The sequence below is a fragment of the Methylothermaceae bacteria B42 genome (genome assembly GCA_001566965.1).
Taxonomy (GTDB): Bacteria; Pseudomonadota; Gammaproteobacteria; order Methylococcales; family Methylothermaceae; genus Methylohalobius.
This window is the reverse complement of the sequence record LSNW01000012.1, coordinates 1-57,671: the sequence shown is the minus strand read 5'-3', so window position 1 is coordinate 57,671 and position 57,671 is coordinate 1. Positions and strand designations below refer to the sequence as shown.

The window sequence follows — 57,671 nt, the reverse complement described above, 5'->3', positions numbered from 1 at the left end:
CCAAAACAAAAAGCGATTGGCAAAGTTTTTTAACGCCGTGTCTGCCAAAGCAACAGGCAGAAACAACCCATGGTTGGAATTTTTGTTTTCTGTAAGGAGATGATATGTCATTAACCGCCGATCAAGTCAGAAATATTGCCTATCTGGCCCGGATTCAAATCAATGAGGCAGACAGTGAAAATTATGCCAAAGACCTGTCCAGTATATTGGATTTCGTTGCTCAGATGAATGCCGTGGATACAGAAAATGTGCCGCCGATGGCTCATCCCCTGGATTTGCCCCAAAGGCTGCGGCCGGATGAAGTTACTGAAGAAAATCAGCGGGAATTGTTTCAATCCATCGCCCCGGCGGTGGAAGCGGGATTGTATCTTGTCCCCAAAGTCATTGAATGAGGAATACCAGGAAATCATGATGCACGACAAAACCTTGTCCGAATTGGCGGCTGGACTCAAACAGCGGGAATTTAGCAGCGTGGAATTGACCCGTCATTTCCTCGACCGTATCGCCCGTCATAACGAGGCCCTCAATGCCTATGTCACGGTGACCGAAGAGCAAGCCCTGGCTGCCGCCGAGGCTGCCGATGCCCAATTGGCCAGCGGCGAAGGCGGCCCGCTCACGGGGATTCCCTTGGCCCAGAAGGATATCTTCTGTACTTTCGGGATCAAGACCAGTTGCGGCTCGAAAATGCTCGACAACTTCCCCGCCCCCTATGACGCCACGGTGGTGGCCAAGCTCAAGGATGCCGGCACGGTACTTTTGGGTAAGCTCAACATGGACGAGTTTGCCATGGGATCTTCCAATGAAACCAGCTACTACGGCACGGTCAAGAATCCCTGGAACTTAGGGTGCGTGCCGGGCGGGTCCTCCGGGGGATCCGCGGCGGCAGTGGCGGCGGGATTGACGCCCGCGGCGACCGGCACCGATACCGGCGGTTCCATCCGCCAGCCAGCGGCCTTTTGCGGCATTAGCGGCCTTAAGCCGACTTACGGGCGGGTTTCCCGTTGGGGGATGATCGCCTTCGCCTCCAGTCTCGACCAGGGTGGCCCCATGGCCCGCAGTGCCGAAGATTGCGCTTTGCTATTGGGTGCCATGGCTGGGTTCGACGAAAAGGACTCCACCAGCGTTGACGAACCCGTGCCCGATTATACGGCCACCCTGAATCAAGATTTGGCCGGGCTGAAAGTGGGGCTGCCCAAGGAATTTTTCGAGGGAGACATGGATAGTGGCGTTGCTCATGCTTTGGAACAGGCGATTGCCGAATACAAAAAATTGGGAGTGGCATTCAAGGAGGTATCCCTCCCCAATATCGGTTTGTCGGTGCCTGCCTATTATGTCATCGCCCCGTCTGAATGCTCTTCCAACCTGGCCCGCTACGACGGCGTGCGTTACGGTTACCGGTGCCAGGATCCCAAGGACCTGGAAGATCTTTACATGCGCACCCGCGGTGAAGGGTTTGGCGCCGAGGTCAAGCGCCGGATATTGATTGGCACTTATGCCCTGTCGGCGGGTTACTATGATGCTTATTACTTGAAGGCCCAGAAAATCCGCCGTCTGATTGCCGACGACTTCAAGCGCGCCTTCGAGGAAGTCGATGTGCTCCTGGGCCCCACCACCCCAACCCCGGCATTCGGCATTGGTGAAAAAACCGGGGACCCCATCGCCATGTATCTGTCGGATATTTTCACCATTGCGGTGAATCTGGCGGGGCTGCCCGGGATGTCGGTACCGGCGGGGTTTGTCGATGGCAAGCCGGTTGGATTGCAGTTGATCGGCGGTTATTTCGATGAAGCTAGGCTGCTGAATGTAGCGCACCGCTATCAGCAAGTGACCGACTGGCACCGGCGGATGCCAGAACAGTTTGCATGAGCAATCGTGTACTGCTTAACCTTCAGGCTTGAAGCGCACGCCCCGGTAAAGCTCATCCACCGCCAGGGCCAGATCGATGGAGGCGAGCTGGATTTGTTCGCCGGGTCCGTGAATGGCCAGATCCCACCCCGGCTGGCCCCGGCGGTACAATTCGGCCCTGGGCCGGTCCTGCTCCAATAGCAGGTATTCCTGTAACGTTGGGATGCTTTGATAGGCCAGCCGCTTGACAGTGCGGTCCCGGTGGGCGGTGGTTTCCGACAATACCTCGACAATCAAGACCGGCCGTTCCAGGTAGAAGTCGTGATTGTCTTCCGCGTCGCAACCGACCACCACGTCGGGATAGAAAAAGCAGTCGTCCACGTGCACTTTCATATCCGACATGAATACATCGCAGGGCGTTTCCGCCAAATGCTGGTGAAGTGTGACAAACACATTACCGGCAATCCGGCCATGATTCCGGCTTGCCCCCACCATGGCCACCACTTCGCCCCGCTCGTATTCGTGGCGGATGTCGGAATGCTGCTCGCCTTCCAGATATTCCTCGACACTCAATTTGACATTGTGTTTGACAATGGGCATGGATTATGGCTCCGCGTTGGCATGTTTGTCAGTCTATCGGAATAAGGCGGCACCGGCAATTGCGCAATCTCCGTCACATTTGCTTGTCCCGTGGTAAGCCGCGCCGATGGCGGCAAGATAGTGAGTTGACGCTGGGTATTTCAATAAAGTTGAACGTGAGACCGAGGGTTTGTTTATGGTATCCTTGCAAGAAGAAATCGGCTTGTCCACAGGATTAACATTCGTGCAGATACGCATGGAGTACCCTGTTTTCTCCCAATGCCTGGATTTAAAGCATAAACCCAAATTGCGAGATGCAGTCTGGCGATTGAAGTAAGCGGGGGGAATCTTCCGGGAATATTTCAAATCCCGCATCCAGTGGTAATAACAGCATTTTGAAGAGATTATTAAGGTGTCGTTGTAAATGGAATGGGAACCTGTCATCGGGCTGGAAATCCACGCCCAGCTTAAAACCAAATCCAAGATTTTCTCCGGAGCTTCCACCGCTTATGGTGCCCCGCCCAACACCCAGGCTTGCGCCATTGATTTAGGGATGCCAGGCGTCTTGCCGGTGCTCAATGAAGCGGCGGTGAGAATGGCGGTCAAATTCGGCCTGGCGGTGGAAGCGGAAATCACGCCGCAATCGGTGTTTGCCCGCAAGAATTATTTCTATCCCGATCTGCCCAAAGGATATCAGATCAGCCAGTATGAGCTGCCGGTGGTGGGCAAGGGGCATTTGATCATTACCCTCGATGGCGAAGAAAAACGCATTGGCATTACCCGTGCCCACCTGGAAGAAGACGCCGGCAAATCCCTGCACGAGGATTTCCACGGCATGAGCGGCATTGATTTGAACCGCGCCGGTACCCCACTGTTGGAAATCGTTTCCGAACCGGACCTGCGTTCCCCGGCGGAAGCGGTGGCGTACATGAAAAAGCTCCATATGTTGGTGGTGTATCTGGGCATTTGCGACGGCAACATGCAGGAAGGTTCGTTCCGTTGCGACGCCAATGTCTCCGTCCGGCCCAAAGGCCAGGAAGCATTCGGTACCCGCACCGAAATCAAGAATGTCAACTCGTTCCGGTTTGTCGAGCGGGCCATCAGCTACGAGATCGAGCGTCAAATTGAAGTGCTGGAATCGGGGGGTTCCATCACCCAGGAAACCCGTCTGTACGATGCCGACAAGGACGAAACCCGCCCCATGCGTACCAAGGAAGAAGCCAACGATTACCGTTACTTTCCAGACCCCGATTTGCTGCCGTTGGTAGTGACGGAGAGCTTTATCGAGGAAGTCCGCAAGGAATTGCCAGAATTGCCGGACGCCAAGCGCCACCGTTTTATTGAAGAATACGGCCTCAAGCCTTACGATGCCGAGGTATTGATTGCCACCCGCCAACTAGCCGACTACTTTGAAACCGTGGTCCGGGTTTCCAAGTGCGATCCAAAACTTTGCGCCAACTGGGTAATGGTGGAACTATCCGGGGCCCTCAATAAAGCAGGACTGGATATCACTCAGTCTCCAGTTTCCGCGGAAAAGCTGGCGGGACTGCTGAAGCGTATCGCTGACAACACCATCTCCGGCAAGATCGCCAAGCAGGTGTTTGAATTGATATGGGAAACCGGCAAGGATGCCGATACCTTGATTGAAGAAAAAGGACTCAAGCAAATCACCGACACCGGCGCCATCGAAAAGATTATTGACGAGGTCATCGCTGCCAATCCCAAGCAGTTGGAACAATACCTGGCGGGCAAGGACAAATTATTCGGATTCTTCGTGGGTCAAGTGATGAAACGCACCCAGGGCAAGGCCAATCCTAAGCAGGTCAATGAGTTACTGAAGGAGAAATTGAAGAGTTAACCGTGGACGAAAGCCTTATCCCCCTGGCGTGCCTGGCGGGGGACAAACAGACGCTGAAAACCCTGCCGGAAGACTCGCCACTGTGCCAGCACTTGCCCCATGCCCAGGAAGCGCTCGCGGCTTATTGCCGAGGGGATGACAAAGCCATGACGGCGGTGCTCAAGCAAATTCCGTTTCGTTCCCCCTACAAGGATTTGCGTTGGTTGCTGTCTGCCTTGACGTGCTATCCCGCCGATCCCGGCAAGGGGCGGGAATTGTTGAACAAGATCCCCCCGGACTCGCCATTTGCCTGTCCCGCCCAGGCGGGAATGGCGTTATTTCAACCACCAACTGAAAAGCAGACATTAAGCGTTGCCGCCAGGACTTTCCTCGCCGCGATCCGGGGAAAGGGCGAACAGGTCAAACCCAAACATTTGTTTGCCAAGCTGCTCAGCGAAGCCAAAAAAACCAGGGATCCGACCCTCGTTAAGGCCGTCAAGGATTTTCTCGCCTGGTATCCCCAGGGAATGACCGCCTGCGAAAAAGCGTTCGGCCCCCTGACCGAAACAGAAAAACTGCGCATTCAAGCGCTGCATTTGGAACGCTCCGCCTATCCCGACCAAATCTATAATGCCTGGATTGATCTTGGCAAAACCTATGACAGGCAGGGCGATTTGGCGCGGGCCGCGGCGGTATGCCGGCATCTTGTCCAATTGGTTGAAACCGAGTTTGGCCCCGGCGATCCCGAACTTGAAATTGTCTTGAATAACCTTGTGTCGTTGGCGCCGCAAGACCGGGATGCCTGGCTGAAGCTGGCGGCATTTTATCACTACATGGAGGATGAAAAAGCCCGGGGCCGTTGTCTGGACGATGCCTTAAGACACTTGCCGGAAGACCCCGGAATCCTTAAGGCGGCGGCGGAAGCGGCGATTGACCGAGGGGCTTTTAAAAAGGCGGCGCAACTGACCAAAAAACTGCTGAAGATCGATCCCATCAACCAGCAAGCCCGGCGGCGTTTGATCCGGGCCCACCTCAACCATGCCCGCAAGCAGTTGAAGGGCGCCAAGTATGATTTGGCCCGCAAGGAACTGGAAGCCGCCAAGGCACTGGCAAAGGAACCCCTTGAACAAGCGGAAGTATTGGTGGCCCAAGGTTATCTGGAAAGCTTTGCCAATCTGATGGAAACCGGCGAACGCTGGTTTGATGAGGCATGCAATCTGTTACCCGTCCCCCTGGGTGAATGGCTGGTGGCGGCCGAAGCCCTGCGCTGCCAATTGCCTGGCAAGGACTGCAAGCGGCAACTGAAAAAACTGCGCCTGATTCTCGATACCGCTGTCTTGCAGATGAATAAATCGGTGGTATTGGAAATGCTGGCGCTGGCGAAACAGCTGAAACGGGAAGAAATTGATCCCACGCCCTTGCTCCAGGCTGGCAATGCCTATCTCAAGAAGGCCTGTGAACTGGATTGGACCCTGGCCGAGCTGGAAAAAGTGTGTGACTTGCTGCTGGAACTGGAACGCTACCAGTTAGTGCGCGACTATGTGCGCAAAAGCCCGCTGTGGAAACAACGCACGCCTTCCCTGGTCTATTTCGATGTGGCCGCCAAATGCCGGGGCGTGGCCGGAAATCTGAACCTGGCCGATGTGGAAAATCTGGAAAATGCGCTGGAAAATGCGGACAAGGAAAAATTAAATAAATGGTCGGGCCGTATTCTCGGTTTATTGGAAGATTATGACCGCAGCCGAAGCCCTTTTCCTTCTCCTCTCGGGCAAATGGCGGAAATTGATGCCGAAGTGGAAAAAATCGCCCGGGAAACCGGCCTCCCGCCCCAGGAAATCATGGCTCAGATGATTGATATGCTTTTGGGAGGCAGGAAAAAGTAATGAAATCCCCTTATCAATTACTCGGAATTGACCAAGCTGCCGGTGACGAATACATCCGCCAGGCCTATTTGGAACGGGTGAAAGAATGCCCGCCTGAACAGGATCCGGAACAATTCCAGGCCATCCAGCAGGCTTACGAGCAGATCAAGGATCAACAGGCCAGATTGGCTTACGAGTTGTTTCATCTGCCCTCCCTTGAAGAGTATGAGCAGTTACTCCATCAATTGCATCCCCGCCGGCCCTCTCTCTCCCAATTCCGGGCAATGCTGGTCGAGTGTCTGAAACGTCAACAACATGACGACTAAGGAAGAGCTGCTGGCAGCCTTCGAACAATTTCTCGAGGACGACCCTGGCGGGATGGAGGCCGGGCCCCAGGTTGGCTTGGCGCAGCTTTTTGCGGAACTGGCCGCCCTCAAGACTGAGGTACGCACCGAGGCCAGGCAATTCAAAAGCGCTTTGGAGAATTTTACCAGCGTGCTGGAGAGTCACGAGCGGGAACGGGAGGAGTACGCCAAGGCGCTCAAGAAAGCCGGCGAGGAAACACTCAAGCCCGTGTTGCTGGAGTTAGTGGATCTTAGGGATCGCCAGGCGGCGGGATTAAAAGCGCTGGAAAAACTGCGGCCTGGATTTATCAAGCGACTGCTTTTCAAACGCAAACGGCAACTCTATGAATCAATATACGCCGGCCAAAGCCTGACCCTGGACCGCTTTGATCAAATGCTCACTTCCCATGGTATTCAACCCGTGGCAGCCGAAGGACGGCCGTTTGACCCGAATTTGATGCGGGTGGCGGAGGTGGTTCATCGTAAAAAGCTGGAGGATGGCATTGTCGTTTCGGAGCTGCGGCGGGGTTATTTGTGGCATGGCAAGGTATTGAGGCTGGCGGAAGTGAAAGTCAATAAATTGTAGGCCGGGTTAGCAAAAGAACCGGGTATTTTATTCACCGCTTGGGTAACGCCCGGGCTTTGTTGTGATTCAGAGTAAGAATATGAGCAAATCAGACAAAATTATCGGTATTGACCTGGGCACCACCAATTCCGAAGTGGCGGTATTGGAGAAAGGCGTGCCGGTGGTGATCCCCGATGAAAACGGTAATCAACTACTGCCTTCGGTGGTGGGATTGGATGAATCCGGCCAATTATTGGTGGGCGAGGCGGCGTTGAATCAGTATCCCCTGTATCCCGAGCGCACCGTCAAATCCATCAAACGCAAAATGGGCGGCGATGAAACCGTCCACTTGGGGGACAAGACCTTCACCCCCCAGGAAATCTCCGCCATCATCCTGCGTACGTTAAAACAACGGGCTGAAAATCACCTGGGCCAGACCTCCAGCAAAGCGGTGATTACCGTGCCCGCCTATTTCAACGACGCCCAGCGCCAGGCAACCCGCGAGGCTGGGGAAATTGCCGGCCTGGAGGTAGTGCGCATCATCAATGAACCGACCGCGGCGGCGCTGGTGTACGAAGCCGATTTGACCCAGCCCCGCAAGATTCTGGTGTATGACCTGGGGGGCGGCACCTTTGACGTTTCCGTGGTACAGATTCAGTCCGGCGTGGTGGAAGTGGTGGCCAGCCATGGGGACAATCATTTGGGCGGCGATGATTTCGACCGGGAGATCGTCGCGCTGTTTACCGAGAAGTTGCGCGAGGATCATGGACTGGATGTGACTTCCGACCGCAAGGTCATGGCCCGGCTCCTCCGCGCTGCGGTGACGGCAAAGGTCACCCTGTCGGATCAACCCTACACCCGGATTCGGGAAGAATTCCTGACGGAAAAAGACGGCGTGCCGCTTCATTTTGAAATGGAATTATCCCGGGAAGAATACGAAGCTTTGATTGCTCCTTACGTGGATCGTACTCTGGAAGCGCTTCACATCGCCCTCAATAGCGCGGGCTTGACAGTTTCCGATATTGACGAAATTCTGCTGGTGGGCGGTGCCACCCGAACGCCGCTGGTGCAGGAATTACTGGAAAGAGAGCTGGGCCAAACCCCCAAGGCGGCCATCGATCCAGATTTATGCGTGGCCATGGGAGCGGCGGTGCAGGCTGGCATGATTGCCGGCGAACAGGTCGCCTCGGTTTTGGTGGATATCACCCCCTACACTTTTGGCACCAGCGCTTTCGGCGAGATCGATGGCGTGCCAACCCCTTCGCTGTTCGTGCCGGTAATTCGCAAGAATACCCCGCTGCCGGTCTCCAAAAGCGAAGTGTTTTACACTTTGATGGACAACCAGGAAAGAGTCGACGTCAAAGTCTATCAGGGAGAAAACCAGGACGCCGAGCAAAACACCCTGATTGGCGAATTCAAGATCGAGGGTTTGCGCAAGGCGCCGGCCGGTGACCCCATCGTGATGCGTTTCGATCTGAATCTTGACGGTATCCTCAAGGTGACCGCGACGGAAAAAGCCACAGGTCTTGAAAAAACCATCCGTATCGAGAATGCAATGAAAAGAATGGATTCAGATCAGATCACATCGGCCCGCAACAAGGTAGTCTCTCTGTTTGGCGACCAACAGGCAATGCCCGCCGATCCAGCCTTTGCCCAAGCCGCCGAGCTGGTCACCAAAGCGCAAGCCTTGCTGGATCAAGTCAGCGGGGATGACCGGGAAGAAATCCAGCAGTTGATCCAAGCCATCCAATCGGCCACGGAAAAGCAGGATGCCGATGCCCTGATGGAAGCCGTGGAAACCTTGTCTGACGTCATTTATTACCTGGAAAGCTGATGTCCCGCTGTCCTGCCTGCAATGCCCGGCTGGGTGAGGCAGCCTTATGCCGCCGCTGTGGCTGCGATTTGAGCCTGTCCAGAAAAGCCCGACTTCAAGCCCGCCTAGCCCTTTCACACGCCCTTAAAGCATTGGACCATCATCAAACCGAGGAAGCTGAGCGTTGGTTGCAACAAGCATTAATGTGGAATTCATCGGATTGGACTATAAAAGTTGCGGGTTTTATCAAAACTCAACTATCTTTGTCATAGTTGAGTTTTTTGATTCCGTGGTCTAGGGAGTGACTACTAAAATAATCATCCCTCGGGCTTTTAGGAAACCGGCCAGGGGCTTTTAGAGGTTATGCCATGACAATCCAAAAGCTATTATTTATATCCGGTTTTTTATTGGCCATCTGTGTCAATCCCTCCTTTGCTAAAGAGCAACACTTTTTTGACGACTATGCTTACGTCATCAAAGAGACCGGGGTCAACCGCAGCTTCGCTTTTGAACAAAACATTGAAGATGCTCAGTTGCGCAAACAAGCAGGCTTGCATGTACTCAGAACCGTTTATGATGACTTTACTATCGAGCCGGATTTCTCCAAGGCGTACGTTAGGGAAAGAGCGAAATGCTATGCGCTGGACAGCCGTTTCTATACCTACACGCTTTGTTTCTTGCCCAATGAATTTACCCAGGAAAAGCCGGTTTTACGCGGGTTTGTCACCCAGGTGCCCAACTGGTACTGGCAATTTACCCATGTGCTATTGCCGGTTATAGCGGTTTCAGGGCTGCTCTTTTACCGCTTTAAGGCGCCGCAGAAAGCGCAGCGTGCAATGGAAGTTTCCCCAAGCCCGTAATAAATCGGGCTTGGGGAAATAAGTGATAATAGCGTTGGCTTACTGCCAGGTGGCCTTTAGCGTGACGTTAGCATCAGTGTAACCGTGAAGCAGGATATGCCACGTTCCTGATGCAGGCGACTGGAAGATAAGGGTTTCATTCGATCCAATTGCCCACAAGGATTTAAATTCAGGGCTATTGTGCGGGCCAAAATCCTGCGGCCAATTAATAGCGCTGCGTTTAACATACAGATCCGCATCACCGGAGCCGGTAATGGTAACCACCAGATTTTGCGCGTTTGCCGGCAGGTTGAGACTGAATTCCTTTATCTGATTCTGGCTCAAATTCACATTAACCTGTGCGCCATTGGTTAACTGATTGGAACTGGGTGGATTGGGAGTGGGCGGATTAGGAGTGGATGGTGGTGTGTCGTTCCCGCCTTGCCCACTATCCGTGGGAATATCCCACGTTGCCACAATGTTGCCTTGGGAAGCATTGTATCCGTGAATGAGTACATGCCAGGTACCTTCCGCAGGGGCGGCAAACACAACAGATTCATTAGAGCCAAAATTAAACGGCGCTTTGAACTCCGCCAGGTTGTGAGGACCAAAATCGTTCGGCCATTGAATGGGACTGCGTTTCACATAAAGATCCGCATCTCCAGAACCGCTTATTGTTACCTTCAAATTCAACGCATTCGCCGGGACTTGAATGACATACTCCAAGGTTTGGTTTTGGGCCAATGAGAATGCTTTTGTTTGCCCATTGGACAGGTCATTGCCTGGGTCAGGTGTGGGTTCAGGCGTCGGGGTAACTGGATCGGATGGCGGATTGGGATCGACTGGATCCGCAGGAGGATTGGTTGGGGTTTGTGGATCAGGACAAGAGAATACCCCTTGTTTACGGCCAAAATCCTGTGTCCAGTAGCCACCTTGGCTTTCATAACCGACACCCACGTCACAAAACGAGGCGCCTAAAATATTGGCGCGGTGTCCCGGGCTGTTCATCCAAGCATTCATGACCGAAGCTGGCGTAGTGAAACCAGCGGCTATATTTTCCCCCCAGGCATTCAAGGAATAGCCTGCTTCAAGCATCCGTTGTCCGGCGGATTTGCCCTGCAAATTGGTATGACTGAAATAATTGTTTTGCGACATATCCTGGGAGTGGGCCCTTGCCGCAGCAATCAAAGCGGTATCGGCGGCGAGCAAGTGCAAACCTTGTACGGCCCGCTCTTGATTCAGCAACGTAAAGACTTCTTGTTCTTCGGGCAAGAAAGGTTGGGAATTGAGCTGGAAAGTTTGCAGAAAAACCGGCTGACCCTCAAATTGGGCGTTTTCTACGAGTTGGGGTTCAGAACTACCAGTGGGCGATGCTGAATCCAGCGTGTCTTGCAACGCAGCAACGTCAATTTCCCGAATCACATGGAGCCCTGATTGGAGTGGGCGAATATGATAACAGAGATCTGGCAGGGTAATGGTCCCGGACACGTTGCCATTATTGACAACAAAAGTCACTTCGCTGTCGCTTTCACCTTGCACCTTACCAATCCAGGCCCAGGTGCCTCCGCTGGAAGTTTCTACATGATCCAGTTCGGCGGTGAGGAAAACATTTTCAAATAAATTAATGAACACCAGTTCTGACTGGGGGCTCAGGGCATCTTGAACAAGACTAACCCCTCTTTGCCTAAGAACGATGGTAGGGTCGACCGTGCCCAACATCTCTGCCGTAGCTTCCGCTTCGATGAATAGGTCGTTGGTTGGGATTTCCGCCCTTGAAGCGCTGGTAAGAAAGACAAAAACTAAAAGCAGCCAGATGGGGCTGTACCCGGCTTTAGTTACTGTCCTGGGAAAATGGATTTTTGATTTCATAAGTATTTGATCCCTCTTGCACAAAGTTGAGTGATAATAGTTTCCATACGTTTACTTGTCCCTGTGGGAATGTATTTTGAAAAGAGACAGTTCAAGTCTAATTCGAATGAACAAAATAAACTGTGAAATAGTCTTCAAGTTTGATGCCAAAACCTTTGGAACAAGTTAAAACAACGTCATACCGTAAACGAGTAGTCCCTTTTTGAAGAATTGGCGTCGCGGCTTCACGACACATAAAGCGGGGATTCCCGCAGTACTTTGATATTATTGGGAAAACGCGTGTCGCATTAAGCCGACATTCAGGCCGAAAAATGTTAGTGTGTCCTTTAAGCTAAAAAAGCTTAAATTAGGTGTGCTGAAAGTAATCGGTAGGTTTGAAATAGCCGTTTTATTTCATGCCGATGAACGCAATTGTCTGCAAAAGCAATTTACTTGTACCTATCTATCACTGAGGAATAGCGATGATGAACAAAAGCTTGACACTATCGTTGGCGATTGTATTACTACTGTCTGCGACAGGTTGCACAACTACCCAGAGTTATCAGGGGGGTTCTGCAGGCGCGCTTTTAGGGGCTGCCGCCGGCGCCCTGATTGACAAGCATAACCGCTGGCGTGGCGCGGTACTGGGAGGCACTATTGGCTCTGCCATGGGTGCGATTACCACGGAAATCGCCGCCCGCGCCGCCCGGGAAGCGGCTTTTTCCAGGCAACCGGTTGCTTATGAAAGCAACGATGGCTGGCAAAGGGTGGAGGCCAGGCCGATGGGTTATGATGCCCGCACCCGTTGTCACAAGGTGCATGAGAAAATCTGGCAAGGCGGTAAATTAATCAAAGACTATATTCGAGAAGTCTGTGAAGGGGATAAAACTGAAAACCGGTATTGATTTTATGAGGAAGTTTGCATGAAGGTATTGATTGTTGGTGGTGGCGGGCGTGAGCACGCCATGGCCTGGAAAATGGCGCAGTCTGAGGAGGTGGATCAAGTATTTGTCGCCCCAGGCAATGCGGGTACCGCGTTGGAACCCAAGGTTGCCAACGTTCCCATTGCCGCTCATGAGATTGAACGCCTTTGCAGTTTTGCAAAAAGTGAAAGAATCTCTTTGACCGTGGTTGGGCCAGAAGCCCCGTTGGTTGCCGGCATCGTGGATAGATTCCAGGAAAGCCAACTGCCTTGTTTCGGCCCCACCCGGGCGGCCGCAAAGCTGGAAGGATCCAAGGCCTATTGCAAGGATTTCATGCGCCGCTTCGGGATTCCCACCGCCACATACGAAACCTTCACGGATCCAGCCGCCGCCATTGACTATTTGCAAAATCAATCCTATCCCATTGTTATCAAGGCGGATGGCTTGGCGGCGGGCAAGGGGGTAATTATCGCCCACTCCAAAGCGCAGGCCGTAGCGGCAGTGCAAAGCATGCTGACGGAAGGCGCCTTCGGGGAAGCCGGACAGAGAGTGGTGATTGAGGAGTTCCTTCAAGGAGAGGAAGCCAGCTTCATGGTGATGGCCGATGGGGAGAATATCCTGCCTCTGGCCACTTCCCAGGATCACAAGCCTCTGGAAGAAGGCGATAGGGGGCCCAATACTGGGGGTATGGGTGCCTACTCTCCTGCCCCTGTTATCACCCCAGATATTCACGACCGGATTATGGCGCAAGTCATTCGTCCCACTATTGAAGGCATGGCCGAGCAAGGCATTCCTTATACCGGCTTTCTTTATGCGGGACTGATGATTTCCCCCGATGGCCAGCCCAAGGTACTGGAATTTAATTGTCGGATGGGGGACCCAGAAACCCAACCGATAATGATGCGGCTGCAAAGCAATTTTGCGGCTTTGTGCTTTAGTGCCGGTGAGGGCAGACTCAATACCATCAATGCGCAGTGGGATTCCCGGTTTGCATTGGGCGTGGTGTTGGCGGCTCAGGGTTATCCTTCACAATACCGGAAAGGAGATGTGATTGAGGGATTGCCCAAGGAAGAGACCCCTGATATCAAAGTATTTCATGCGGGGACTGCATTGGAAAATGGCTGTATTGTTACTGCTGGTGGCAGGGTTTTGTGTGTGACTGCCTTGGGGGAAACAATCGCCGAAGCGCAGCGCAAGGCCTACGCTCAAGTGGAAAAAATCCATTGGCCAGGAATGGTCTATCGCAGAGATATCGGTTGGCGGGCGCTAGCCCGGGAATCTGGAAAATAGCTTCTTGAATCAAGATGCTGGGGCAGTTAGTCAAAGCGTTCCAGTCCGATAATATATCCATTGCCGAAAAGCTGCTTTCCGGGATGGCGTCACTTGCTGCCATGGGCACGGTATTGTGGATCAGCAATTATTTTCTCGGCAAAGAGGGGTTGCCTTTGGTAGTCGCTTCCATGGGGGCGACTGCGGTTCTGCTGTTCGCCGTGCCTCAAGGGCCGCTTTCCCAACCCTGGCCATTGATTGGAGGCCATTTCATTTCCGCTTTCATTGGCGTTACCTGTGCTCAGCAACTACATGACCCGCTCATTGCTGGGGCCTTGGCGGTGGGGCTGTCCATTTCTGTCATGTACTTCTGCCAGTGCCTGCATCCGCCCGGTGGCGCGACAGCACTTACCGCAGTATGGGGAGGTCCGGCAGTACACCAGTTGGGTTACGGGTTTCTCTTCACCCCCCTGGCATTGAATGTGGCAGTGATGTTTGCCATGGCGCTTATCCTCAATAATATACTCCCCCGGCGCAGATACCCCGCATCTTTGAGGAAAAGAACGCAACCAATACCTGGGAGTAAGAGCGATGTGCGCAGGCAAGGGCTGGAATCGGCCTTGCAAAAAATGGGTACCTTCATTGATATTTCCGTGGAAGAACTGGAACAGATTTACTCGTTGGCAAAGCAATCGCAGCAACAGCTTATGGGCCAGGCAACCTGCGCGGACATCATGACCCCTAATGTCATCACCGCGGACTACGATACCCCCGTAGAGCAAGTATGGGAGTGGATGATACGCCATAGAATACGTGGCGTGCCCGTGGTGGATAGGAAAAATTTTGTCATCGGCATGGTGACAACTCGGGATTTCTTGAAACAAGTGTTAAAGATGCAAGGCAAAACCTGGAACGAGCGCATCAAGCGCTTTTTGACCGCAACGCCAGGCCTTGAAACCAATAAGCCGGAGGTAGCCGGCCATATCATGTCCCGGCCTGCAATAACCATTGAGCAGGACAAACCCGTGGCCGATATTATTCCATTACTGGCTAAGCATGGCATTCACCACATTCCCGTCGTTGACCATGATCAGAAGATAGTGGGGATCATTAGCGAACACGATTTGATCAAACTGTTGGACCTATCCCCCGCTGACTTATCTTCTCAGCCCCATTAGCCGTTTGGCGAAAGATTGTTATCACAATCACAAACTTCCCATTGAAGAAACTCACGGGTTTCTATTTGTTGCGGCTGTTGGAAAAAGCTTTCAGCCCGGCCTTTTTCTATTAACCTTCCCTCACACAGAAAAATCACTTGATCTGCTAAACGTTTGGCTTGGTCCAAGTCATGAGTAACGCAGAGGACCGCCATTTTCTCCGCCAGCATTAACAAGGTTTTCTCCACTATTTGGCGCGAATGGGAATCCAAGGAGGAAGTGGGTTCATCCAGCATTATTAGCGCGGGCTCCAGTATTAGCGCACGGGCGATGCATAGGCGTTGCTGTTGGCCCAGAGAAAGTTCTCTTGCAGGAGCCTCGAGACGATCCCTTACTTCGGGCCAGAGAGCCACTTGTTCCAGTTTCTCTTGGATTCGATTTCTCGAAAGCTGGCGTTTTTCCCGGCGCGACAGACCAAATAACAGATTTTTTTGGATGGAACCTGGGAAAACCACGGGTTTTTGCCCAATGAGCCCAATATGACGGCGCAGATTATCCGCCCCCTTGGGCCAGTCCCGAATGGAAATACCATTGACTTGAATTGTGCCTGTCCAAGTTTCGTGGAGAAGATTAAGACAGCGCAGCAGCGAACTTTTACCGGCGCCTGAAGGGCCAATGACATAAGTCATTCCAGGTGCGGGAACGCTAAAGCTGATTTGTTTCAAAATCGGGTGGCCACTCAGCGAAAGATTCAAATGATCAATTTTTAGATATTCCGGTTTAGGACTGGGAACCCCGGTGGCATGCTGGGAAGGGGAGTTGTCATTTAAGAGTAGCGGTGTCTTAGCCATAGTGCCGCCAAAGAAAACAGGGAGATTAACGCTACTAATATCATGGCAGCCGCCCAGGCGCTATGGATAGCCTGGTCATTGAGCCCTTCTTGGGCCAGGTAAAATATTTGGGTCTGCAGCGTGGTCACAGGAGAAAACCAGGAGCCGGGCCAGATAACGCCGGCAAAGACCGTGGCCGTGAACAAAATGGGGGCGGTTTCTGAAAGCGTCCGTGCCAAAGATAACAGAATGGCTGTGACCAATCCCGGCCAGGCAACTGGAATCCAGACCCGGATCAATATATCTTTCTGGCCGAGACCCAGCGAGCGTCCAGCCTCAGTATATTCCGCAGGAATACGGTTCAAGGCGTGATGGCAGTTCAAAGTCAGCATCGGCAGAATTACGACAGACAAAATCACCATACCCGCCAACAGAGAAACACCCCACTGCAGTAGATGCACCAAAGCCGCCAATCCACACAATCCATAAACGATAGGAGGGATGCCTTGCAAGAGATAAAGAAGCCCGGAAATTTTACTCAACCAGGGGGAATCTTGGGGTTTGCTATGGAGAAAAATTGCCAGTCCAAGCGCCACCGGACTGGCTATCAGGCAAGCACCGACCATGAGCAGCAGGGAGCCTAACATTTGGCCAGTTAGTAGCCTCCCATTAGAAGCGCCGATGATTTCCATCAAGCTAGGTACCCCTTGATACAAAATGTATCCAAGGACGAGAATGGGTAAGACAAAGGCAGGAAGCGCCATGATTAGGATAAAGCATTTGAATAACCGGCCTTTCATATTGAATGGCCTCTTTTTTGAAGAAAAAAGGCAATACCAGCGCCAGTCAGTCCTAAAATGGTTGCGCAACCCATCAGTGCGGAAAAATGCAAAGAACCAAAAGCAGCTTCGCCAATCTCCCGGCCGATACGGGAAGTCAATGTTTGAGCAGGTTGAAGCAGATTCCACCAGGGCTGGGGTAGGCGGTCCAAAGAGCCCACCACCAACATCACCGCCATGGTTTCTCCCAACGCCCGGCCCAACGCCAATAGTATGCTGGAACGGATGCCGGGCCAAGCCTGAGGCAATAAGATACGAAATAAAAGTTGCGGCCAATTCAGCCCTATCGCCAAAGCGGTTTCCCGTTGTTCGCTGGGGATGGCGTTTAGCGCTTCCTCGCTCAATGCCGTGATCGTGGGTAAGACCATCAGGGATAATATCAGCCCCGCTGCCAACAGGCTATGTCCTGTCAAAAGGCCGAACCAGTCGGCCAATGCGGGTAGTAATACCCAAAGCCCCAGCAACCCGTATACCACGGAAGGAATAGCGGCTAACATTTCCAATCCGACTCGAATCAATTGGTGTAATTGCCGAGGGAATATTTCCACGCTAACAATGGCAGCGGCTATGCCACTGGGTACAGCTATCACCAAAGCGGTGACCGCAGCCCAAAAAGTACCTAAAATTGCAGGCAGCAAGCCAAAATGGTGCTCATAGGGAAACCAATCGCTTTGCCACAATGCGGTTATGCCTGCAAAGCGCCAAAAGGGAAGGCTGGTCCAAAGTAAAAAGCTGGGAATGGCTATTGCCACCAGGCCAAAAAGCATTAACGATAATCCAAGCCAAAATCGCATGAGTCCCGTTATCTTATGGGGATATAACCCACCTGTTCAACGACATCTTGCCCGGATTTCGATAAAAGAAAGGCGATAAAATTACCCACCGCCGGGGAATGATGGTTGGGCACAATCAGACTAAGTTTACGGTGAATGGGATAACGACCATTGCGAATATTCTCAGTGGTAGGCATGATGGCTTGTCCATTAATCATCACCCCCAAGGGACGCACTTTGTCATTCAGCCAAGCGTGAGAAAGCATGCCAATGGCTTGATCACTGCGGGCGATAATGGCTTGTTCTTCATTGTTGGAGCCAGTAACGATGGCAGCGCCCGGAGCTCTGGCATGGGGATTTCCCAAAACTGCCTGAGCAAAAACATGGCGAGTACCACGCCCGGATTCTTTATCAATGACCAAGATTTGAGCATCTGGCCCGCCTACTTTTTTCCAGTTGCGGAGTTGCCCCCGGTAGATGGCGGCGATTTGGGCCAAGCTCAATGCTTTGACGCCGTGGCTTACTATCGCTTTGGAAACCGCTACCGCGACGCCATCGTAAGCGATGGGTATTAATTTTGCCCTGGTTTTTAATTGTACTTGCTCTGTGGCAGTAGGTAGGCGGGAGGTCATCCCCAAGTCCGCACTGTTCTGGAGAATGGCGGCAATGCCAACGCCTGATCCGCCTCCCGAAATGAGAATTTCCAGATCAGGGTGGGTTTGACGATAGCGTCTGGCGGCCTCCGAAATTAAAGGAAGTAGCGTGCTGGAACCGACGATACGAATGGATTCTTTTCCCGCAGCCGGAAAAACCATTCCAATCAAAAGGACAGCGAGAAAAAATAGTTTGTTCATCGATCTTTTACCCTGACATTTATTTACAACCTAAATTTTGCAAAAGATTCGAGCACTGAGCGTGTCTATCAAAGCCTTAGGCAAGTCGGTTTTCGCTTAGGCGTAGCAGCGTTACGTTGAACACAAAGCCGGTGAACGCAGCGCGGAATAAGATTTTGACAGACAGTCCAGTGGCGGATTGTTTGCAAAATTCAGGTACTATTTTGTCGCTATGGGCGGCGTGACCTTACGCAATGGACTGGAAAAATAAAGGGTACTTTGAGATTCAAAGCACCCTTTTTTGAGAACGGGAAAAAACTTATTTCAAGGCTTGGAAAATCAATGAGTGTGCTTCTGATTCCAAGGTTTCCAAGCGGTTATTTTTTTTGCACTGAGCATTGATTTCATCCAAATCGTTCAAAGCCATGCGTAAGACTTTTTCCGTAATCCCAGGGCAGGTCCCTTCAATTTCCATGAGGTTGGAATGGGGCATGGCATAGACCAGCCGGGCGATGTGATTGGCGACAATGGAAATAGTGGTGGGATGGACCCTATTTCCTGTGATTTGCTTGAGCGCCAAGACGGTGGCCGTATAGGAATCGCCACAGCCGGTGGCGTCTTTGTGATGCAGGTCACAGCCGGACTCTTGAAGCAACTGATCGATTTTTTCGCCCCGCTCCTGATCAATAATCGGAATATAATATTGTACTTTTTTCTTTATCTGTTCCTTTTTGTCTTCATATTTGAAGCTGGCGATGGTGGGGTTGGAGCCATCGGTAATGAAGACGCTTTCGCTCACGCCAAACTTGTGCAGGATATCCGCCAGGCGTTGGGCGACGATGCGGCGTTTGATCGGGTTTTCCGGTAATACCAGGCTTTTTTCCGGCTCATCCAATTCGGTTTTGAAGATCCCGAAAATCCGCACAAAACTGCTGCCACCCAATCCGAAACGGGTTTTTTTATTACCGTCGTCATAGGTTTCCAGAAATTGCAGTAGCACGTCATCGTTTCGAATGTAGGTGGAATTGGATTTGCGAATCCATGCCAAGGCTTCCCCAAGATTCAAGGTCATGGTTTCACAAACGCCAATGGGAGAAGCGTAGCGATCAATGCCATCGCGAATTTGATTGGAACCCACGCTCCAGACGATGGAATGATCCACTAGATCGTTTCTGACGCGGACGGCGACATCCCAAAAAATCCGTTCGTCAGGCTGGTTATGAAGGAGCAAGAAACGTGGGGTTTGGATAGTGGGGATGGAGCGCTTTTGATTGACCTCTCCATAAGGCGTGCTGAAATAGATTTCCTCCCCGGTTTCTTTATTCTTAATGAAAACCGAACGCCGGGGACTGCCCTCCACCCACAAAATTTCCAGGTTAGGAAAAGGCTCGGCTTGCTTGTGCACAGTCTGGATTTGATCTTCTGACAGGGTCAAGTACAAATAGGACCTGACTACTTGCTCTTCGGGCAATCCCAGGGCACGATACAGCGCCAGATTGATGATAGCGCTATCAACCGTGGTGTTGAAGGCGCCTCCACCCAGGCCGCGATGAATTTCCACCAATTGTTTTGGAATTGCCAAGGTAATATCGACGGGCTTTTTATCGTCGGAAGTAATCGTAAGAACCACTTCTCCATTTTTTTCATTGATATGGATGGCTTTGGCAGGCAGCTTGGGAATACCTTGGGCTATTTTTTCCTGAATGCTGGCTGACCTTGAATTGAGCACCTGTTGGCCCAAATCATTGAAGATGTCATCAGGGACTTCAACTCTGATATCTTCAACCGTGCCGCATTCAATAGAAGTCGATACGGCATCATAGTTACCTTCCTTTTCAGCCACTATCCCTTTGAGTCCCTCGGGAACTTGAATTGTTGTAGAAGAGTTTGAAAAACTGGAAGTGTTAGATCCGCCTTGCATCGTGCCTTTTCCTACTTGCCAAATAGTTAGAAGAAGAATTTTACCACTTTCAAACGGCTTGTCTTCAATTAGCAAACTGCGGCGGTATTTTCTATAGGGAAATAATTAGGAAACAGCGGTGCTTTGCCGTTCGGCTTGCAACCATGATCTGCATGGAATCCTCGTAAAGAGTTGTGGGGCAACATTTTCTGAAAGGGTTACCGTATGAAAATTCTTGCTGTATGATTTTCCTTACAAGCGTAAGGTAATGGCTTTTAACCAGACATTTAGGAGGGCAAGGATGAAAAAGCAATTGAGATTTTTGTTCTTAGTGTGTTCTATTGCGGGCTATTCCGCGATTACTTGGGCACAGCCATCCATCGGTATTTTTGCTGATAAAAATTATTATATTTTAAGCAGTGATGAGCAACTTAATGTTTCCATAGCAGGGGAAGGTGATGCACAACGAGAGGTTGTCGTCGATGTTCATTTGGGCTTGATTGGGCCAGATGGCAAAATCTATGAATATCCCGATTGGAATACGCAGCTAAAACCATGGTTGCCTTCGTTCAGGGTGCCTGCTGGCTTTAAATATGAGCCTCATGTTTTCTTCAACCTGCAACAATTCCCCCATTTGAGTGCGGGGCCATGGCGAGCTGCCGCTGCCGTAACCAAGCCCGGCACGCTGGAAATTATTTCATTTGCCAGCCAGTGGATAAATGTCATGGTGCCTGATTCTGCTGGCAGCCGGTTTGGCTTTTTGACAATGAACGATTCCAAGGTGGGGCAAACGATTTCCCAGAATGCCTCTGGCAGCTTTATTGAGTTCAATTTTGGCGGGCAGCTGGATCCAGATAAAATTGATCAGATTATAAAAAACATGGCTGCTAGTAGTGTGCCTATTGATCAATGCCAATATACTGAAACCAAAAGCAAATTTGATCCCCTCAATCCATTGCCAGGAACATCGCCGGTTTTTCTGGATGCGGGAGAAAAGCTCACTCTAAGTTCCGAAGGGGGGAATACAGTGGATGTGCCCGTGAATGATAATTTAAAAGCAGCCGGGTTTTTTATTTATCAAGCGGATCTACCTGGAGGTTTTTATGAGGGGCAGGGCAAATATACGTTTGCGGGTGAAGGCGGAAGCCAAATTGGCCCCTTCTCGACCACATTACGCGCGCCCGCGCCTCTCGTTTTGACTTCTCCGAACTTTTCATCGGGCGTATTTCTTCATCCTGCCAGTAGTGATTTGGCGTTGCAATGGAATGGACAGAATAGTCAGGGGTCTTTAGATGTAACCGTCAGCACCAGCAGTTTTGATATTGGCAATATCGGTGGAGATGTCGTCGTCAAAACCATTCGTTGCCGATTTGTGGATGACGGGCAAGCGTCCATACCGGGAGCGCTGCTTTCCCGGCTGGACAAGCAGTTTGGTCCGGCCACTTTTAATGCCGCCAGAAGCCGTCAAACCGCCTTTAATACCGAGGATGGCGCATTGGATTTTGGCCTTTATTCCATCAACACGAGTGTGAGTGGATCTTTAGCACTGCAATAAGTTCTGGCCACATAAGGCGCCTTGAAATTTTAAGGCGCCTTTTTACAGGGGAAAGCTTTTGTCCCAGTTCATTTGGCCGAGACAGTTCTTAGGCGATGATTTAATAGAAGCGCCAATGCTGCGGAGGTAACAAATACAGCGGCAATAGAAGCTTTCAATACATCAGGAGGAAAAGGAATAAGGTAAAAAGTAGAAACCGTTTCTAAAAAAATCAGGGCAAGAATCAGCGCAACGAGCCATTCCCGCCGCACCCAAGAAGCAAACCATGCTCCGAAAGGGGCGCCGAAGATCACCACCGGAAAAGCAACCCACCACCATTGCCACACTGGCGCGGGAATGTTTCCTGTCAGGGCATGCAACGAAAAACCATAAAGCGACACCAACCCCATAATCACCACGGAAGTCGGCGTGGCGATTTTTTCGTTGATGCCAAAGGCCAGGGTCAATACGATAAATTCCGCTAAATCCACGCCGGAGCCGGTTTGGGCGGCGAATATTCCGCCCATGACGCCCGCGAGAAAAACTGCCTTCGCACTCGCTTCAGGCAAGTGACCTGGGGGGGGGTCTACAGGTAAATTTTTGCGGGATAACAATAACGTAACGCCAAAAGTAGCCGCTGCCAAACTAAATAAAACCCGTGGATAGGGATTGGGCAAGACAATCCAAAAAGTACCCAAAGTGACTCCAAGAATACCACCCAATACTGCCCAAAAAACAACCCGCGGCAAGAAAACGATGCCTTTGGACCAAATGTACACCGACGCCATAGTCATGCCAACCGATTGGATCATAAAGCCAAAGTTGCGCGAATTCTCTGCTGTGATATGGAGAATTTTGGTAAACACCGGGAAAGCGATCGCGGCACCGCCTTGTGGCGTGGCACCGGCAATGAAAGAGCCCAACGTCATGGTCAAGGATATTGGCCAATGCTGATTTATCCAAGACCAGTGCTGATAATAAGTCATTCGTAAAATCCAGAATAACAGCAGACATAAAACCAATAGGTTATAGAGCCGCCTGGGTTTTAGTGGATAACGCTTGCGTGGGAGGCACTGGTTCATTGTATGACACGAAGGTTCATCTATGGTGACTATGGTGAGGGTAGCGCTTTCAATGCTTCATAAAAAAGCGGTACAATTTCATGGAAAGATCACTGCTTGAATCCCCGCTGGAGGCTATGTCCAGACAGCAGCCTTCCTTCACAAATACATTCCATATTTCTATTACGTTTTCAAGGTGACAGAAAAAAATAGGGTTGGAATTGAAATTTAGCAAACAAAAAGGAGAATCTGCATGAGTAGTCAGCCACAATTAGAACCGATTGACGTTGAGGTCCTATTGGAGCTGTATCGGCAAGCGTGCATCAATGCTCGTGAGCACATCGAACTACGCTACAAGCGCTTCGCCCTATTCGTTGCGATTACCGCCATCATAGGTGCGGCTACTTTTTCCATTACCGACCTTCACCCTTATCATATTTATGTGGCAATTTTCGGAATTTTAATGACGATTTTATTTTGGATTCTCGATCATCGCACCCGCCTGTTTTATGAAGTCAAATGTCGCCGGATTCTGGCCTGCGAGAAATTGCTGGGGGTGACTGAGTATTTTGTTCCTTATACCGAAGAAGCGCCGCCGGGCATTCCCATGCGCATATTGATGCACTTGATTTTCGCCACGGTGCTGCTGGGATGGATCACCATAGAAGCATTATTTATTTTTCAACCCTGATTAATTTCATCAAAGATCGATCGCCTTTTTTGAAGGCGCTTTTGGTTCCTGTTTCGGCAGGGATTTTTTCAGCTCTTTTTGTAGTCGTTCCATTTCTTGTTGCAGCTTGGGGATGACGTCCTTCTGCATTTTTTCCTCAGCTTCTTGCAGCTGCCTGGCAAGTTCTTCGAGTTGCTGTTGAAACTGCTTGAACTGGGGGGATTCGGGCAGTTTTTCCAGCTCCCCTGTCAACCCTTTTAGCTGCCACTCCAACAGCTTCAAGCCTTCCCCAAAACCTTTGAATAAAGGCCCGAACAACGAAACCGGCTCGCTCCCCTCCACCAAGGCGCCATCTTCAATTGGCTTGCCACCGTTGCCGGGCTCAATCCAAACCACCCGTTTGCTGGGATTTTTTGGGTCGGGTCTGAGCGTGAATTCACATTGATCGGTTACCTGAGACCGGTATTGCTTGCCAATTCGAACCGCTACCCAAAAGGTTCCATCTTCCACCTGATCGATATCTTCCACCTCACCAACATGCCGTCCCGCCAACAACACCTGGTCTCCAACTTGAAGTCCCTCAACGTGACGAAACCGGATCTGAAAGCGCAGATCTTGCTCAATACACGCTGTGATAAGCAAGGCAATGGCAAATAGGGATAAAACCAAAGAAATTCGTCGCATTATTGAAAATCTGTGTAATTTGAGTGGGAGTTCAAGTGTAACATTCACTTTGCATTTTCTCTTGTTTTTGGGTTTGAGTCGCCGACTACGTCATTTAAATAAACACGTAAAGGATTGATTGAAGGGGCGGATGGTCTGATTCGAAAGCCTCGCCGGCAGGGAAGCCGGCGTGGAGCCTACAGGGGCGAGCCGGACCGAAAGTCCAGTGGACTTTCGCAGCCGGCGAGCGCCCGAACAGGGATGTTTGGGCAGGGCTTTCTTGCACAGCAGGATTGCGCAGCAAGAAAGTATTCACGGCGTTTTTCGAAGCAGACCATCCGCCCCGGCTTGAATAAATGACAGGGCCCTGCCGGTCTAATTCAAAGCCGCCTTTTTATCCAGGCACAGCAAGTGGCAGCTATCTCCTCCCAGACTTCTTGCTCGCTACGGCCCAGACGCTTCAACACCTTGAAAGAATGATCGCCCCCTTCGATTTCGTGCAAAGTGACTTCCACAGATAGCTTTCCAATCACTTGACGCAAAAGGCTCAGATCGCAAAGCCGGTCGCGGGTGCCCTGGATGAATAGCATCGGCCGAGAGATTCGTTGGAGGTGGTCGGCCCGGAGTTTGTCGGGTTTGCCTGGGGGATGCAATGGGTAGCCGAGAAAAATCAGGCCATCGCAGGACTCACCTTCGGCCACTAAAAGCGAAGCAGCCCTTCCGCCCATGCTTTTCCCTGCAAGTAACAAATGCCGGGGAGATAAGATAGGGTCTGACCGTACAGCATCAATGACGGTCTTCCAGGTATCCAGTAATAAAGGCATGCGATCGGGTGCCTTACGCCCTTTTTCCTTATAGGGAAAGTTGAATTTGACCGTCAGGTTCCCACATTTGGCCAAATTTTCATGGACGAAACCGATGAACGGGTGATGCATGTCACTGCCTGCGCCGTGGGCAAGCAGCACGGCGCAGCGATTGTCATAATTTTCCGGAATGGCCCAAATGGAAGTGATGTCGGTGTCTGGTCTTACGGTAAGCTTTCGTTCCATCATATTCATGGTTTTTCCGCCAAAAAAATTGCCCGCCTTGGCGCGGGGTAGCCTTCCACGGTTAAATTGGGGTGCTCGGGATCGAGGAAATCCGGCAGTGATTGGAAGCGCATCCAATCGGTGGATCGTTGTTCATCGGTTGTGGTTTTATTCACATCAATACAGCGGATGTGATGAAATCCCACCCGCTTGAGCCATGTGGCCAGGGTAGGCACGCTTGGAATAAACCAAACATTACGCATTTTCGCATAGCGATTTTCCGGTACCAGTACTGAACCCTCAGCACCTTCAATTACCAATGTTTCCAGAATCAATTCTCCGCCCTGGCGCAGGCAATCCTTGAGCCGGTAGAGGTGGTCAAAAGGCGAACGGCGATGATACAGCACCCCCATGGAAAAGACGCTGTCAAAAGCCTGCAGATTTGGCGGCAGGTCTTCCAAAGTCAAAGGCAGCAGATCTACGGGCCAATCGCCCGCCAGTTTTTTCAAAGCGAGAAATTGGGTGACATAACGGGGCCCCGGGTCAATGCCTATGACGTGTTTTGCACCCGCCCCCAACATCCGCCAGCAATGATAGCCATTGCCCGCTCCCACATCCAGCACTCGCCGGTCGTGCAAAGGTTGAATGGCTGATTCCAACCGCGCCCATTTGAAATCCGAGCGCCACTCGGTATCAACAAAAATGCCAAATATCTCAAAGGGACCTTTGCGCCAGGGATGAAGCTTGTGTAGTTGTTGCTCAAGATTGTCCCTGACAGTTTCATCTAAATCCCCTTGCTGACCGATTTTGACGACCGGACAGTCAAACGCTACCTGCGAAGGTTCAACGGGGGGCAGGTTCTGCACCAATGCCCACCATATCGGGAGCTCCCTATGCCGATTGGGGTTGAGCGCTTGTTTTATTTGCTCCGGCAGTGCTTGCCGCCATTTTTTGAGGGCGGGGAAGTCTTGGTGGATAAGGGATTGATAGGGCGTCAAAAAATCATGCGCCAGTGGATCCGTCATAGTTCAAAGGCTGGATTACTTCTCAAAAATGATGTCGCAAGACCGGAAGCTGTTTTCGATAAGCTTCAGCATCACCATAGTCCAGGAAAATAGGATAGCGGCTATGAAAGGTTTTGAGCTTCTTAGCGTGTTTAATGGGACACCAGTATTGTTCCGTGCGCGCCGCTACCTCTTGAACATAGGCAATAAGGCCATTGAAATAACCGCAATAAACGCAATTGAGTTTTTCCAACGCATTGAGATAAGGCAGGTAGTGCCGGTCGATGACGATGTAATCACTGCGTTTGACTTTGGGAATGCCCCAAACCGGGAAACATACCGCATGATAAAGACTCACCCAGGCATCCAATAACACGGCGGGCACAATGCAGGAATAAATCAACGGCGCCGTCAAAAAATGCTTGGGGTGGGCGCCAACAATGTAGCGAAATAAGCTTTGCAGGTGCGCTTTTTGAGCCTCGATGGCACCCTGTTCGAAAATCACCCGGGTTCGATCCAGCCGATAAGCGAACTGGCGCTGTTTGGCCTCCAACTCCTTGACAATTTCCTCCTGCAAGGCGGTCATTTTTCGGTAAAGCTCGGTTAATGTGTCATTCATGGAGATCTCATGTTCATAAAAAAAAATTCAATGTAACCCGTTCCAAGGCGACTGTCGAACCCTTAAATTTTATCTCAATGGGGACATGGATCGGCTTTTGGGAAACGCCGTTAACGCATCCTTGATGGCAGCCATCCAGGCTGCCAACATTCCAAAAGCCGGTCCATGTCCCTTTCTAACATTACCAATTGGAATACACTCTAAAAGTCACTACTTCAATGCAATCAGTGACATGAAATTGAAGTATTGGAACCAGACTTCAGCGCTACTGTATCCCGCCTCGGTTAAACGGTCTATGTGGACTGGCAGGTTTTCCGGAATCAGGACTTTTTCCAAGGCGCTGCGTTTTTGGCTGATTTCCAGGTCGCTATAGCCATGCGCTTTTTTGAAGGTGTAATGCAGCTCGTCAAATAACAGCTGTTGTCTCGGTTCCGGCAGCGAAATTTTCTCCGACAGGATTAAAGCCCCGCCAGGCAGAAGCCCCTGGTAAATTTTTTGTAAGAGCACCATCCGGTCTGCTAGCGGAATGAATTGCAGAGTGAAATTCAAGATAACCAACGAGGCATTTTGGATTTCGATATCGCGGATATCGGCGCAAATGAGCTGGATGGGCAAGGAAGCCCCTTGGTTTTGGAGCTTTTTCTGAAAACCGGTCAACATTGGCCAGGCATTGTCCACGGCAATTACCTTACAGCCTTGTGCTTTTTGGGCCAGGGCAACCGCCAAACTGGCGGCACCCAAAGAGCAACCCAGGTCATAACAGAGGCTGTCAGGCGGCATCACCTTACGGGCAATCAAGCCGATGGCATCAACAATGGTGCGATAACCGGGTACTGAGCGATCTATCATATCCTCGAATACCGCGGCTACCAGGTGGTCGAACTGAAACTTGGGAATATTGCCCAAGGGCTGGGCAAAAAGTCTGTCTTTTCGGTGTTTGCTCACGACGGCTATAACCACATAAGTTGTGATATTATTTGGAAGATTGGAGCCATCATCAACCTACAGGGGGACGTCATGAGTAGCGTGGATTTGCAAAGGGTTAAGGATTATTTGTTGGAACTGCAAGACAGCATTTGCCAATCTTTGGAGAGCGCAGAGCCTGAAACAACATTTCAGGAAGAAACCTGGCAGTATGAGCAGGGCAAGGGTGGTGGACGCACCCGGGTCATTGAAAATGGCGCGACCTTTGAAAAAGGCGGCGTCAATTTTTCCCATGTCATCGGGGAAGGATTGCCGGCGGCGGCGACCGCCCATCGTCCCGAGTTGGCTGGGCGGGGTTTTCAGGCAGTCGGTGTTTCCCTGGTCATTCACCCCCGCAATCCATATGTGCCGACTTCCCATGCCAATGTGCGTTTTTTTCTCGCGGAAAAGCCAGGGGAAGATCCGGTTTGGTGGTTTGGTGGCGGCTTTGATCTGACGCCTTATTATCCCTTTCACGAGGATGTGATCCATTGGCACCAAACGGCTTTGGAGGCTTGCCAGCCTTTTGGCGAGGCAGTCTATTCCAAGTATAAGCAATGGTGTGATGAGTATTTCTTTCTCAAGCATCGTGGAGAAACCCGCGGCGTGGGCGGCTTGTTTTTTGATGATCTCAATGAGTGGGGATTTGAACGTTGTTTCGAATTCATGCGCTGCGTTGGCGATCATTATATCCCTGCCTATCTTCCCATTGTCGAAAAACGCAAGAATCATGCTTTTGGGGAAAGGGAGCGGGCGTTTCAAGCACTGCGGCGCGGCCGCTATGTAGAATTTAATTTGATTTACGACCGGGGGACCATCTTTGGGCTGCAGTCGGGCGGAAGGACTGAATCGATCCTCATGTCCCTGCCTCCGGTTGCCAAGTGGCGCTACAATTGGCGGCCAGAACCAGGCACGGAAGAAGCGAAACTATACGATTATTTACGCCCGCGGGACTGGTTGGGGGAGCGCTGAGGCCTTGGCCCCGTTTTTGAAAGCCTGGCGGTTGCGCTCCGCCAGGCGATCTATCAAGGCATCCAGGGAGCCGGTTTTTGCGATTTCCTCGCCAAAACTGGTGCGGTAATTTTTTACCAAGTCCACGCCGCTGATGATGACATCATAGACTTTCCACTCGCCGTTTTTGCGGATCATCCGGAAATCCACGGGCACTGGCTGGCTGCCCGGTTGAACGAATTCGGTGCGGACGATCACTTTCTTTTTATCGGGCGCCCAATTTTTCAAAGGCTTGAAGCGAATGTCCCATTCGGCATATTCGCCGTAAGCCGTTGCATAAGTGCGGATGAGCATGGTTTTGAATTCTTTTTTGAAGCGTTCTTTTTGCTCAGGCGTCGCTTTGCGCCAGTGTTTACCTAGGACGAGTGCGGCAAAACGGTCAAAATCCACGTGGGGTTCGATATGTTTTTCAACAATCTCCACCGCCTTGGCAAAATCTACCTTGTAATTGATTTTGCGCAGCTCTTCCTGGATTTTATCGGAGGTTTCCTGAATTAATTTTTGAGGTGGCGCCAGTGAAGCGGCCTCCACGGACACTGCCCACAAAAGCATCCCTGCCAGAAATAAAACCCATCCATTGTTCGCCAAAAGGCGTTTTGTAAAATTAATCATCAATTAAAGCTCCTGAAGTCTCCCGAAGAATCCATTTTTGTTTATCATAACCTTTAATAGCCACAATAAACCAGTATAAATCAGACCTTGCCAATATGACTTTACCTTCTTATCCTAGCCCATTTTATCCGCAATTGCGGATGCGGCGCATGCGCCGGGACAACTTCAGCCGCCGTTTGATGCGTGAACATGTCGTCACGGTCAATGACTTGATTTATCCGGTTTTTGTTTGCGAAGGACAACAGGTGCGCGAACCTGTGCCTTCCATGCCAGGCGTTAACCGGCTTAGCCAAGACCTGTTGCTGGAAGAGGCCGTGGGTCTGGTGAATTTGGGGGTTCCGGCGATGGCGCTGTTTCCCGTGATCTCTCCCGAGAAAAAAACCGAGGACGCCAAAGAGGCCTACAACCCGCAAGGGTTACTGCAAAACACCGTGCGCCTGTTGAAATCTCAGGTGCCAGAGTTAGGTATCATCACCGATGTGGCGCTTGACCCGTTCACTTCCCACGGGCAAGACGGCTTGATTGATGAAAGCGGGTATGTTTTAAATGACGAAACCGTCGCGGTTTTGGTGAAACAGGCATTATCCCATGCCGAGGCCGGCGCTGATATCGTTGCCCCTTCGGACATGATGGATGGCCGCGTGGGCGCGATTCGCACAGCATTGGAAGCGCAGCACTTTGTGCACACAAGGATTTTGGCGTATGCGGCAAAATATGCCTCCCATTTTTACGGTCCTTTTCGGGATGCGGTAGGGTCTTCAGCCAATTTGGGAAAAGGCAATAAATTCAATTATCAAATGGATCCAGCCAATAGTAACGAAGCGCTCAGGGAAGTTGCTTTAGACTTGGAAGAAGGCGCTGATATGGTCATGGTCAAGCCGGGCTTGCCCTACCTGGATGTGATTTACAGGGTCAAGGAGCGGTTTGGCGTGCCTGTTTTGGCTTATCAAGTCAGCGGTGAATATGCCATGCTCAAGGCTGCGTCGGAAAACGGCTGGCTGGAAGAAAAGAAAGTCGTGATGGAATCACTATTGGCTTTCAAGCGCGCTGGCGCGGACGCAATTTTAACGTATTATGCCAAGACTGTTGCCGGGTGGCTGCAGGATGATCCATTGGCCAACAACATTTGGGAATAACATGCACGATAACGACGCCAACAACAATAATCATGCAGTTGAGGAAAAAGCGCCGCCGCCGGGGATAATCGTATGGCTGGATGAGGCGGTTCTAATCCTGTTGCTGTTGTTTTCTATCGGTGGAGCAGTCGTGGGGGATTTTTCCCCGCAAGATGCCTATCTCTATTGGCTACTAATGATACCCATCTTCGGGCTGGGCTCCATGATAGCCGGTTGGGCCCAGGCTTCCCTGCATGGACACGTGCGGGGGCAGTCCCTGGGCGAATTATTCATGCTTCAGCTTTTGCATTGGGGCGGCGTATTTTTTACCGTGGTCGGGGTCTTTTTTCTACTCCATTTACGGTTTCTGGATGGCAAGGCCGCTGCCTTGGTGATTTTATTGATTTTGGCATTGGCCACCTTTTTGGATGGTATCCGCATCGGATGGCGGTTTAGCCTCGCTGGTGTATTTTTGGGGACAACGGCCATGTTAACCGCTTATCTGGAGCAATTTCTCCCTTTGGTTATTCTACTGGCGGTAGCGCTGATCCTGTTCACTATCTATTGGGGAAAACGGGAAAGACAGATGCTTGAAGCCGAAAAACACCATGAAAAAGCCTGATCATTACGCGGTTTTCGGCCATCCCATTGCCCACAGCCTTTCCCCATTAATTCATACCTGGTTTGCGGAGCAAACCGGAGAAGGTATCCGCTACACCAGTCAGGACGTACCTCCCGAATGTTTCGAAACCGCTGTGGGCGCTTTCCGGGCTGGAGGCGGGTTGGGGTTGAACTGCACTGTCCCGCTCAAGGAGCTGGCTTTTCGCCTGGCCGATGCGTTGAGTCCCCGCGCGCAAATGAGTCATGCGGTCAATACCTTGGTCTTCCGCAAGGATTCTATCCTGTTTGGGGATAATACCGATGGCGTCGGTTTGCTGCGGGATCTAACGGAAAATATGGGTGTGTCTCTGTCCAATAAACGTATTTTAGTGATTGGGGCCGGAGGCGCCGCGCGGGGAATTTTGGGGCCTTTATTGGAACAACAGCCAGAACTTGTGGTCATTGCCAATCGCACGGAAGAGCGGGCCGTGGCTTTGGCGGAGCAATTCTCATCGTTAGGAAAGATTCAAGCTTGCGGTTTTGCGAAGCTTAAGGATCAGCAGTTTGATTTGATTTTGAACGCCACTGCCGCGGGATTGCATGGCCAGATACCGCCATTGCCCAACGGATTGATTGCCCCGGGTGGGGTTTGTTATGACCTTATGTATGGTGAAAAAGCGGTTCCATTCCTCGAATGGGGGCGGGTTCAAGGGGCGGAAACTGCCGTGGATGGTTTGGGTATGTTGGTGGAGCAAGCGGCGGAAGCCTTTTGGCTGTGGCGGGGTGTGCGCCCATCAACAGCCCCTGTCATTGCCCGTTTGCGCGAGCGGAAATGATATCAAAACCGATGCTCACATTGTTTTGCTATCTTCACTAATCGCTGTGGTTTTGCCTGCGGGACCAGGCTTTTGAACGTGACCAACGTCTCTCTCAATTTTCTTTTTCGTCCCTTTCTCATTGTCGGCGAAATCATTTTTTTTATCGCGCTTTTCATATCGCTGTCAACGCTATTGCGAGAACATGCCAGGCTTTCCCATGTAGAGCAGGTGAAAGCATCAGGAAAACTTCGGGTATTAACCCGTTACGGCGTGACCACCTATTTTGAGATGGGAGAAGAATTCGCAGGTTTTGAATACGAATTGGTAAGCCGGTTTGCTGAGTGGCTGGGGGTCAAGCCGGTTTTCATTGTTCCCGAGCGCTTTCCTGAATTACTGGCAAAAATACTGGCGGGGGAAGCCGATATGGCTGCCGCAGGATTGACAATTACCGAAGTTCGCAGCCAATACTTGCGATTCTCCTCCCCTTATCAAAAAGTCACCGAGCAATTGGTCTACCGGGACAGTCAGCGTCGTCCCCGTTCCGTTGCCGATTTGCAAAATGGCATTTTGGAAGTGGTGGCGGGATCCAGCCATGTGGACACCTTGCAACGTTGGCGGAAAAAGTTTCCGCAGCTTTCCTGGATAGCCAATCAAAGCCACAGCTCCGAAGCGTTGATGGATTTGCTCAATGAAGGATTGATTGATTACACTGTCGCCGACTCCAACCAGCTTGCCGCCCTCAGACGGTTCTATCCCAGATTGAGGCCCGCCTTTGATCTCAGTGCGGAGAGAGCGTTGGCCTGGGCATTTTCCAAGCGGCATGACGGAACGCTTCATCAGGCTGCGGTTGTGTTTCTGGAAGAACTAAAACAAAACAAAATTCTGGATCAACTGCTGGAGCGCTATTATGGCCACGTGGAGCGCATGGAATATGCGGATGTCTGCACTTTCCGAAAACATTTCAAAGAGCGCCTGCCCCGCTATCTTGCCTATTTTAAGGAAGCCGCTCAAAAATTTGACATGGATTGGCGCTTACTGGCCGCGATTTCCTATCAGGAATCCCACTGGAATGTGAAGGCACTGTCTCCCACCGGGGTGCGCGGATTGATGATGCTCACCCGCAAAACCGCCAAGCAAATTCATGTGGCTGACCGACTGGATCCGCGCGAAAGCATCTTGGGCGGCACCCGGTATCTGGTGGCGTTGAAAAAGAAAATTCCCGCCAGAATCCCCGAGCCAGATCGTACCTGGTTTACGTTGGCCGCATACAATATCGGCTTTGGTCACCTGGAAGATGGGCGGGTGCTGACCCAATCCCTGGGAGGCAATCCCGATAAGTGGATGGACGTAAAAAAACATCTACCCCTGTTAGCCAAGAAAAAATGGTATCAGCGCACCAAGCATGGCTATGCCCGGGGTTGGGAACCGGTGCGCTATGTGGAGAATATCCGCAATTTTTATGATTTGTTGATCTGGCTGACGAGCAAGCCCAAAACCCGCTCTTTGGAGACAAAATTATCCCCGCCTGAAAAAGAAAAGGAATCTTCTCCTATACCGACGCAAACGCCCGCGCCTATTTGATTGTCAGGATCAACGGCACAACAGAATAATCATCGCCGCATAGCAAAAAAATCCTTTAGAAGCTGCCCGCATTCTTGCGCCAAAACGCCACCAAGGACTTGGATTCGGTGGTTGAGATTCCGCGAGTCATGCAGGGAAAAAACACTGCCAGCGGCGCCTTGCCTGGGATCCGGCGCGCCATAGACAAGCTTGCCGATACGGGCGTGAATCATCGCGCCCAGACACATGGGACAAGGCTCCAAGGTAACGTAAAGCGTGGTATCGGGTAGGCGGTAATTTTTTAAGGCAAGGGCGGCGTGGCGCAATGCCACAATTTCCGCGTGGGCAGTAGGATCATGGCTTGCAATGGGCCGATTAAACCCTTCGGCAATCATTTCCCCCCGTTTAATCAAAACGGCGCCCACCGGGACTTCTCCGTGCCGCTTTGCTTCTTCGGCCAGCGCCAAAGCCCGCCGCATCCACATTTCATCCCGGGGGGTGATGCCAGTCATATTTGCGATTATTCTTAAAAAGATTACGCGGCTTTAAGTTTTTGAGGTTTGAATTAGATGTTCTTGTCTTCCTTGCGGCTGTTGGCGGCCTGGATAGATGCCATCAAGCTTCTAGCTGGAAAAAATTAACGGCGTACATTAGTTCACCTATGCGTTAGGTTACGGCGGATCAGTTTCTTCGCCTGCTTTTTCGATCCCCGGCCCAAAGTCTCGAACGGGTCGAGGGCGGAAAGGCCCACTTGCCCGGAGGGCGCGCGAAAAAGCTGGCTGAAGAAGGTTTCGTTCCATGGGTCTTTCCTATCGACTGTGTCGGCGTAGGCCCATGACGAAGATGGCCAAGCCCGTCAGCAGGAAGATGCCGCCGATGACCAGGCCTAGGTGGTCAACTAGGCGGGACAGTGCCGGCCGGTCCGGGCGCTCCACCAGGTAGCGCTGGTCCGGCTGCTGCGGGTCATAGCGTACCGAAAAGCGCTCGCCTATGCGCCAGCTGCTTTGTTGCGGTGAAGAGAAGCCGGCCTGCACGCGCACTGTGTGACCATCGGCAGTGGTCCATTCCAAAACCGGGATATAGCTGATGGGGCTCGTAACCTTTTCCCTATAGCTGTCGATCTCCACTACTCGCGCCGAGGCACGAAGGCCATATTCGCGCAGCTCGCGCAACTTGTCCATCTCCCGCAGGCCGGCGGTGCTCGCGATCACGCCCAGCGCTATCATCAATGTCCCCGTCACCAATGTGCGGCCGTGCATCGCCCTTCTCCTGTAGTGTGGTTCTAGTAAAATAAGTACCGCGCCATCGTATGTCAAGCTTTCCACCAGCGCTACTATCCACCCGCTTCGGCATGCAGCGAGAATCTGGCTACCTTGTCGCCAAAGGGTTCATCACAGGCCAGCGTGTTTGCCGGGTAAACACCTTATGCCCTGCAGCAGGTGACCGAACTCGCTCGCATTTGCGTCATTGGGCAGCGCTGCGCCCTCGGCCATACACCATGCGCCACAATTCAGACAGAAACCACTATTCTTGCAGCTATATCTTCATCACTTAACGTCTGATTGCGAGATCTTGAAGTCCCAGGCCAAAATGCTGGCCCGTGCCAATCACTCCCACTCAATAGTCGCCGGTGGTTTGCCGGAAACGTCATAGACGACTCTGGAAATGCCTTGGACTTCATTGATGATTCGCCGGGAAACCACGTCGAGAAAATCATAGGGCAGGTGAGCCCAGCGGGCGGTCATGAAATCGACGGTTTCCACGGCGCGCAGGGCAATCACATAGTCGTAACTGCGCTTGTCGCCCATCACGCCGACAGAGCGCACGGGAAGAAAGACCGCGAACGCCTGGCTGACTTTGTCGTAAAGGTCGTGCTTGCGGAGTTCCGAGATAAAAATATCGTCCGCCAGGCGCAGGATGTCGGCTTCCTCCCGCCTGACTTCGCCCAATATACGCACGCCAAGGCCGGGACCGGGAAAGGGATGGCGGTAAACCATTTCATAGGGCAGTCCCAATTCCAGGCCGAGTTGGCGCACTTCGTCCTTGAACAGTTCCCGCAAAGGTTCGATGAGTTTCAGTTCCATGCTGGCCGGGAGTCCGGCCACATTATGATGGGATTTGATGAGATTGGCCTTGCCGGTTTTGGCGCCGGCGGACTCGATAACATCAGGATAAATGGTTCCCTGGGCCAGCCATTGCACGTCTTGGAGTTTGCTGGCCTCTTCCTCGAAGATCTCGATAAACAAGCGGCCGATGATGGCGCGTTTTTCTTCCGGGTCGGCAATCCCTTTTAACGCTTCGAAATAACGATCCGCGGCATTCACCCGGATCACGTGTACGCCCATGTGTTTGGCGAACGTTCCCATCACTTGATCGCCTTCGTGCAGGCGCAAAAGGCCGGTATCCACGAAGACACAGATGAGCTGGTCGCCGATGGCTTTGTGCAGCAGCGCGGCTACCACCGAAGAATCCACACCGCCGGACAGGGCCAGCAGCACTTTTTCCTTGCCCACTTGGCGGCGGATGGTTTGAATGCTTTCTTCGATAATGTTCTCTGCCAACCAGACCGGCTCGCACTGGCAGATTTCCAAGGCGAAGCGGGCCAGGATGCGCTCCCCTTGGCGGGTATGGGTGACTTCCGGGTGAAACTGCAAGCCGTAAAAATGCCGGGATTCGTCCGCCATGCCGGCAATCGGCGCATCATCGGTGGTGGCGATCACCTTGAAACCCGGTGGCAGTTCAGTGACCCGGTCGCCGTGGCTCATCCATACATCCAACAGAGCATCGCCATCAGGCGTGGTGTGATCTTCAATGCCCTCCAGCAGCGGTGAATGGCCACAGGCGCGCACCTGGGCATAGCCAAATTCCCGTTTGCGGGAAGATTCGACCTTGCCGCCAAGTTGGGCCGCCATGGTTTGCATGCCGTAACAGATACCCAGCACCGGCACCCCCAATTCAAAAACCACCTGCGGAACCCGGGGGGTGAAGTCCTCGGTAACCGTTCGCGGTCCGCCGGAAAGAATGATGCCATTGGCCTTGAAATCCCGGATGGCTTGTTCATCCCAATCGTAGGGATGGATTTCACAGTAAACCCCAATTTCCCGCAGCCGCCTGCCGATAAGTTGGGTGTATTGCGAGCCAAAATCCAGGATCAAAATTTTATAGGCGTGAATATCCATTTGCTTCAATCCAGCCGGTAGTTGGGGGCTTCTTTGACAATGGTGACATCATGCACGTGACTCTCCCGCACCCCTGCGCCGGTGATGCGGACAAATTGAGCCTTTTCATGCAGTTCGGCGATGGTGCGGCAGCCGGCATAACCCATGCTGGCGCGGATACCGCCCACCAATTGATGGATGATATTAACAACACTGCCCTTGTAGGGAACGCGCCCTTCGATACCTTCAGGCACCAGTTTTTCGATGGCGTCGGCGTCTTCCTGGAAATAACGGTCACTGGAACCCTGTTGTTGAGACATGGCGCCCAGGGAGCCCATGCCCCGGTAGGTTTTATAGGAGCGCCCCTGATACAGCTCCACCTCGCCGGGAGCTTCCTCGGTACCGGCAAACAGGCTGCCCATCATGACGCAGTGGGCGCCGGCGGCCAAAGCCTTGGCCACATCGCCGGAATAGCGGATGCCACCATCGGCAATCAGGGGAATGCCACTGTCTTTTAAAGCTTGGGCGACATTGGCAATGGCTGAAATTTGGGGAACGCCCACTCCTGCCACCACCCGGGTGGTACAAATGGAGCCGGGACCAATGCCGACTTTGACGGCATCCGCGCCTGCCTGTTTTAGCGCCAGCGCCGCCTCGCCCGTGGCGATATTGCCGCCAATCACCTGAATTTGGGGGTAGTGCTGCTTGATCCAGTGCACGCGGTCCAGCACCCCTTGGGAATGGCCGTGGGCGGTATCCACGACGATGACATCCACGCCGGCATTCACCAATGCCGCGACCCGCTCCTCCGTACCCGCGCCCACGCCTACCGCGGCGCCAACCCGCAGTCGTTCCTGCTCGTCTTTACAGGCACGGGGATAATCCTTGGCTTTTTGAATGTCTTTGACCGTAATCAAGCCGCTCAATTGAAAGGCATCATTCACCACTAGAATTTTTTCAATCCGGTGTTGGTGCAGCAAGCGAATGGCCTCTTCTTTCGGCGAGCCTTCCTGGACCGTGATGAGCCGTTCTTTGGGCGTCATTACCTTGGCGACGGGTTCGTCAAAGCGGGTTTCAAAACGAAGATCCCGGTTGGTGACGATGCCAATCAAATGATTACCCTCTTCCACAACAGGAACGCCGGAAATATTCTTGCTGCGCATCAGTTCAATCACTTCCCGGATGGTGACATTGGGTGATACCGTAATCGGCTCTTTAATGATGCCGCTTTCGTATTTTTTTACTTTGCGGACTTCAGCTGCCTGCTGCTCCGCAGTCATGTTTTTGTGGATAATACCGATGCCACCCTCCTGGGCCAGGGTGATGGCAAGGCGGGCTTCTGTCACCGTATCCATGGCGGCGGACAGCAAGGGCAGATTCAGTTGAATCTTGCGGGTTAACTGGGTGGTCAAATCCGCCTCGCGGGGTAGCACGTTGGAATAGGCGGGAACCAGCAGTACGTCGTCGAAGGTAATAGCTTCTTCTAGAATGCGCATAAGTATCGTACCATGGCGTCAAGTAAATCTGATTATTATACCTGATTGAATCATAAGGTTAATCGACAATGCCGCCCACCTTCTATTGGTATGATTATGAAACCTTTGGCACCGATCCCGCCAGGGACCGGCCTGCTCAGTTTGCGGGGCTTCGCACCGACGAGGATTTGAACCCCGTGGGCCGGCCGCTGGTGTTATATTGCCGCCCCGCCAATGATTTTCTGCCCCAGCCGGAAGCGTGCCTTATCACCGGCATCACGCCTCAGCAGGCGCTTGAAAAAGGTGTGTGTGAAGCAGAATTTATCGCTCAAATCAATGCGGAATTTTCTCAGCCTGAGACCTGCGTTAGCGGCTACAACACCATTCGTTTCGATGACGAAGTCACCCGTTATACCCTTTACCGCAATTTAATGGATCCCTATGCCCGGGAATGGCGCAATGGCAACTCCCGCTGGGATCTGATTGATGTCATGCGCCTCACTTACGCCCTGCGCCCCGAAGGTATCGTTTGGCCGGAGCGGGATGACGGCGCCCCCAGTTTCAAGCTGGAGCATCTCACGGTTGCCAACGGGATCGAACATCATGGTGCCCACGATGCCTTGGCGGATGTGGAAGCCACCATTGCCTTGGCTCGCCTGCTTAAAGACAGGCAACCTAAACTCTATGAATTCTGTTTTCGTCACCGGCGAAAAAGCGAGGCATGGAAATGGCTGGACTTAAAGGACATGCGTCCGGTCCTCCACGTTTCTGAGAAATATCCGGCCAAACAAGGTTGTTTGGCGGTGGTGGCGCCATTGGCGCTGGATCCAAACAATCCCAATGGGGTTTTTGTCTATGACCTGGCAGTGGATCCGGCACAGTTTCATCATTTATCAGTGGACGATCTCCGGGAGCGTTTGTTCACCCGCCGGGAAGATTTGCCCGAGGGCATGGAAAGATTGCCGGTGAAAACCGTCAGGGTAAATCGCTGCCCGGTATTGGCCCCGCTGGAAGTATTACGCAAACAGGATCAACAACGGTTAGGCATTGAGCTTGCCCAATGCCTGCGCCACCTCGAGGCATTGAAAAAACACCGGGGTTTTTGGGAGGGAGCGCTCACCGAACTGTCCCAATCACGTGAAATGGAAACACTCTCAGATCCCGATTTGATGTTATATAGCGGTGGTTTTTTCAGCGATGCTGACAGGGCCAGGATGGCGCGGATACGTGCTTTGCCGCCGGAGCGTCTTGGTCGTTTGGCATTGGAATTTGACGATCCCAGGTTGCCGGAAATGGTTTTTCGTTACCGGGCGAGAAATTATCCCGATACGTTGAATCCGGAAGAGCAAAACCGTTGGCAACACTTCCGCCGCCAGCGTTTGCTTGACCCCAGCGGCGGGGCCAGTATTGTTTGGGATGAATTTTGGGCGCGGCTGCAATCATTGCGCCGGGATTCAGAGACTATTCAGACCCATAAGGCTATTTTGAAAGCACTGGAAGACTATGCACGGATGCTGCTTCCCGATATACATCCATTGCCTTCTGACTAAAACCCTGTCATGATTTTCACTTTTTAGTCGAATTCGAATGCTTGGAGGAGATATGCGTAAACTTACTGCTTTGTTCCCATTACTGGTTTTGTTCTGGATGGCCTCAGCCCAGGCACACGGTCCGGTACGTCAAAAGATTCAGGAAGCGATTGATATCAACGCGCCGGCAGATAAAGTATGGGAACTGGTCAAGGATTTTTGCAGTATCGAAAAGTGGCACCCCAAAGTGGTGAGTTGCACGGCAGAAGGCGGTAATGAAAAAGGCGGCAAGCGGATTTTGAAGCTGGAAGGCGGCGGTGAGGTTGTCGAAGAGCTGAAAAAATATAATGCCGACAAAATGATGTATTCCTATAAGATTAAAGACATGAGCGCCGCCAAGAAAATAGTCCACGCCAGCCAGGAGATTGAAGTGCCAGTTTTGCCAGTGGCGAACTACTCATCGACCTTTCAGGTCAAAAAAAGCGGCGATGGTGCCAAGGTGATTTGGAAAGGCGCTTTCTATCGTGCTTACATGAATAACAATCCGCCCGAAGAAATGAATGAAGATGCTGCCATTCAAGCCGTCACTGAGTTGTATAAAAGCGGTTTGGAAAATTTGAAGAAACTGGCTGAAAATTAACACCATCATGATAAGACATTTGTTTCACCCTATCGGTATTGTAGTGGCGGCGTCAGCCGCCCTCTTTTTTTGTGCCCAGTTGGCGCAAGCCAAACCTTATGCCTTTGTTACCAATCAAAGCGACGATAGTGTGACGGTGATTGATACCGACGGCAACAAAGTCGTCACCACCATAAAGGCGGGTTCCAAACCTTCCGGCGTGGCAGTCAGCGGGGATGGATCAGTTGTCTTGATATCCAACCCGGCCAGCAAAGATGTGACGGTGCTTGATGGCAACAAGCTCAAAATCATTGGCACTATAAAAGTCGGCGAAGGCCCCTTGGGGGTGGCCATCGACCAAACTGGAAAACGCGGTTACGTGGCTGATTGGTACGAGCATTATGTTTCCGTTATCGATATCCCCAAAATGAAGGTAATTGCCAAGATTCCGGTGGGGAAATCGCCTTCAGGCATTGAAGTCAGCCTGGATGGCAAGCGGATTTACGTGGCCAACCGGGACAGTGATTCGGTCTCTGTGATTGACGCCCCAACGCTCAAAGTCGTTGCTACACGCAAAGTGGGCAAACACCCTTTCGGCATTACCCTGGATGAAACCCATCATCGACTGTATACCGCCAACGTCATTAGCAATGATATTACCGTGCTGGATTCCAAAACCCTGCGTCCTGTCACCACCATTGCCGTAGGGGAACGGCCCTATGCGATTGCTGTCGCCGGCGGCGGTAAATGGGTAATGGTAACGAATCAATACGACGATACGGTTTCAATTATCAATGCGGAAACCTTGAAAGTCGTCAACACGTTGGATGTGGGTGAATATCCCGAGGGTATTGCCACCCACCCAGATGACCGCCGGGTTTATGTGGCGAACTGGTTCAGCAATACGGTTTCCGTCATTGATGCATTGAAACAAAAGCCGTTGCAAACCATTCCCGTGGGGGATGGAACCCGCGCGTTTGGCCGCTTTATTCCGTCTCAATGACTGAGTTGGACAGACTGAAACAAGCGGCGGATATCCTGTTACGATTGGAGGCGGAATTGCGCCGGCTGGGGTTGTGGCAACAAAAGCCTCCCTCTGCGGAAGCGCTTGCCAGCCAGTTGCCCTTTTGTTGCGATACCCTGGATTTTCATCAGTGGTTGCAATTTGTGCTCATAGAGCGCATGAAGACCTTGATTGAAGCTGGCCAGCCACTGCCCACCCAAAGCGGCATAGCCCCATTGGCGGAAGAGTGGTTTGCCGGCACAGACACCGATAGCCGTCAGTTAATCAGTCTATTAGAAGAATTCGATAACTTATTGAGCAAGCAATAGTCTATGGCCAGCAAACCTGAAGAACTCACCATAAATTACACCGATGGGGATATCCAGACCGTCAAGGAACTGGATAAAGTCATCCTTTCCAAAGGGGCGTGGACGACCATCTTGTTCCGATACCAGGATTGGGATGCCCGCAAGCAAGAGTATGGACCGGAAAAATTTACCATCCGCCGCTACCAAAAGCGTGATGGGGAATATCAACAGCGCTCCAAATTCAATATTTCCAGCCGCGAGCAGGCGAAAAACATTATTGCCGCTTTACAACAGTGGCTGGATGAGGATCAAGGGTAACTGGACCAAAGGTGGGATGATCCGGCTTTTTATCTTTGTAAGCGTTCACCGGTTCAAGAGGGTTCTCCATAATCCCCTGTTAGCGTAAAAATAAAATGGATCTAAAGCTCACTCCTATTGACTACAATTCTCTAAACGCGAAGCAGAAAGAGAATTTCAATTATCAAAAAATATCGGCTGTGTTAGCTGATTATGGCTTCATGACGCTTCGACTCAGCGATGATTGGCGAGGTGCCGACTTCATCGCCCAACATATAGATGGTGAAGTTTTCATAAAGATTCAGCTTAAAGGGCGCCTGATGTTTTCGAAGAAATATTGTGGAAAGGACTTGTTTATGGTATTCCAAGAGGATGGTATCTGGTATCTCTTTCCTCATGATCAGGTATTGGATATTTTTATATCAGAAACAAATGTTGGAAATACGAAGTCTTGGAGAGATCGAGGTGAATATCATTTTCCATCCCTTAGTAAGCAAGCAAAAAAACTACTTGATCCATATAGAATCTGTCCATGTAATAGGTAATTTTTGCTAACAATCCACTTAATCGGACGCTCACTCCGCTTATCGCGGAACTATTAAATTCTGCTCGGCTCCACCGGCTTGACAATAGCCGTGCTCTGACATCTGGATTCCCGCTTTTGCGGGAATGATGCTCGCATTTTCCGTGAACAGATACTAATCCTTCCGCCCAGGGCTGAGCAATTCGATTTTGTAACCGTCTGGATCTTCCACGAATGCCAAGATGGTATTGCCGTGTTTCATCGGGCCCGGCTCGCGCACTACTTTTCCGCCTTTGTCCCGGATTTTCTCCACCGCTTCATAGACATCGTCCACTTCAATGGCAATATGGCCGAAGCCGTTGCCCAAATCGTAATGGTGGGTGTCCCAGTTGTAGGTCAGTTCCAAAACAGTATTGCGTTGCTCATCGCCATAACCCACAAAGGCCAGGGTAAATTTCCCTTCGGGATAATCCCGTTTTCGCAGTAATTTCATTCCCAAGACTTCCGTGTAAAAGTGCAAGGATTTGTCCAGGTCTCCTACCCGAAGCATGGTGTGCAAAATTCGCATCGGTGACCCTCCTATTCGGACGCTTTAGAACCGGATGGAGCGCTGGATTCGATCAATTTACCCATGCAATGCATGATGTATTCGGTAATGCTGAGGGCAGCAGCGCTGGCCTTTTTCTCTGACCCGAAAACCTTGGCCGCTTTCTTGATGGCGTCAAAGCCTTCTTCTGTATTTCGGGAGCTTTCGAAACTGGCATAGGCCTCCCAATAGGGTTTTCGGGCCGGCGTTCCTCGAAAGCCCGGCAGTGTTTTGGCGATTTCGCTGGTGACGCATTCGGCAACTTCATTGGGATCCAAGTTGTAATCCTTGAGATCTTCGTCAGTCGCCAGGCGGGCGGCGAGTTTTTCTTCAAATTCGTTGCGTTCCTTGTAGGAACAACCGCCAATTAGCAGTGCAACCAGAATCAAAAATAATATTTTTTTCATGATTTTAAGTGTGGTAAATGGTTGGTGGATCTTAACTGTCCATTATCTCGCAAAGGAGCCAACCCTGTACAGAGTCATGATAGAGCCGCGTCATTTAAACACGTACAAGTATTGATTGCCGGGGAAGGTGGTCTGAATAGATGATGGGGTCCTGAGAGTCATGTCTTATTTGACAAAAACAGGCTTAAATTGGCGAACTCTTCCAATGTTAAGGTTTCCGCGCGAGCTTTGGGGTCTATGCCGGCAGAGGCGATTTCTTCCACGGAAAGCAGGGTTTTGAGCGAGTTTCTCAACGTCTTGCGGCGTTGGCCAAAGGCCGCGGAAACCACTTGCGCAAAAACATCATAATCTCCGGTGGCAACCGGGGGCGACGGATAGGGAATTAGTCTGACCACAGCGGACGTCACTTTGGGGGGCGGGTTAAAACTGCCGGGGCTGACGGAAAACAGCTTTTCAATCCGGCAATGATATTGGGCCATGACGCTGAGCCTGCCGTATTGTTTGTTGCCAGGCGAGGCGCTTAGACGATCCACCACTTCTTTTTGCAGCATAAATACCATTTCGTTAATGACGGGTTTGTATTCAAACAAGTAAAACAACAAAGGGGTGGATATGTTGTAGGGCAAATTACCAACCAGGGTGAATTTTTCCCCTTCAGGGATCAAGGAAGCATAATCAAAGCGCAAAGCATCGGCGCTATGAATGGTCACTTTCTCGTTGCCGGCATAGCGACTCTCAAGAATTTTAACCAAGTCCCGATCAATTTCTATCACATCCAGATGCTGGCAGCGGTCTAGCAATAGTGAAGTCAGCGCGCCTCGTCCGGGGCCGATTTCCACCAAATGTTGATTGAGTTGTTGCGGTAAGGCGGATACGATTCGCGAAAGTACGTAGGTGTCGTGTAGGAAATGCTGGCCGAAGCGCTTGCGGGCTTTATGCGGCATGGAGACACAGTTCAATGGCGCACTGTACGGCGCGTTCCAGGCTGCCGCAATCGATTTGGCCGCTGCCCGCAAGATCCAAGGCGGTGCCGTGATCAACAGAGGTACGGATGATAGGCAGCCCCAGCGTAATATTGACCGCACGGCCAAATCCAGCATATTTCAGTACGGTTAGGCCTTGATCGTGGTACATGGCCAAAAATACATCCGCTTGGGAAAGGTATTGGGGGGTGAAGGCCGTATCCGACGGAAGCGGCCCTAGCAGTTGCCAGCCTTTGGCTCGGAAGGTATCCAAAACGGGGGAGATGGTTTCTATTTCCTCGGTACCTAAATGCCCGCTTTCTCCGGCATGGGGATTGAGTCCCAGCACGGCAATCACGGGATCTTTCAGTTGAAATTTATACTGCAAGTCTGAATATAAAATTTCCAGGGTTCGGGTAAGTTTTGAAGGCGTAATAGCACCTGGCACCTGAGCCAAAGGCAGGTGGGTAGTTACCAGAGCAACCCAGAGAGAGGGACGAAAACTCCCGGCTGGAATTGTACCCGCTAACGGCGCGGGTGAACGCTTGAACTTAGACCGCAATTGCGAGGGCAATCCCGTGGTCAGTATCATCACCGGCTGCCCGCCGGTGATTTCGGCGATAAATTCAGTGTGCCCACTGAAAGGCACGCCAGCATCGTTGATAATGCTTTTATGAACGGGGGCGGTGACCAGGGCATCGAATTCATTTGCAAGGCACCCTTGCACTGCTCTTTCAATCATTTCCAGAACATAGCGGGCGTTGGTGTGATCAAGCGTGCCGGGTGTTACTGGCGCGGCGGCGGGACAAGGTAAAACCGATAAACAGCCCGCCCGATGAAGCTCAGGAACGGGTCCTTCGACAAGCTCGATATTCAGCCCCAGGCAGGCCATCCGTTGCCGCAGAATTTCCGGGTCAGCCAATACCGTAAGTTGACAGGGCAAATCCTTTTGCGCCAGCATCAAACATAAATCGGGACCGATCCCCGCCGGTTCTCCGGAAGTCAAGACAATGTGGACGGGACTATTCATTCAGATGGATTTCAACGTAGGATTCGCTCCGGAGTTTGCGCAGCCAGCGTTCGGTTTCTTCTTCCGCCTTGCGGCGCATGAGAATCTCCCGGGCTCTTTTTTTGCGGAATTCCAGGGTGTCATCGCGGGTTTTGCGTCCCAAAACTTGAATCAGATGCCAACCAAAAGGCGTTTGTACCGGTTCGCTTAACTGGTTGATTTCAAGCTGTTCCATGGCTTTGGCAAACGCGGGCACCACGACATCGGGTGTGATCCAACCCAAATCACCACCCTTGACACTGGTGGCCCGATCATCGGAAAAAGCCTGGGCCAGGGCTGCAAAATCCTCGCCTTTTTCGATGCGTTGCTTGATCAGCCGCAGACGCTTCCGGGCTTCTTCGTCGTCAATAATTTCATTGTTTTTTATGAGAATATGGCGGACATGGGTTTCGGTGATAATGTGCTTGTCGGCGCCTTGAATATCCACCAATTTAATGATGTGGAAGCCGCTGGGGCTTCGGATGGGAGGATGGATTTCCCCTTTTTTCATTTTGGGGACGACATCTGAAAACAAGGTGGGGATTTCACTCAGCTTGCGCCAGCCCAAATCTCCACCTTTTAGCGCCTGGGCGCCATCGGAGGCGCTCATGGCGGTTTGGCGAAAATCCAAGCCCTGCTGAAGTTCCTTAAAGATGCGTTGCGCTTTTTGCTGTGCTTTCTGAATCTCTTTGGGAGAAGCGGCTTCCGGGGTCGCCACCAAAATATGGCCAAGGCGGTATCGAACGGTATCACCGCCGCCTTTGGCCTCGGTTTCTAAAAAATGATTGATTTCCCGTTCCGTCACCTGAATTTGAGCGTTAATTTGACTGGCGCGCAGCCGGTTGAGCATGATTTCTTCCCGCAGGTTCTCGACGAACTCGGGATAATTCATGCCTTCATTTTCAATGGCTTGCCGAAAGGTATCCAGATCCATGTTGTTGCCTCGCGCCAGTTCTAATAGGGATTGGCGCAGGGTCTCGTCGTCTACTTGTATTCCCTGCTTCTGAGCGAGTTGAAGCTGCAAACTGTGCAATATCATCCGCTCGAGCACTTGCCGACGCAGTATGTCACGGGGCGGGGGTTGCGCGCCGCTGGCGATAATTTGGCGCTCTAGGGCTTGAAGCCGCTGCTGTAGATCACTTTCCAGAATGACATCGTCTTCTGCCACCGCAACGATTCGATCCAGAAGCACTGCGCCCTGGGTAAGATTTGGCCAAGCCGTTAGTAGCCAAGGCAGTAGTAAAAAAGTAAATAAATGTTTCACAAATTGCCTGCTTATACGTTTAATCGGAAATCTCATAACCACGGATATTGCGCTCCAAGAATCGATCGACCCGTTTACCCAAAGTCGCCAACCCTTTGAGTTCCAGCTGGGCAAAGATGGCATTATCCGAAGACCGACGGATGTCACGAATATAATGGCGGCCAATCAACCGCAAGCGCCAGCAGCAGGATTCCAGCTCTACCCCAAGAAAGCTTTCCAAAGTAATATTATCCCGCAGCGAATACTGCCAGCGGCCAACCATGTGCAAATTGTTATAAACCAGCCAGCGGAAGGAGCCATCAATATTTCGCAGTTGTTTCCGCCGAAAGCGGTAACTCAGGTTGAATATATAGTCGTCTGTGTCTTTGTACTGTAATAACGCTTCTCCCCGGTCAAATCGGTTGGTTTGGGGGTTCCACTGCGCGCCAGAGCGCAGCGATAAAACATCCCACGGCAACCAATCCAACTCACCAATAATATTGGAGCTGCGGCGGGTTTCTGGCTTTTTGCCAGGCAGCGTCACTCGCCGGTCCTTTAGGTAGTAAATCTGACCGACACTGGCGCGTAAACGTTCCCGGCCGGTTTCCGATTCCAGGAAGCGGGAAGTCAATGCGACGGAAAATTGATTGGCGTCCCCGCGCCGGTCCCGCCCACTAAACCGGTTGTCTCTAAAAAGCTGGCTGAAGTTGAAATCGTAGGTCGTTGTATCAAAAACCGGTATATCATCCTGATTTTGCCGGGGAACATATAAATAAAAGACTCGGGGTTCAAGCGTTTGCAAGTAACGTTTCCCCCAGGATTTTTCTAAAAATATGCCGCTGTCCACAGAGGCATAGGGAATGGTGCGGGTGAGCGAATCTCTTTTTCTGCCGTCTGCGGAGGGGTCCAATAGCCAATAGCGGGTATGCTGCACACTGAGTTTCGGGATTACAAATGTCGCTGCCGTTCTCCAGGGAAAGGAGAAGCTCGGATTGACGTCGAACCGATGCCCTTTAAGATTGGTTTGGTGGTGGAAGAAAACAAATTCGCTGTCCCAGTTAAAATGGGACCAAGGTGTTAGATTTGCATCATATCGCAGTTTAAGCTGAGGTAATCTTCGGTATGGCTGAGATTTTTTGGGGATATTGGGATCGATGGTTTGCCAATTTTCCGCCTTTGCCAGGAAGTGCCAGCCACCTTGACGATAGTCGATACGGGCTTCGCTGCGCATGTGCCGGTTGCTGGCAATGGATAAGGTGTTGCCCAGGTCATTGATGTAGTGTTTGTCCGAAACATATCGGATATCGATATGGCTGGACCAATAAGGGTTAAACCGGGTTTGATTGAATAATGCCAGTTGCCCACGGGTTGCATTTTTAATAGTGTCATAGGGCAAGATTTCAAATGCAAATCTGCCCCGGGTTTGTTTGAACAAATATCTGAATTCAGTTCCCAGCATGAATCCCCGCTGGGAAAGAATCCGGGGGATCAGGGTCAAATCATAATTTGGGGCAATGTTCCAGTAATAAGGAATGGAAAAATCAATGCCGTTGATTTCCGACCGGCCAAAGGATGGCGTTAGAAAGCCGGTCATGCGCCGGTCGTCAATGGGATAGCCAAAAACTGGCGAGTACAAAAACGGCACGCCTTTGAACTCAAGCCAGGCATGATGGGCAAAGGCGGTGCCTACTTCGCGGTTGATTTTCAAGTCCTTGGCGTGTAATACCCAATCCTCATTGCCAGGGGGGCAGGTGGTGTAAGCGACACTGTGATGGCGGGAGAGGGCCTCACTCTCAAAGCGGCTGCGCCGGGCCACACCACGGGCAGGAATGGTGCTCAAAATAAAACGGGTATTGCGTAGCCGGGCTTTGTCATTTTCCAGATCCAGAAAACCGCTGTCGCTGGCAAAAATAAAGCCTTCCTCTTCATAGATCACGCTGTCCCAGGCATTGACGGTTTCGGCAACATCGTCATAAGTTAATGCGTCAGCCCAGAGTTTTTGCTGGCCACGCTCGACCTTGACGTTGCCTGAGAAAAACAAGATTTCGTCATCAATAGACTGGCTGAAATCCGATTCCAGTTTGAGAGGCAGGTTTTGTCTCGATTGTGTCATTGCCCGAATGCCTAGTGTTGCCGACCGGCTTTGACAGTATTTCTCCCAGGGATTTTGCGGAAGCAATCGAAGCAGATCGGCGAAAATTCTTTCATCCTGGGGGGTAAAAGTCGCGGGAAGCTCAAAAATGCCTTCAGTGGTTTTTCTAGCGGCTAGCCGTGGTTTACCTCCAGGGTCAGTCCCTCTCAATTTACATCGCCAACCGCTGCGGGCTTCATCCGCTAAACAGGTCCAGCCCTCAGGTTGGCTTTTATCCGTTCCTAGGGAAGGGGCTTCGGGCATGGTGGGCACTTGCCCAACAATAATTTTGGGGGTGGTTTCGGAAATTTCGGATTTGAGAGGGATGGCTTGAGGCCTATTTGGTGGCGTCTTTTTTTTAAGCACAGGTTCTGAAGGGGCTTTTTGGGGTGGGAGACAAACCCATTCTTCTCCATGTTGCTTACAATCCCATTGAGCATTGTCAATACCAGCCGATGAGGGAATTTGATATAGCGTTGTAGCACTGGCCAGAATATACAAAAGCCTGATGTTTTTCCCCTTGCGTTGTTCTGGCATCTTGATATTGTTTTGCTTTTACAAAATGTTTGAGAGCGGATTCTTTGTTTAGAGATAAACTGGGCATTTTAACATGAGGGTCAAAGGAGTTTGATGACTAGTTCTACTGCCATTGATGCGGCATTTGATACAAAAGCAGAGCGCTTTAATGCATTATCGTCGTGGTTGGGCTCAGTGCTCAATATTTCTCAAGTCACTTTGATTCCAGTCGCGGGAGACGCAAGTTTCAGGCGTTATTTTCGCATTAATCACGGCCAGCAGAGCTTTATTGTCATGGATGCTCCCCCGGAACGGGAAAATGTTGAGAGCTTTGTGGAAGTAGGGAAACTGTTTGCTCAAGCTGGCATTCGGGTACCGAAAGTTTTTGAATGTGATCTGAAGCGTGGTTTTTTGTTATTAGAGGATTTTGGAGATCAAGCGTATTTTTCCGTGCTTAACAGCAATAACGCAGATTATTTTTATCACCAAGCAATGTCTGCTCTCGAACAGATTCAATGCCGTATAGACGCCAGCAACACCTTATTACCCGCATACGATCAAGCGCTTCTCAAAAGAGAGTTAGAGCTGTTTCGGGAGTGGTTTTTGGCATCTTGGTTGGCGTTGGAGATTCCCGGCAGACTTTGGCGGCGAGTGTGTCAAATGCTGGTACAAAACGCTCTGGAACAACCTCAAGTATGCGTGCACCGTGATTTTCATTCACGCAATCTAATGGTTCTTCATGATGACACGCCGGGCGTTCTGGATTTTCAAGATGCCGTCATAGGTCCTATTACCTACGATCTGGTTTCCCTGCTGAAAGATTGCTATATTGAGTGGCCGCAACATCGGGTTGATGCCTGGCGTGAGAGCTATCGCCAGCAATTGCTTGATCAGGGTCGTGTTATCGATGCACGCCAGTGGCAATCTTGGTTCGACCGCATGGGCATTCAGCGCCATCTAAAAGCCTGCGGTATCTTCGTTAGATTGTGGTTGCGAGATCAAAAACCGCAGTATCTTCAGGATATTCCCCGGGTTTTGAAAATGCTTTTGGCCAGTTGCCGGCGTGACCCGGAATTCGAGGATTTTACCCACTTTCTTTCTCAGGAAGTGATGACAGCAGTGAATCGCCGGCGTTTATCTCCATGAAGGCGATGATTCTTGCCGCTGGACGTGGAGAGCGATTGCGTCCATTAACCGATTCTCTCCCAAAGCCCCTCATCGAGGTGGCGGGTAAGCCCATCATTGTCTATCTGATTGAAAGTCTTGCTCGCGCTGGCTTTTGTGATTTGGTGATCAATTTAGGTTACTTGGGAGACAAAATCCGAACTGCCTTGGGGAATGGCAGCCAGTATGGCGTTTCCATCACTTATTCCCGCGAGCCTGCCGCGGCTCTTGAAACTGGGGGTGGTATTTTCCAAGCGTTGCCTTTGTTGAGCGATCCCTTTTTGGTGGTGAACGGCGATATTGCCACGGATTTTCCTTTTCAGCAATTGCCCAAGACTATCGATTCCAAAGCACACTTGATTTTGGTGCCCAACCCAAGACATCACCCCCGTGGTGACTTTTCTTTGCAAGGTGGCCGTGTTGGCCTGGAAGATCAGCCCCGGTTTACTTTTAGCGGGATAGGGATTTACAGAAAGGCATTTTTTTGTCAATGTAAACCTGGAAGGTTTTCAATTGCGCCCATGCTGCTTAAGGCCGCCGCCAAAGGACAGATCAGCGGACAATTGTACCAAGGATTATGGAGTGATCTCGGTACGCCACAGCGTTTGCAAAAATGGCGCGATTTACTTCATCAATAAGAGGAGCGGATGATGAGCCAAACTATTGATTTATCTCAAGAGCAGCGTATTCAGGAAGCCAAAAAATGGGCCATGATTGTCTATGCCTTGCAAGCGGCGTCTTTTGTGATTGGCATCACTTATATCGCTGCTTTGATCATTGATTATATGAAGGCGCCGGTAGCCAAAGGAACCTGGGTGGAGTCCCATTTTACTTGGCAAATCCGTACCTTTTGGTTCAGCCTGCTGTGGGGTGTTTTGGCTGCAATTTCCATGATGTGGATGGTGGGCATGGTCATACTCATTGCCGATATGCTTTGGATGGTTTACCGCATCGTGGTTGGGTGGGTGCGTTTGACAGATAACAAACCGGCTTATCCAGAGGGAATACCGCCCATTGAAAGCAATCCACCGGAGTTTTAACCCTTGAAATTTGGCAGCCAATTTCTGCCGTGCTTCTCTTTGATTAGACAGGCTCGATATGAATCAAGGCTTCTTGGGGGGTAACGGAGTCGCCTTTTTCCGCATAGATCTCCACCACCTTTCCGCTGATTGGCGCTTGCACTTCGGTTTCCATTTTCATGGTTTCCACAATTAAAACCGGTTCTCCTGCTTTAACTTCTTGCCCTTCTTTTACCAATATTTCAACAATATTACCGGGCATTGATAAAGTAACATCGCCCTCCGTCGTTGCTTTTGGACGTTTACTGCTAAGGCGCCTTGGCACCGCGCCTTCAGTACCGCCGGTCAGCACTACTTCATCCAGTGTTTCTATGATGACCTCTTCCGGCACACCATCTACGACCATGTAAAAGTGCCTTTCCGGTTGGTGTTTCGGTCCTGCGCCAGTGACACGGACGTGATAGCTTTCGCCATGAAGATGTATATTGAATTCAGTCGGGGCGACTTGGGCTTCTCCTTCCTCCGCTGCAGGTGGCGCTATCGGTTCCGGCTGCAAACTGCCACTGGCCCGTTGTTCCAAGAATTGCCTGCCCACATCCGGAAACATGGCATAGGTAAGCACATCTTCTTCCGAGGTAGCCAGCTCTCCAATTTCATGCCGCAACGTTTCCATTTCCGGCGGGATCAAATCCGCGGGGCGGCACTCTATGATTTCTTCCTTCCCGACGGCTTGCCGTCGCAGTGTTTCATCGACAGGTCCCGGGGGCTTGCCATAACCACCTTGGAGGTAACGTTTAACTTCATTGGTAATGGTGCCATAACGCTTGCCGGTGAGAACGTTCAACACCGCCTGGGTGCCTACGATTTGTGATGTCGGGGTGACTAAAGGCGGATAACCTAAATCTTTCCTGACCCGGGGGATTTCAGCCAACACCTCGTTGAGTTTTTCCAGTGCGCCTTGTTCTTTGAGTTGATGATACAAATTAGAAATCATTCCGCCAGGGACTTGATGGATATGTACCCGCGGATCCACGCCGGTGTACTCCAATTCAAATTGCTTATATTTTTTTCGCACTTCCCAAAAATAAAGTGCAATTTCTTCCAGCGCCCTTAAATCCAAACCGGTGTCGTGCTCAGTGCCTTGAAACGCCACAACCATGCTTTCCGTAGGCGGGTGACTCGGGCCGCCGGCAAAAGACGAGATGGTGGCGTCGATATGATCGCAACCATTTTCGACAGCCCGTAAATGGCACATTTCTGACAATCCTGATGTCGAATGGGAGTGTAGGTGCAACGGGAGTTTTACTGAGGATTTCAACGCCCGCACAAGTTGTTCGGTCATTTGGGGAGTCAATAGTCCGGCCATGTCTTTGATAGCGATACTATCGCAATTCATGCGTTCTAGTTCTTTGGCCTGATCGACAAAGCTGTCTATGGTGTGGACTGGGCTGACGGTGTAACAGAGCGTCCCTTGCGCATGTTTGCCGGATTGTTTTACGGCTTCGATGGATTTTTCCAGATTCCTTAGGTCATTGAGCGCATCAAAGATTCGGAAAACATCCATGCCGTTGGCCGCCGCTCTTCCAATAAAGCCTTCCACCACGTCATCGGCATAATGGCGATAGCCCAGGAGATTTTGCCCCCTCAACAACATTTGCGTCTGAGTGTTAGGTAGAGCCTCACGCAATTGTTTCAGTCTTTCCCACGGGTCTTCTTTTAGGAATCTTAGGCAAGCGTCAAACGTGGCTCCTCCCCAGCACTCCAGTGACCAATAACCGATTTGGTCCAATTTTGGACAAATCGGCAACATATCTTCGGTGCGCATCCGGGTTGCGATTAGGGATTGATGGGCATCACGCAGAATTACGTCAGTGATATGTAGTTTTGGCATCCGACCTCTCCTCATAGACCAGCGTGTGCGGCAATGGCCGCGGCAATGGCTGTCGCCACATGGGTTTTGCTTCGTTTTTCCGAGTAACGAAGCAATTCCGGATGGGTATCAACATAGCCGGTATTGAACCTAGCCTGTTTGAATTCAGCAGAATTCAAAATTTGTTGGTAATAGTTTTTTGTGGTTTTAATTCCGCTAATTTCCATGTCTTCCAGTGCACGTTTCCCCCTGGCGAGCACGTCCCCCCAATCCAGTGCCCAGACTATCAACTTGGCAATCATTGAGTCATAAAAGGGGGGGATATCATAGCCTGTATATATAGCGGTATCTGTTCTAACTCCAGGCCCCCCCGGGGCGTAATATCTTGTTATTCGGCCAAAACTCGGAAGAAAATCATTGCGCGGATCTTCGGCATTGATCCTGAATTGAATGGCATATCCACGTTTAGATATTTGTTTTTGCCTAAATCTTAGTCTTAACCCTGACGCAATGCGTATTTGCTCTTCTACAATATCCACGCCGGTGATTGCTTCAGAAATGGTGTGTTCCACCTGTATTCTGGTATTCATTTCCATGAAATAGAAATTCCCTTCATCATCCAGTAGAAATTCCACAGTGCCTGCATTCGTGTAATTGACAGCTTTCGCTGCCTTGACAGCCATTTCGCAGATAGCTTCACGTTGCTCTTCGGCTAGTTGTGGGGATGGGGCTATTTCAATTAGTTTTTGATTGCGTCGCTGTATTGAACAATCCCGCTCGTAAAGGTGAATAACGTCTCCTTGTGAATCCCCTAGTATCTGTACTTCGATATGACGTGGGTTGACAATACATTTTTCAAGGAAAACTTCAGCGTTTCCAAATGCTTTTGTTGCTTCCGAAATAACCCGGCTGTAATTTTTTTTAAGCTCCATTGCATTGTCACAACGTCTTATGCCCCGGCCCCCTCCCCCAGAGGTGGCCTTCAACATGACTGGATAGCCAATGGAATCAGCCAGCTCCAAGGCTTCTTCTACATTTCGCAAGTTTCCCTTACTTCCGGGTACTACCGGGACGCCTGCGGCTATCATTGCCTTACGCGCGGCTATCTTATCCCCCATTCCTTTTATAATTTCCGCGCTTGGACCAATAAAACGAATCCCGCGTTTTGTGCATATTTCTGCAAATTGTGCATTTTCAGATAAAAAGCCATATCCCGGATGAATTGCGTCACATCCGGTTTCCCGGGCCAAATTAACTAATTTGTGCGGATTCAAATAACCAGCCAATGGATCTTCACCGACGCAATGAGCCTCATCCGCTTTTTTTACATGCAATGCATTTCTATCAGCTTCACTAAAAATAGCGACGGATAGTATGCCCATTTCGGCGCAGGCTCTGATAATGCGTACCGCTATCTCTCCGCGATTAGCAATAAGGATTTTTTGAAGCATTATTAATCCCTGAATAGCTTTTTAAATGCTCCTATCTTAACAACCTTTGGAGCGTTTTTTTCCTTGTAAATTTGGTCCATAAAAAAGCCCCCGATTAAGGGGGCTTTGAATATAGATATCTTATTATTGTTTTAAAGATGGACCGTAAGGCCCCCGCCCTTACATGAAGGTTGGGATTAACGGTGCATCAATAATCACCATCTGACGGTTGCCAGCTTCATCATAGAAGAACAGCATACCGCCCATACGGCTGTCTGGGTCATAGATAATGTCAGCCAAACGATAGACTTCCCACGCTGCATCCGATGCGGTGACTTCCAAGGTCACAGTTTGACCCGGGGCAATCGGATCATTCGGTACAACCGTCAAGCCTTCGTCAGCCAACAGGTCTTCAGGATAGCCACTATCGTCTTCGCACACTTCCGGGTTCATGAAACGCACAGAAGCGGTATTGAATTCGCACAGTTGCACCGCGCTGTCGCCATTGTTGGTGACGGTCAATACCATCTTCATGGCGCGTCCAGGTACCCGATAGGTGGCTTCTTCGACCTTCACATCCACTGAGGGAGGTGGCAGTTCGATGGGCTTAATGCCACGCAAAGTACCCGCCTGCAACGGAATGGTCACAGGATACTTGCTGTTGGCACTGCTCATCCCAAAGATCACAATCAAGATGGTGGCGGCGCCAAATAGCATTGCCACTTTCTTGTCGGTCGGGGTGATCAGTTCGTCAGCACGACCCGCATTGACCATAACCATCCGCGGCAAGAACACTGGGTTCTTGATGAAATAGAACATCCAGGCAAGACCAATGGCATACCACAAAGCGTGCCAGAAGTAGGTGTTACCCAGATTGTAGGTTTCAAGATCCACGGTTTGACCCGTCAAGGTGGTGATAGGGTTTCTGAAATCACTCATGGAGCCTTCCACGGTGATCCATTTACCCGGCCCGATGATCGGGCCACCGCCCTGAACGTTCAACATGGTGTGAACGTGCCACTCACCAGGACGACGTGCTTTCAGCACTACCCGGAATGTGTAGGTGTTACCAATTTCCAACCGCACGGAGCGGGGGACAAAGGTGTCGCCAATGTAGGACTCTTTACGGATAAAGGTCGGTCCCGGTATCCCGATGTTCAAAAACGATACTTCGGGGGGATCCACCGATTCCGGCCAGCCCTCGAAAACGTGGAATTTACCAGAAATTTCCACTTCTTCGTTGACGTTAACGCTGGCTTTCGACCAGTTCAGGTCAAACCAGTGAATGGTACGCATCCGCAGGAAGGCCGCCTGGGATTTCTCGCCGTGGGCCGATGCGGTCGGGGTGTACATGACTGCCGCCGCCAGGGTCAGCAGTACCCCTACCAACGACCAGCGCGCGATCCTGTCTCTTAGGATTTTCATTGATTTCCTCCTCGTGTTGTCTGTTGTTGTTTGTCCGGATAATAATTCATCAAGTCTTCTTGACAAATTTCACGGTACCGAACCAGCGGCCCACAAAGTGCCACATGAAGTAGATCAGGATGGACATGAAGCCAGAGAAAAAGGCGGATACTGGCGCCACGTCTTTACCAAACGTACGCAAGGTACCTTTTTCTACCATCCGGATGTACTCAGGGGTACCCGTACGAACATAGTGGTAACCTTGAATGTCAGCAATTGACATCAACATACCGTTGTATTCCACAGGTACGTGCAAGGGCGCAATCACTGGCCAGTTGCCCGGATACATCAACAGACCCCAGCCCAAACCACCAATCACGGCGGTAAACAGGAAGCTGCCTGACAGCATCAGGACCACATCCAGGAAAATCGCCATGTGTACCGCGGCGGTCGGGAACACGAAGTTCACAGGAAAGTAAGTCCAACCCCAAAAGTTAAAATAGCGGTTGATCCATTCCCCAAACAGAATGCCTAGAATACAAATGGTCGCCCCAAACGGCAGACGCAAACGTTCCCAGATCACAGCTTGCACAGCTGCAGGGAAGGTGATCATCACAATCGGATAGACCGTAACCCACAAACGGCGGTCTTTCCAGTCCGCCCAGAAGTCCCAGTCACCCATGGTCAACATACCATGAATGTGATAGGAACCAGTCAGTACCATAAACAGGATAAAAATGCCCAGCCAGTCAACTGCTCTGGACACTTGTACGGCTTCGGCGTGTGACCGAACCGCAGATGACGAAGTGCTCATTACTTACCTCCAAGTTCTCTTGTTGTCGCTTTTTACAAATGCTTGCATTTGCTTGTCTTCGCCTCCCTGGCAGGAGGACCACCATCGCCGGCAGTCCCCCAGTATTCTCCTAAACCTTCGCGGTTTGATCTGAGTTTAATTACTCAGCCCAAACTGCTTGGTCTTCGCCTACGCGAGATACCGCTTCGTCGTAGACATCACCGCACAGGTCTTTGCCAATCAGGCCCAGGAAGCTGGCAAAAATTTGCAGCAATACGCCCAAAATAGCCAGCGCCAGCCAGCCAAAGAAGACAAAACCATAGTGCAATGGCGCTACAAACAGCTCTTCCATAAACCAGAAGGTATGGCCCCATTCATTCAAACCAACATTCGGCAGAATCATGAAAGGACCTACCACGGTGATCAAATATGCCAAGGACAACCCTTTCTTCGCAAAATAAGGAAGACGGGTGTGGGCATAAATGAATGACGCAAAGCCAGTGATGATGTAGATCGGATAGCTCAGGTAGAACTCGATGATGTGGCTCGGCGTGAAGTCCGTGTCACGAACAATCGTTTGATGCCAAGTACCATCTTGCTCGGTGAAGTAGCTCGCACCCCAGTAAATGGCCCAGGCATATGCCACCAGCCAGATCAAATGGGTGAAGTTGCGACGCAGTTCTTCACGCGGCGCCAAGGCATCCAGATTGCGGTCACGGGTCTTCCACAGATAACCCCACAGCACCGAGGCTGTCACCACTTCCAGCACAATTTCAATGTACAGGAAGTTCATCCAGTAAGTTTCAAATTCCGGCGCAAAGGAATCCAGGCCGGCACTCCAGCCATAAACCCCTTCATACCACCGGACCCAC

General features: G+C 51.1%; 56 protein-coding genes and 1 pseudogene. 28 read left to right on the top strand and 29 right to left on the bottom strand.

Annotated elements, in window-relative coordinates; genetic code table 11:
- The first annotated feature begins 104 nt into the window (after positions 1-104).
- Both AXA67_00340 and AXA67_00335 read left to right on the top strand, forming a co-directional pair.
- A complete protein-coding gene (locus AXA67_00340) occupies positions 105-392 on the top strand; it encodes an asparaginyl/glutamyl-tRNA amidotransferase subunit C (GenBank protein KXJ41290.1) in 288 nt (95 codons plus the stop codon).
- Between the two features lie 19 nt (positions 393-411).
- Positions 412-1,866 carry a glutamyl-tRNA amidotransferase gene (locus AXA67_00335; GenBank protein KXJ41351.1) on the top strand — a complete coding sequence of 485 codons (1,455 nt, stop codon included), beginning with the start codon at positions 412-414 and terminating at the stop codon, positions 1,864-1,866.
- 15 nt (positions 1,867-1,881) lie between these two features.
- Here AXA67_00335 and AXA67_00330 read toward each other — a convergent pair whose 3' ends face one another.
- The gene (locus AXA67_00330; protein KXJ41289.1) at positions 1,882-2,445 is read right to left on the bottom strand and encodes a hypothetical protein; all 564 of its coding nucleotides are present in this window, start codon (positions 2,443-2,445) and stop codon (positions 1,882-1,884) included.
- A gap of 403 nt (positions 2,446-2,848) precedes the next feature.
- Between AXA67_00330 and gatB the strand changes: the two genes are divergently transcribed.
- From gatB to AXA67_00295, 7 genes are all read left to right on the top strand, one after another.
- Positions 2,849-4,282: a glutamyl-tRNA amidotransferase gene (gene gatB, locus AXA67_00325; GenBank protein KXJ41288.1), complete on the top strand. Its 1,434-nt coding sequence runs from the start codon at positions 2,849-2,851 to the stop codon at positions 4,280-4,282.
- A gap of 2 nt (positions 4,283-4,284) precedes the next feature.
- Complete coding sequence (locus tag AXA67_00320; GenBank protein ID KXJ41287.1) at positions 4,285-6,144, top strand: hypothetical protein; 1,860 nt, start codon at positions 4,285-4,287, stop codon at positions 6,142-6,144.
- Positions 6,144-6,449, top strand: a complete 306-nt coding sequence (locus tag AXA67_00315; protein KXJ41286.1) for a hypothetical protein — start codon at positions 6,144-6,146, stop codon at positions 6,447-6,449. Before AXA67_00320 ends, AXA67_00315 begins: the two co-directional genes overlap by 1 nt.
- Positions 6,439-7,053 carry a hypothetical protein gene (locus tag AXA67_00310; GenBank protein ID KXJ41285.1) on the top strand — a complete coding sequence of 205 codons (615 nt, stop codon included), beginning with the start codon at positions 6,439-6,441 and terminating at the stop codon, positions 7,051-7,053. The genes AXA67_00315 and AXA67_00310 overlap by 11 nt, the downstream gene beginning before the upstream one ends.
- 79 nt (positions 7,054-7,132) lie before the next feature.
- On the top strand, positions 7,133-8,866 hold the full coding sequence (locus tag AXA67_00305) for a heat-shock protein Hsp70 (protein ID KXJ41284.1): 1,734 nt from the start codon (positions 7,133-7,135) through the stop codon (positions 8,864-8,866).
- Positions 8,866-9,117, top strand: a complete 252-nt coding sequence (locus AXA67_00300; protein ID KXJ41283.1) for a hypothetical protein — start codon at positions 8,866-8,868, stop codon at positions 9,115-9,117. Before AXA67_00305 ends, AXA67_00300 begins: the two co-directional genes overlap by 1 nt.
- A 96-nt stretch (positions 9,118-9,213) precedes the next feature.
- Complete coding sequence (locus tag AXA67_00295) at positions 9,214-9,705, top strand: hypothetical protein (protein KXJ41282.1); 492 nt, start codon at positions 9,214-9,216, stop codon at positions 9,703-9,705.
- A gap of 39 nt (positions 9,706-9,744) precedes the next feature.
- On the opposite strand, the gene AXA67_00290 is transcribed toward AXA67_00295, so the two are convergent.
- A complete protein-coding gene (locus tag AXA67_00290; protein KXJ41281.1) occupies positions 9,745-11,553 on the bottom strand; it encodes a hypothetical protein in 1,809 nt (602 codons plus the stop codon).
- Between the two features lie 464 nt (positions 11,554-12,017).
- Between AXA67_00290 and AXA67_00285 the strand changes: the two genes are divergently transcribed.
- From AXA67_00285 to AXA67_00275, 3 genes are read left to right on the top strand one after another with little or no spacing between them, the layout of a single operon-like run.
- Entirely contained in the window at positions 12,018-12,437 is a 420-nt protein-coding gene (locus AXA67_00285) for a hypothetical protein (GenBank protein KXJ41280.1), read from the top strand.
- 18 nt (positions 12,438-12,455) lie between these two features.
- Complete coding sequence (locus tag AXA67_00280) at positions 12,456-13,745, top strand: phosphoribosylamine--glycine ligase (protein ID KXJ41279.1); 1,290 nt, start codon at positions 12,456-12,458, stop codon at positions 13,743-13,745.
- A gap of 14 nt (positions 13,746-13,759) precedes the next feature.
- Positions 13,760-14,902, top strand: coding sequence for a hypothetical protein (locus AXA67_00275; GenBank protein KXJ41278.1), 1,143 nt, complete (start codon positions 13,760-13,762; stop codon positions 14,900-14,902).
- Here the strand turns inward: AXA67_00275 and AXA67_00270 are convergent.
- The 5 genes from AXA67_00270 to AXA67_00250 form a co-directional block, all read right to left on the bottom strand.
- A complete protein-coding gene (locus AXA67_00270) occupies positions 14,899-15,732 on the bottom strand; it encodes a hypothetical protein (protein ID KXJ41277.1) in 834 nt (277 codons plus the stop codon). The two genes, AXA67_00275 and AXA67_00270, sit on opposite strands and share 4 nt — an antisense overlap.
- Positions 15,708-16,511: a hypothetical protein gene (locus AXA67_00265; GenBank protein KXJ41276.1), complete on the bottom strand. Its 804-nt coding sequence runs from the start codon at positions 16,509-16,511 to the stop codon at positions 15,708-15,710. The genes AXA67_00270 and AXA67_00265 overlap by 25 nt, the downstream gene beginning before the upstream one ends.
- The gene (locus AXA67_00260; GenBank protein KXJ41350.1) at positions 16,508-17,305 is read right to left on the bottom strand and encodes a hypothetical protein; all 798 of its coding nucleotides are present in this window, start codon (positions 17,303-17,305) and stop codon (positions 16,508-16,510) included. Before AXA67_00260 ends, AXA67_00265 begins: the two co-directional genes overlap by 4 nt.
- A 47-nt stretch (positions 17,306-17,352) precedes the next feature.
- Positions 17,353-18,177, bottom strand: coding sequence for a hypothetical protein (locus tag AXA67_00255; protein KXJ41275.1), 825 nt, complete (start codon positions 18,175-18,177; stop codon positions 17,353-17,355).
- Between the two features lie 298 nt (positions 18,178-18,475).
- Positions 18,476-20,077, bottom strand: a complete 1,602-nt coding sequence (locus AXA67_00250) for a hypothetical protein (protein KXJ41274.1) — start codon at positions 20,075-20,077, stop codon at positions 18,476-18,478.
- Between the two features lie 280 nt (positions 20,078-20,357).
- Here AXA67_00250 and AXA67_00245 point away from each other — a divergent pair, with 280 nt between their 5' ends.
- Positions 20,358-21,611 (top strand): hypothetical protein, encoded by a 1,254-nt coding sequence (locus tag AXA67_00245; protein KXJ41273.1) that lies wholly within the window; start codon positions 20,358-20,360, stop codon positions 21,609-21,611.
- Positions 21,612-21,679: 68 nt separating this feature from the next.
- Here AXA67_00245 and AXA67_00240 read toward each other — a convergent pair whose 3' ends face one another.
- Positions 21,680-22,576 (bottom strand): hypothetical protein, encoded by an 897-nt coding sequence (locus tag AXA67_00240; GenBank protein ID KXJ41272.1) that lies wholly within the window; start codon positions 22,574-22,576, stop codon positions 21,680-21,682.
- A gap of 328 nt (positions 22,577-22,904) precedes the next feature.
- Here AXA67_00240 and AXA67_00235 point away from each other — a divergent pair, with 328 nt between their 5' ends.
- A complete protein-coding gene (locus AXA67_00235; protein KXJ41271.1) occupies positions 22,905-23,342 on the top strand; it encodes a hypothetical protein in 438 nt (145 codons plus the stop codon).
- A gap of 9 nt (positions 23,343-23,351) precedes the next feature.
- On the opposite strand, the gene AXA67_00230 is transcribed toward AXA67_00235, so the two are convergent.
- The 5 genes from AXA67_00230 to AXA67_00210 all read right to left on the bottom strand — a co-directional run bounded on the left by AXA67_00230 (position 23,352) and on the right by AXA67_00210 (position 27,580).
- Positions 23,352-23,990 carry a hypothetical protein gene (locus tag AXA67_00230; GenBank protein ID KXJ41270.1) on the bottom strand — a complete coding sequence of 213 codons (639 nt, stop codon included), beginning with the start codon at positions 23,988-23,990 and terminating at the stop codon, positions 23,352-23,354.
- A 374-nt stretch (positions 23,991-24,364) separates the two neighbouring features.
- Positions 24,365-25,042: a hypothetical protein gene (locus AXA67_00225; GenBank protein ID KXJ41269.1), complete on the bottom strand. Its 678-nt coding sequence runs from the start codon at positions 25,040-25,042 to the stop codon at positions 24,365-24,367.
- On the bottom strand, positions 25,039-26,037 hold the full coding sequence (locus AXA67_00220; GenBank protein ID KXJ41268.1) for a tRNA 5-methoxyuridine(34) synthase CmoB: 999 nt from the start codon (positions 26,035-26,037) through the stop codon (positions 25,039-25,041). Before AXA67_00220 ends, AXA67_00225 begins: the two co-directional genes overlap by 4 nt.
- A 22-nt stretch (positions 26,038-26,059) precedes the next feature.
- Positions 26,060-26,635: a hypothetical protein gene (locus AXA67_00215; GenBank protein KXJ41267.1), complete on the bottom strand. Its 576-nt coding sequence runs from the start codon at positions 26,633-26,635 to the stop codon at positions 26,060-26,062.
- 210 nt (positions 26,636-26,845) lie between these two features.
- Entirely contained in the window at positions 26,846-27,580 is a 735-nt protein-coding gene (locus AXA67_00210; protein ID KXJ41266.1) for a tRNA (cmo5U34)-methyltransferase, read from the bottom strand.
- 72 nt (positions 27,581-27,652) lie between these two features.
- Between AXA67_00210 and AXA67_00205 the strand changes: the two genes are divergently transcribed.
- A complete protein-coding gene (locus AXA67_00205) occupies positions 27,653-28,570 on the top strand; it encodes a coproporphyrinogen III oxidase (GenBank protein ID KXJ41265.1) in 918 nt (305 codons plus the stop codon).
- Here AXA67_00205 and AXA67_00200 read toward each other — a convergent pair.
- Positions 28,538-29,221: a hypothetical protein gene (locus tag AXA67_00200; protein ID KXJ41264.1), complete on the bottom strand. Its 684-nt coding sequence runs from the start codon at positions 29,219-29,221 to the stop codon at positions 28,538-28,540. The genes AXA67_00205 and AXA67_00200 overlap by 33 nt on opposite strands.
- Before the next feature lie 95 nt (positions 29,222-29,316).
- On the opposite strand from AXA67_00200, the gene AXA67_00195 reads away from it, so the two are divergent.
- The 4 genes and pseudogenes from AXA67_00195 to AXA67_00180 all read left to right on the top strand — a co-directional run bounded on the left by AXA67_00195 (position 29,317) and on the right by AXA67_00180 (position 33,263).
- Positions 29,317-30,357 (top strand): delta-aminolevulinic acid dehydratase, encoded by a 1,041-nt coding sequence (locus tag AXA67_00195; protein KXJ41263.1) that lies wholly within the window; start codon positions 29,317-29,319, stop codon positions 30,355-30,357.
- A gap of 1 nt (position 30,358) precedes the next feature.
- Complete coding sequence (locus tag AXA67_00190) at positions 30,359-30,958, top strand: hypothetical protein (protein KXJ41262.1); 600 nt, start codon at positions 30,359-30,361, stop codon at positions 30,956-30,958.
- Positions 30,945-31,772 carry a shikimate dehydrogenase gene (gene aroE / locus AXA67_00185; protein KXJ41261.1) on the top strand — a complete coding sequence of 276 codons (828 nt, stop codon included), beginning with the start codon at positions 30,945-30,947 and terminating at the stop codon, positions 31,770-31,772. Before AXA67_00190 ends, aroE begins: the two co-directional genes overlap by 14 nt.
- A gap of 78 nt (positions 31,773-31,850) precedes the next feature.
- Positions 31,851-33,263, top strand: a pseudogene (locus AXA67_00180) (murein transglycosylase).
- A 101-nt stretch (positions 33,264-33,364) separates the two neighbouring features.
- Here AXA67_00180 and AXA67_00175 read toward each other — a convergent pair.
- From AXA67_00175 to AXA67_00160, 4 genes are all read right to left on the bottom strand, one after another.
- A complete protein-coding gene (locus tag AXA67_00175; GenBank protein KXJ41260.1) occupies positions 33,365-33,826 on the bottom strand; it encodes a hypothetical protein in 462 nt (153 codons plus the stop codon).
- Between the two features lie 297 nt (positions 33,827-34,123).
- The gene (locus tag AXA67_00170; GenBank protein KXJ41259.1) at positions 34,124-34,573 is read right to left on the bottom strand and encodes a hypothetical protein; all 450 of its coding nucleotides are present in this window, start codon (positions 34,571-34,573) and stop codon (positions 34,124-34,126) included.
- Positions 34,574-34,921: 348 nt separating this feature from the next.
- Complete coding sequence (gene guaA, locus AXA67_00165) at positions 34,922-36,493, bottom strand: GMP synthase (GenBank protein KXJ41258.1); 1,572 nt, start codon at positions 36,491-36,493, stop codon at positions 34,922-34,924.
- A gap of 5 nt (positions 36,494-36,498) precedes the next feature.
- Positions 36,499-37,968, bottom strand: coding sequence for an IMP dehydrogenase (locus AXA67_00160; protein KXJ41257.1), 1,470 nt, complete (start codon positions 37,966-37,968; stop codon positions 36,499-36,501).
- Between the two features lie 68 nt (positions 37,969-38,036).
- Between AXA67_00160 and AXA67_00155 the strand changes: the two genes are divergently transcribed.
- From AXA67_00155 to AXA67_00130, 6 genes are all read left to right on the top strand, one after another.
- Positions 38,037-39,497: an exodeoxyribonuclease I gene (locus AXA67_00155; protein KXJ41256.1), complete on the top strand. Its 1,461-nt coding sequence runs from the start codon at positions 38,037-38,039 to the stop codon at positions 39,495-39,497.
- 52 nt (positions 39,498-39,549) lie between these two features.
- The gene (locus AXA67_00150) at positions 39,550-40,116 is read left to right on the top strand and encodes a hypothetical protein (GenBank protein ID KXJ41255.1); all 567 of its coding nucleotides are present in this window, start codon (positions 39,550-39,552) and stop codon (positions 40,114-40,116) included.
- Between the two features lie 43 nt (positions 40,117-40,159).
- The gene (locus AXA67_00145) at positions 40,160-41,098 is read left to right on the top strand and encodes a hypothetical protein (GenBank protein KXJ41349.1); all 939 of its coding nucleotides are present in this window, start codon (positions 40,160-40,162) and stop codon (positions 41,096-41,098) included.
- The gene (locus AXA67_00140) at positions 41,095-41,427 is read left to right on the top strand and encodes a pseudouridine synthase (GenBank protein KXJ41254.1); all 333 of its coding nucleotides are present in this window, start codon (positions 41,095-41,097) and stop codon (positions 41,425-41,427) included. The genes AXA67_00145 and AXA67_00140 overlap by 4 nt, the downstream gene beginning before the upstream one ends.
- 3 nt (positions 41,428-41,430) lie before the next feature.
- A complete protein-coding gene (locus tag AXA67_00135) occupies positions 41,431-41,724 on the top strand; it encodes a hypothetical protein (protein ID KXJ41253.1) in 294 nt (97 codons plus the stop codon).
- A gap of 95 nt (positions 41,725-41,819) precedes the next feature.
- On the top strand, positions 41,820-42,248 hold the full coding sequence (locus tag AXA67_00130) for a hypothetical protein (GenBank protein ID KXJ41252.1): 429 nt from the start codon (positions 41,820-41,822) through the stop codon (positions 42,246-42,248).
- Between the two features lie 153 nt (positions 42,249-42,401).
- Here AXA67_00130 and AXA67_00125 read toward each other — a convergent pair whose 3' ends face one another.
- The 6 genes from AXA67_00125 to AXA67_00100 all read right to left on the bottom strand — a co-directional run bounded on the left by AXA67_00125 (position 42,402) and on the right by AXA67_00100 (position 49,140).
- Positions 42,402-42,794, bottom strand: coding sequence for a glyoxalase I (locus tag AXA67_00125; GenBank protein ID KXJ41251.1), 393 nt, complete (start codon positions 42,792-42,794; stop codon positions 42,402-42,404).
- A gap of 11 nt (positions 42,795-42,805) precedes the next feature.
- The gene (locus AXA67_00120; protein KXJ41250.1) at positions 42,806-43,219 is read right to left on the bottom strand and encodes a hypothetical protein; all 414 of its coding nucleotides are present in this window, start codon (positions 43,217-43,219) and stop codon (positions 42,806-42,808) included.
- A 158-nt stretch (positions 43,220-43,377) separates the two neighbouring features.
- A complete protein-coding gene (locus tag AXA67_00115) occupies positions 43,378-44,163 on the bottom strand; it encodes an rRNA methyltransferase (protein ID KXJ41249.1) in 786 nt (261 codons plus the stop codon).
- Complete coding sequence (pdxA, locus tag AXA67_00110; protein ID KXJ41248.1) at positions 44,153-45,211, bottom strand: 4-hydroxythreonine-4-phosphate dehydrogenase; 1,059 nt, start codon at positions 45,209-45,211, stop codon at positions 44,153-44,155. The genes AXA67_00115 and pdxA overlap by 11 nt, the downstream gene beginning before the upstream one ends.
- Positions 45,204-46,529, bottom strand: coding sequence for a molecular chaperone SurA (locus tag AXA67_00105; protein KXJ41247.1), 1,326 nt, complete (start codon positions 46,527-46,529; stop codon positions 45,204-45,206). Before AXA67_00105 ends, pdxA begins: the two co-directional genes overlap by 8 nt.
- Complete coding sequence (locus AXA67_00100) at positions 46,513-49,140, bottom strand: hypothetical protein (GenBank protein KXJ41246.1); 2,628 nt, start codon at positions 49,138-49,140, stop codon at positions 46,513-46,515. The genes AXA67_00105 and AXA67_00100 overlap by 17 nt, the downstream gene beginning before the upstream one ends.
- A gap of 93 nt (positions 49,141-49,233) precedes the next feature.
- Here AXA67_00100 and AXA67_00095 point away from each other — a divergent pair, with 93 nt between their 5' ends.
- The 3 genes from AXA67_00095 to AXA67_00085 are packed head-to-tail and all read left to right on the top strand — an operon-like array spanning position 49,234 to position 51,323.
- Positions 49,234-50,265 (top strand): hypothetical protein, encoded by a 1,032-nt coding sequence (locus tag AXA67_00095; protein KXJ41245.1) that lies wholly within the window; start codon positions 49,234-49,236, stop codon positions 50,263-50,265.
- Positions 50,262-50,921: a mannose-1-phosphate guanylyltransferase gene (locus tag AXA67_00090; protein KXJ41244.1), complete on the top strand. Its 660-nt coding sequence runs from the start codon at positions 50,262-50,264 to the stop codon at positions 50,919-50,921. Before AXA67_00095 ends, AXA67_00090 begins: the two co-directional genes overlap by 4 nt.
- 9 nt (positions 50,922-50,930) lie before the next feature.
- Positions 50,931-51,323, top strand: a complete 393-nt coding sequence (locus tag AXA67_00085) for a hypothetical protein (GenBank protein ID KXJ41243.1) — start codon at positions 50,931-50,933, stop codon at positions 51,321-51,323.
- A gap of 43 nt (positions 51,324-51,366) precedes the next feature.
- On the opposite strand, the gene AXA67_00080 is transcribed toward AXA67_00085, so the two are convergent.
- The 5 genes from AXA67_00080 to AXA67_00060 all read right to left on the bottom strand — a co-directional run.
- The gene (locus AXA67_00080) at positions 51,367-53,193 is read right to left on the bottom strand and encodes a pyruvate carboxylase subunit B (protein KXJ41242.1); all 1,827 of its coding nucleotides are present in this window, start codon (positions 53,191-53,193) and stop codon (positions 51,367-51,369) included.
- 11 nt (positions 53,194-53,204) lie between these two features.
- On the bottom strand, positions 53,205-54,623 hold the full coding sequence (locus AXA67_00075) for a pyruvate carboxylase subunit A (protein KXJ41241.1): 1,419 nt from the start codon (positions 54,621-54,623) through the stop codon (positions 53,205-53,207).
- A gap of 159 nt (positions 54,624-54,782) precedes the next feature.
- On the bottom strand, positions 54,783-56,027 hold the full coding sequence (locus AXA67_00070) for a methane monooxygenase/ammonia monooxygenase subunit B (GenBank protein ID KXJ41240.1): 1,245 nt from the start codon (positions 56,025-56,027) through the stop codon (positions 54,783-54,785).
- Between the two features lie 49 nt (positions 56,028-56,076).
- Positions 56,077-56,820 (bottom strand): methane monooxygenase/ammonia monooxygenase subunit A, encoded by a 744-nt coding sequence (locus AXA67_00065; protein KXJ41239.1) that lies wholly within the window; start codon positions 56,818-56,820, stop codon positions 56,077-56,079.
- A gap of 139 nt (positions 56,821-56,959) precedes the next feature.
- Positions 56,960-57,671 (bottom strand): methane monooxygenase/ammonia monooxygenase subunit C (locus AXA67_00060; GenBank protein KXJ41238.1); only part of this gene is annotated, 712 nt, incomplete at its 5' end.

Coding starts and splice junctions, on each gene's coding strand:
- AXA67_00340 (KXJ41290.1), top strand. CDS start 105: ATGTCATTAACCGCCGATCAAGTCAGAAATATTGCCTATCTGGCCCGG.
- AXA67_00335 (KXJ41351.1), top strand. CDS start 412: ATGCACGACAAAACCTTGTCCGAATTGGCGGCTGGACTCAAACAGCGG.
- AXA67_00330 (KXJ41289.1), bottom strand. CDS start 2,445: ATGCCCATTGTCAAACACAATGTCAAATTGAGTGTCGAGGAATATCTG.
- gatB (KXJ41288.1), top strand. CDS start 2,849: ATGGAATGGGAACCTGTCATCGGGCTGGAAATCCACGCCCAGCTTAAA.
- AXA67_00315 (KXJ41286.1), top strand. CDS start 6,144: ATGAAATCCCCTTATCAATTACTCGGAATTGACCAAGCTGCCGGTGAC.
- AXA67_00310 (KXJ41285.1), top strand. CDS start 6,439: ATGACGACTAAGGAAGAGCTGCTGGCAGCCTTCGAACAATTTCTCGAG.
- AXA67_00305 (KXJ41284.1), top strand. CDS start 7,133: ATGAGCAAATCAGACAAAATTATCGGTATTGACCTGGGCACCACCAAT.
- AXA67_00300 (KXJ41283.1), top strand. CDS start 8,866: ATGTCCCGCTGTCCTGCCTGCAATGCCCGGCTGGGTGAGGCAGCCTTA.
- AXA67_00295 (KXJ41282.1), top strand. CDS start 9,214: ATGACAATCCAAAAGCTATTATTTATATCCGGTTTTTTATTGGCCATC.
- AXA67_00290 (KXJ41281.1), bottom strand. CDS start 11,553: ATGAAATCAAAAATCCATTTTCCCAGGACAGTAACTAAAGCCGGGTAC.
- AXA67_00285 (KXJ41280.1), top strand. CDS start 12,018: ATGAACAAAAGCTTGACACTATCGTTGGCGATTGTATTACTACTGTCT.
- AXA67_00280 (KXJ41279.1), top strand. CDS start 12,456: ATGAAGGTATTGATTGTTGGTGGTGGCGGGCGTGAGCACGCCATGGCC.
- AXA67_00275 (KXJ41278.1), top strand. CDS start 13,760: ATGCTGGGGCAGTTAGTCAAAGCGTTCCAGTCCGATAATATATCCATT.
- AXA67_00270 (KXJ41277.1), bottom strand. CDS start 15,732: ATGGCTAAGACACCGCTACTCTTAAATGACAACTCCCCTTCCCAGCAT.
- AXA67_00265 (KXJ41276.1), bottom strand. CDS start 16,511: ATGAAAGGCCGGTTATTCAAATGCTTTATCCTAATCATGGCGCTTCCT.
- AXA67_00255 (KXJ41275.1), bottom strand. CDS start 18,177: ATGAACAAACTATTTTTTCTCGCTGTCCTTTTGATTGGAATGGTTTTT.
- AXA67_00250 (KXJ41274.1), bottom strand. CDS start 20,077: ATGCAAGGCGGATCTAACACTTCCAGTTTTTCAAACTCTTCTACAACA.
- AXA67_00245 (KXJ41273.1), top strand. CDS start 20,358: ATGAAAAAGCAATTGAGATTTTTGTTCTTAGTGTGTTCTATTGCGGGC.
- AXA67_00240 (KXJ41272.1), bottom strand. CDS start 22,576: ATGACTTATTATCAGCACTGGTCTTGGATAAATCAGCATTGGCCAATA.
- AXA67_00235 (KXJ41271.1), top strand. CDS start 22,905: ATGAGTAGTCAGCCACAATTAGAACCGATTGACGTTGAGGTCCTATTG.
- AXA67_00225 (KXJ41269.1), bottom strand. CDS start 25,042: ATGAATATGATGGAACGAAAGCTTACCGTAAGACCAGACACCGACATC.
- AXA67_00220 (KXJ41268.1), bottom strand. CDS start 26,037: ATGACGGATCCACTGGCGCATGATTTTTTGACGCCCTATCAATCCCTT.
- AXA67_00215 (KXJ41267.1), bottom strand. CDS start 26,635: ATGAATGACACATTAACCGAGCTTTACCGAAAAATGACCGCCTTGCAG.
- AXA67_00205 (KXJ41265.1), top strand. CDS start 27,653: ATGAGTAGCGTGGATTTGCAAAGGGTTAAGGATTATTTGTTGGAACTG.
- AXA67_00200 (KXJ41264.1), bottom strand. CDS start 29,221: ATGATTAATTTTACAAAACGCCTTTTGGCGAACAATGGATGGGTTTTA.
- AXA67_00195 (KXJ41263.1), top strand. CDS start 29,317: ATGACTTTACCTTCTTATCCTAGCCCATTTTATCCGCAATTGCGGATG.
- AXA67_00190 (KXJ41262.1), top strand. CDS start 30,359: ATGCACGATAACGACGCCAACAACAATAATCATGCAGTTGAGGAAAAA.
- aroE (KXJ41261.1), top strand. CDS start 30,945: ATGAAAAAGCCTGATCATTACGCGGTTTTCGGCCATCCCATTGCCCAC.
- AXA67_00175 (KXJ41260.1), bottom strand. CDS start 33,826: ATGACTGGCATCACCCCCCGGGATGAAATGTGGATGCGGCGGGCTTTG.
- AXA67_00170 (KXJ41259.1), bottom strand. CDS start 34,573: ATGCACGGCCGCACATTGGTGACGGGGACATTGATGATAGCGCTGGGC.
- guaA (KXJ41258.1), bottom strand. CDS start 36,493: ATGGATATTCACGCCTATAAAATTTTGATCCTGGATTTTGGCTCGCAA.
- AXA67_00160 (KXJ41257.1), bottom strand. CDS start 37,968: ATGCGCATTCTAGAAGAAGCTATTACCTTCGACGACGTACTGCTGGTT.
- AXA67_00155 (KXJ41256.1), top strand. CDS start 38,037: ATGCCGCCCACCTTCTATTGGTATGATTATGAAACCTTTGGCACCGAT.
- AXA67_00150 (KXJ41255.1), top strand. CDS start 39,550: ATGCGTAAACTTACTGCTTTGTTCCCATTACTGGTTTTGTTCTGGATG.
- AXA67_00140 (KXJ41254.1), top strand. CDS start 41,095: ATGACTGAGTTGGACAGACTGAAACAAGCGGCGGATATCCTGTTACGA.
- AXA67_00135 (KXJ41253.1), top strand. CDS start 41,431: ATGGCCAGCAAACCTGAAGAACTCACCATAAATTACACCGATGGGGAT.
- AXA67_00130 (KXJ41252.1), top strand. CDS start 41,820: ATGGATCTAAAGCTCACTCCTATTGACTACAATTCTCTAAACGCGAAG.
- AXA67_00125 (KXJ41251.1), bottom strand. CDS start 42,794: ATGCGAATTTTGCACACCATGCTTCGGGTAGGAGACCTGGACAAATCC.
- AXA67_00120 (KXJ41250.1), bottom strand. CDS start 43,219: ATGAAAAAAATATTATTTTTGATTCTGGTTGCACTGCTAATTGGCGGT.
- AXA67_00115 (KXJ41249.1), bottom strand. CDS start 44,163: ATGCCGCATAAAGCCCGCAAGCGCTTCGGCCAGCATTTCCTACACGAC.
- pdxA (KXJ41248.1), bottom strand. CDS start 45,211: ATGAATAGTCCCGTCCACATTGTCTTGACTTCCGGAGAACCGGCGGGG.
- AXA67_00105 (KXJ41247.1), bottom strand. CDS start 46,529: ATGAGATTTCCGATTAAACGTATAAGCAGGCAATTTGTGAAACATTTA.
- AXA67_00100 (KXJ41246.1), bottom strand. CDS start 49,140: ATGCCAGAACAACGCAAGGGGAAAAACATCAGGCTTTTGTATATTCTG.
- AXA67_00095 (KXJ41245.1), top strand. CDS start 49,234: ATGACTAGTTCTACTGCCATTGATGCGGCATTTGATACAAAAGCAGAG.
- AXA67_00090 (KXJ41244.1), top strand. CDS start 50,262: ATGAAGGCGATGATTCTTGCCGCTGGACGTGGAGAGCGATTGCGTCCA.
- AXA67_00085 (KXJ41243.1), top strand. CDS start 50,931: ATGATGAGCCAAACTATTGATTTATCTCAAGAGCAGCGTATTCAGGAA.
- AXA67_00080 (KXJ41242.1), bottom strand. CDS start 53,193: ATGCCAAAACTACATATCACTGACGTAATTCTGCGTGATGCCCATCAA.
- AXA67_00075 (KXJ41241.1), bottom strand. CDS start 54,623: ATGCTTCAAAAAATCCTTATTGCTAATCGCGGAGAGATAGCGGTACGC.
- AXA67_00070 (KXJ41240.1), bottom strand. CDS start 56,027: ATGAAAATCCTAAGAGACAGGATCGCGCGCTGGTCGTTGGTAGGGGTA.
- AXA67_00065 (KXJ41239.1), bottom strand. CDS start 56,820: ATGAGCACTTCGTCATCTGCGGTTCGGTCACACGCCGAAGCCGTACAA.